Origin of the sequence: Paenibacillus sp. FSL W7-1287 (assembly GCF_038004245.1) — a bacterium.
Lineage (GTDB): Bacteria > Bacillota > Bacilli > Paenibacillales > Paenibacillaceae > Pristimantibacillus > Pristimantibacillus camelliae.
This window is the reverse complement of the sequence record NZ_JBBORD010000001.1, coordinates 743,187-800,857: the sequence shown is the minus strand read 5'-3', so window position 1 is coordinate 800,857 and position 57,671 is coordinate 743,187. Positions and strand designations below refer to the sequence as shown.

The window sequence follows — 57,671 nt, the reverse complement described above, 5'->3', positions numbered from 1 at the left end:
TCTCTCCATTCTAACCATATTATACCTGCCCGCATGCCCCCATGACCACTTATCCCTTTCGTACATAAAAAAGAATGGATAAAGCTCGCTGCGCGCTTTATCCATTCTTAGCCTATAAACTCTATACATCTAACTCCCAGAAATCAAGGCTGTCTATGACTGCCTTTCCACTGCTTGTGAATAAATGAATATGATTGCTGCTTTCCTTCGGGAAAACGAAGCAGCTGAGCACTCGCTCTCCCTCATTTACATAGATCTCGACGACAGAATGGTCGATCAATAGATGCAGAATGAGTTGATCTGATGCTTGCCCGAGCGTAATACTTTTCACTCTGTCAGAGCCATTATATGATTTCGAGCAATCCAGTGTAAGCTCGTTGGACGATACTGAGTATCGGATAACCGTTTCTTCCTCACGCTGATCTGAAGCAAGAATCGATATACCAAATTCCTGTGCATCGCTTTCTGTCAGGTTATACGCCACCTTCAGCTCTGCCCTTCTGCTCTGCAGCTTAGGCAATGCTTGCTCCAAGCTACTATCCACGATCAGCTGCTTATGCTGAATATGCTGCGTTCTAAGCTTTATTAGCTCTTCGACGGGTTGAATGATTAGCCGCTCGTTATGCTCATCCAGCGTCAATACTCTCGGTATTGTCATAGCACCCGACCAGCTTTTCCCGAGCTTCCTTCCATTCATCGGCATCCAGCCAATTAACAGCCTTCTGCCTAGATGATCCTCCATCGTCTGCGGTGCATAAAAATGAAAGCCATCATCCAGCACATGAAATGCCCCGTGTGTATACGTGCCCGTATCATAGTCCAGCTTGCCAACATAATAGCCAGATAGCGGATAGTCACGAACGCCCTCTGGAGATATGAGTAAAATATCATACTCACCAATTCGGAACAGGTCTGGACATTCATACATATAGCCCATCGAGCCGTCGCTTTGTGCAATGACGCTAACATATTCCCATTCCAGCAAGTTATGTGAACGGTAAAGCAGCACCTTACCTTTATCATCCTTTTTGGTGCCCAGCACCATATACCAGTGATCACCGTGCTTCCACACCTTGGGATCTCTAAAATGATTATTCTGACCGATACCTGCTGGAGGAGCTTCGATAATCGGATTATTCTCGTATTTAGTAAAGCTAATACCACCATCTTCAGATATTGCTAGGCATTGCTGCTGAAGAAGATCATCCGGCAAGCCCTGCGGAGACGTAAATACATTGGAAGTGTAATACACGTACAGCTTTCCTTCATGCTCAATCGAGCTCCCAGAAAAGCATCCGTCCTTGTCGTACCATTCACTAGGTGCAAGCGCAATAGGAAGCTTCTCCCAGTGGATGAGATCCTTGCTTTTTTTATGCGCCCAATGGATGTTTCCCCATTCCTCAGAGTATGGATTATGCTGATAGTATAAATGATACTCACCGCGATACTGAATTAATCCATTCGGATCATTCATCCAGTGAATGCGTGGTGATGCGTGATAGCTCGGTTTATGAACGTCAGGCACTGCATGCTGTAACGATTCATTTACAAATTGCTCTGCCTGCTGTATAGCTTCTATATGCTTCCTCACCTGATTCATCCAATCCACCTGCTTAATTAATATTTTCTATTTCACTGAGCCTTGTGTAACACCTTGAATAATAAATCGCTGCGCAAACAAGTAAACTACCATAATAGGAAGTACAACCATCACAACAGCTGGTAAGTAGCGTTCATAGTCTGAGGAATACGATCCTCTAAACACTTGAATCGCTAGCGGCAGCGTATAATTGTCAGATCCTGCATTTTGTAAAATCAATACCGGCAGCAGGTAGTCATTCCAAATCCACAGTACATGCAGAATACCAATCGTTACTGCAGTCGGCATAAGAATAGGTAAAACAATTTTAAAGAAGGTCTGTATTGAATTACAGCCATCAATCTGCGCCGCTTCTTCTAGCTCAAGCGGAATACTTTTAATAAATCCATGATAGACAAACACTGCAAGCGAGCTTCCAAAGCCGACATACATAAACATTAGCGTTAGCTTTGGCTGAGACTGAATCCAGCCTAGCTCCGCACCATATATGGAAACGAGCGGAATCATAATCGATTGGAAGGGTATGATCATGGAAGCAACCATCATCAAAAACCACATCGTATTCATTCTCGTTTTATTTCGTACAAAATAATGCGCGGTCATTGCTGAGCAAATTAATATGACCGTCAAGCTGATGAATGTAATCATTGCTGAATTGCTAAATGCAGACCAATATTTCATCTGATCCATTGCGAGTCCGAAGTTTTTGAAGGAAATAGATACAGGCAATGAAAATGGAGATGCGATAATTTCTGCATTGGTCTTAAATGCATTGAATAAAAGAATAAGAAAAGGAACTAAAAAGAACAGCAGTGCTAGCAATAAAACGACATATATGGAGCCCTTTTTCAAAGCATTTGCCATCTGCATCACGCCTCTACCTCCATTCTCTTCGTTAGATATACCTGAACAATGGTCACTGTCGCGACAATAAAGAACAATACAAACGCCTCTGCTTGACCTACCCCGTAGTCAAATCGCTGAAAGGCCTTGTCATACACATGCATGGAAGCCATTACTGTGCTCCCGAATGGTCCCCCGCCTGTTAACGCGTAGTTTACATCGTAGACCATAAATCCACGCTGCAACGATAGGAAGATCGTTACGATAAAGGAAGGAACCATAAGCGGCAATACCATGTGTATTAACTGCTTCCAGCCACTTGTTCCGTCTATCGTCGCTGCCTCCAATATATCCTTAGGTACGCTCATTAGACCTGCGATAAAGATAACCATCATATAACCTGCGTACTGCCAAACGGTAACGAGTACGAGTGCCCAGAAAGCCATCGTTTCATTACCAAGCCATGTTTTGCTAAATAGCTCCCAGCCAAACTTCTCACCAATCGAAGTGAAAAAGTTGTTAAACATAAACTGCCAGATGAATCCGAGTACGAGTCCGCCAATAAGGTTTGGCGAGAAAAAAGCAGTTCGAAAAAAGTTTTGTCCGCGAATGCCCATTGTAACGAGATAGGCTAACAAAAAGGCAACCGTATTAATTAAGAAGACGCTTGCTGCAACATACTTAATCGTTAACCATACAGAAGTCCAAAACTTTGTATCGTTGAAAACTGCTTCATAGTTATTGAACCCAACGTAAGGCATGCTCGATGAGATGCCATCCCATTTAAAAAATGTCATGTAAATTCCGTATATAAACGGAACAATGATGACCGCTATAAAAGCAAGTAGTGTTGGACCAGTAAAAAGTAGTTGGTTGCCTATTCTCTTTACTGTGTTTTTTTCAGAGATCATGCCAGTTTCCTCCGATTCCGTGGATTAAAAGAAGAAAGTCGAGGAACGAAGACCGTCCATCGACTTTCCCTCTTCATGTTGGTTACTTACTGTACGCTCTTCCAGTAATCCTCGATCTCAGCAGCAAGACCATTGCGATCTGTCACATCAGCCAAGTATTTTTGCATGGATGCACCAAGCACCTTCCAGTGATCACCTGGTACAAAGTTACCTGCAAACTCAATCGAGTTACCAGCTAGGTTATACTCATTAATTGCTACAGCAAGAGAGCCGTTAAGCTCCAATGTAATGTTTTTGAATGCAGGAATTACGTTTGCTTCATTAACAAGGAATTGTTGACCTGCATCCTCGTAAACAAGCCAGTTCAAGAATTGCTTAGCAGCAGCTTGTTGCTCTTCTGTGCTTTTTTCATTATCGATAAACATTTGCTTCGTTGCACCAATCGCTACAGCAGAGTTAGCTTTCGTCGCAGGATCATTGCTAACCGGTACTGGAATAAAGCCATACTCTCCTTCTGGATTAGACTTCAGCAACTCAGTGATTAACCAGTTTCCATTGAACGTAATTGCTGCTGAGCCTGTTGCAACAGCTGCAGTACTTTGCTCATAGTTGACAGCCATAGGGTCATTTTTGCCCCCATTGTACTTCTTCAGAACATCAAATGTATCAAGCAAGCCTTGGTATGTTGCATTGTTTACAAGATCAGCTGAGCCGCCTTTTAGTTGCTCTAGGAAGCCCTTCACATCAGTATCTGGCTGTGCCGCATACGCAATCGCAAGGAAGTGATTACCTAGCGACCAGTCCATGCTGCCAATATAAAGTGGAGTCTTGCCAGCTGCTTCGATCTTCTGCAAAAGCTCTTCTAACGCCGACGTTGTATTGATCGTAGCTGGATCAAAAGCTCCGCCTGCCACTTCATCAAGCACTTCTTTGTTGTAAATTAAGCCGTAGCCTTCAACTGCAAATGGGAATGCTAACGTCTTACCGTTAATTTCATTCGGCTGCGCAAGCTCAGCTACCCATTTCTCACCAGATAAGTCTAACGCCTTATCTGCAAACTTCTCGATATCACCCGCATCAAGCATCGCTAGCGTTGCAGGCGTGCCTGAAGCATATAACGCGGAAGCCTTCTCTACAGGTGATTGATCCTGATTTGTGGAGATTACTTCTACCTTTATGTTTGGATGCGCTTTCGAAAAGGTCTCAGCTGCATTTGTCATTTGTGTGTGGATTTCTGACTTGGAATTCAATATCGTGATTTTAACTTCCTTAGCATCAGAATCTGAGCCAGTATTAGTTGAAGCATTCGTTCCTTCGTTCGCGTTGCTAGCGTTATTGGCATTGTTTCCCCCGCATGCGCTTACAACAAGAGCTAAAATTAGTACCAACATCAATGAAGACAGTTTTTTCATCTTTTAATAACCCCCTGTTATTACATAGATTACTTTCTTAGCGTTATTATATATGTCAACCGCTTGACATGTCAATCGGTTGACATATATTTTCTTAAAAAAAGCCGATATATTTATTCACGGCTTTTTACTATGTTGTATCTCGTTCAACTAGCGTAACGGGCAGCGTGTTCTCAAGCTCTACCTGCTCACCTTGAGCTAATTTATCCAGAAGGTCAACTGCTAGCTTGCTCATCGCCTCAATGGGCTGCCTTATCGTAGTAATGGCAGGGTTGGCCAATTCAGCGAACGAGATGTCATCATAACCAATTAGCTTCAGCTGCTGTGGGATACTGATTCCTCTAGCCGCTGCGGCTTTAATAACCGTCATTGCGACAATATCACTAGATGCGAATATGCCATCAAGACCTTGGTGCTGTTCGATTAGCTCGGTTATGAGTACATCATAAGTAGAGCGATCAAAGCTATCTGATCCTAACTGAAAAACAATAGGCTCAATCTGATGCTGCTTCAAGGTTTCAATAAATCCCTGCGTTCTTAGATTACTAAGCAAGTCGAGACTAAGATCACCGCTAATAATTGCGACTTTTTTACAGCCCTTGGAAATAAACAGCTGAGCCGCCAGTTGACCGCCCTGATAATTGTCTGAGGAGATGTAAGGAATATCTGCGATTCTTCTGTCAAAGGTCACGATCGGACGCTGAAGATTAATATATTCTTGAACATCCAGTGTATGGCTCCCCATAATCACGCCATCCACTCGATTGCTTTTAAGCATATCAATATATTCCTTTTCCTTCGATTGCTCCATTCTTGAATTACAAATAAGCAGCTTATAGCCAAAACCGGAAGCATAGTTTTCAATAGCATTGGCCATCTCACTAAAGAAGGGATGCGCAATTGTAGGTATGATCATTCCAAGCACCATAGAGCGCTTACGAGTAAGTGAACGGGCAATTTCATTCGGCTGGTACTGAAGCTCCTCCATAACAAGGCGCACCTTTTCACGTGTACGTTCGCTAATATACCCTCGATTGTTTAGCACTCTGGACACGGTTGTTACGGTTACACCAGCTTTTTCAGCAACATCCTTTATCGTTGTCACCATTTTTCCTCCTTTCCCGTTTTAATTTAAGATTATAGCATAACAACGAAGGAACTAAAACAGATCAATTGCCTACTTAGATTCATTTCGTTACTATAATGATATAGATGCTAGAGCTGACATCTTAATAAGTGATACCGCAGCTAATGATAAAGGAGATTGTGTCCTATGTATTCCTATTCGATGAAGCAGGAACGTTTTGAAACCTATGTGCTGGAGCACAAGGAAAGTGGCAGCTATATTGAGGTTGTGCCAGAAAGAGGATGTATTGTTAGCAGATATGTATATCGTGGTCAGGATGTGCTGTACTTAGATCAAGCGACACTAGATGATCCAAGCAAAAACATTCGTGGAGGAAATCCGATTCTGTTTCCTATTAGCAGCTATTTAGAGAATGAAACGTATACCTATGAAGGTAAAGCGTATCAGCTAAAGCAGCATGGCTTTGCACGACAGTTAGCCGGTCAAGTGATTAGTGTGCACGCCAATGAGCAGGAAGCGTCTATTTCATTGGAGCTCGTTGATGATGAAGCAACACGCGAGCGCTATCCATTCAGCTTCCGTCTTATGATGACCTATACGCTTAAAGCGGATGGACTTAAGATTGAAGCTGGCATTACGAATAATGATCATAAAATAATGCCCTATTACCTCGGCTATCATCCTTACTTTTATGTAGAGGATAAGGCAACGCTTGAGCTAACGATTCCATCGTCAAGCTATAATGAGATGCTGCCTAACAGCATGGCACAAAGTCAGTTTAATATGCAGCAGCAGGAATCTAATGTCATCTATGATCAGCTGCAAGCAAACAGCTGCACGATGATCGACCGAGCAAGATCATTGCAAGTTACAATTGAATATGATGAAGTATATCAATATATCGTGCTATGGGCGCTACAGGACAAGCCCTTCATATGCATAGAGCCTTGGATGGCGCCTGTTAACGGAATGAATATAGGTAAGGGCATTCAGCAGCTTGCTCCTGGCAAGTCTGACCACTCTGCAGTACTTATTCGCCCTCAGCTCTTGTAAAACGTAAATTTAATACCCATTATGGCGTTCTGACAACGCTACAAAAATAGTGTTGTTACAATTGCTGTTGTTCCCAGATTTCTAGAAGGAACACTAAGGTAGAAATCCGGGGAACAAAGCGTACGCCTCCGATGTAGCTTTCTTTCAGAAAGCTGTGAGGCAACCGCTTCGCTTTTCCACAACACTATATTTTTTGCTGGGGCTTTGTCGGTCACAGTTACATAGCAATCAAAAAAACGAGCCTGTGGGCTCGTTTTTTTGTATGTTCCTACTTATTTTGTATAGTTGTCGAAGTAGCCTTGGATGTAAACCATTGGCGTGCCTTTGTCACCGCTGCCTGATGTTAAGTCGGATAGTGAACCGATTAGGTCTGTTAAGCGGCGAGGCGTTGTGCCTTGTGCTTCCATCGCACCAACGAGGTTCTCGTTTTTATTTTCGATATAGCTGGCAATCGCCTGCTTCAATTCTTCACCACGTAGGTGAGAGAAGTTGTTGTCGGCCAAATACTTCAGCTTAATCTCGTTCGGCGTGCCTGCTAAGCCTGCTGTATAGGCCGGTGACACGACTGGATCAGCGAGCTCCCAGATTTGTCCTACGGGGTCCTTGAACGCACCGTCGCCGTAAACCATCACTTCTACCGTTTTGCCTGTTTGCTCTTTCAGCTTCGCCTGAATGCCGTCAACAAGTGGCTGACAGTTGTTAGGGAATAGCTTAACCGTATCCTCGGTTGCTTTGTTAGAGCCAAGCAAGCCATATGCCTCGTTATAGCCGCTGCCGTTAATGGACTGAGCTAATATATCATCCAAGCCATAAACCTTTTCTGCTCCACCAGCAAGCAAGATACGTTTCGTACGATGTCGCGAGTGAATATCACAGGTTAACACGCTCTTCGTATAATCGAGGATCGTTTTAGGCTGATTCGAGAAGATAACCTCGCACGCAGCTCCTTCACCTTCAATAATCGATTTATAATAGTCGATGTAATCTACACCTGTAAATGTATGTTTTTTATTTCCAAAGTTCGCTCTAAATTCAGCCTCTGTTAACACATCTGTCCAAGGGTTGATGCCTTTCTCGTCCAGCTCATCTAAGCTAACAAGATGATTACCTACTTCATCAGCAGGGAAGCTTAACATCAATACAACTCTTTGCGCCCCTTTTGCTATGCCTCTTAAGCAATTTGCAAAACGATTACGACTTAAGATCGGGAAAATGACACCCACGGTATCGCTGCCGAATTTCGCGCGTACATCTTCTGCAATATGGTCGATGGACGCATAGTTTCCTTGTGCACGTGCAACAATTGATTCGGTAATGGTAACGATATCACGGTCTTCGATCGAGAAGCCTTCTGCACTAGCTGCGTTTAATACAGTATCAACCACGATTTGTTCAATATCGTCTCCTTGATTAATAATTGGACCTCGAAGTCCTCTTACTACTGTACCAACTACTCTTTGCAATATAAACTCTCCTTTAATCGAACATAAACGAATGATGATCGAATGTATGATAACTACTAAATAACTATACAATTAAGTAAAACATAAGTAAAATTAATATCTATAATATATAGTATTAGGGTGATTAATATGAGAAAGAGCTTGGATCTTTATCGCGTCTTTGACGAGGTAAGCAAGCAATCCAGCATATCAAAGGCTGCACAGGAATTATTTATGACACAGTCCGCCGTTAGTCAATCCATTCAAAAGCTGGAGAAGGAATTAGACCTTGTACTGTTCAATCGTACATCAAAAGGTGTGACGCTAACGACGGAAGGCAAACTGCTCTATGAGCATGTCCGAGCCGCACTAAATATTCTTAACATCGGTGAAGAAAAAATGTTGGAATTTAAGAACATGTTGATCGGTGAGCTTCATATCGGTGTTGGAGATACGATCTCACGGTATTACTTACTGCCGTTTCTCGAACAATTCTACAACCAATTTCCCGGTATTAAGCTTAAAATCTTAAACGGCACAACGACAGAGATTTGTGAATTTATCAAGGAAGGCAAGGCAGATCTTGGTGTATGCAATCTGCCCATCGTTGACCATAGTATTCAAGCCTTTCCGTGTAAGGACGTGCATGATATTTTCGTCGGTGGCGAGAAGTATCGTGAGCTCTCTTCCTCACCTATTACATTGGAGCAGCTCGTGGAGCTGCCTCTGATCTGTCTAGAAAAAAGAGCGAACTCTCGCGTTTATATTGACCGTTATTTTAAAGAGAAGGACATTACACTCTCGCCGGTTTTCGAGCTTGGATCACATGATTTACTGCTTGATTTTGCTAAGATTAATCTTGGCGTCGCATGTGTAACGAAGCAGTTTTCACAGCATTATATTGATAGCGGACTGCTGCATGAGCTGAAGCTTGAGGAGCCTATCCCAGAGCGTAGCATCGGGATCTGCTACTCGAACCAAGTTCCGCTATCACATGCTGCAAAGCAATTTATTCAAATCGTTGATCCTACATTATATGAAGCGTTGTAATCTTCAATTTATGCTAGTTAAACAAGGCAGAGTGATTGTAAAGGATGTTCCTCTGCCTAATTGACTATGTACATCAATTTTTCCGTTATGATCCTCGATAATACGCTGGCATACAGCGAGTCCAACCCCAGTTCCCTTTTTCTTCGTCGTATAGAAGGGAGCGAATATTTTTTTCATATTCTCCTGATTAATTCCGCTGCCATTATCGGCTATTACAATCTCGACTCTAGAATGCAGATGACGAATATCAATCATGATGACTCCATGATTACGGTTTACACTCTCTTTCACAGCATCCATAGCATTATGGATCAAGTTAAGCAGCACTTGTTTAATTTGCTTTGGATCTATGCATAACCATATATCGTTGTCTGGACGCCTATACTCAAAATAACAATTATTAAGCAGTGATTCACTTTGGCAAAGCAGCATAACCTCCTCAACGACAGACACAATGCTAACCTGCTCTAATGTTGGCGCAGAAGGCTTGGACGTATTAAGAAACTCATAGATAATATCATTCGCTCGATCCAACTCTGATATTGCAACATCTGCATAATGCTCTTTGCCTATCTCTAGCAAATGTGGACGCAGCAGCTGAACAAATCCTCGCACACTGGTCAGAGGGTTACGAATTTCATGAGCAATGCTTGCAGCTAGCTTACCTACCGTCGCTAAATTTTCATGCTCAATAACCGATTGCTGTAGCTGCTCAATGGATTGCTCCAGCATAATTTTTTCTTCCAATAAGGAATGCGTTACATTAATAAAATTGCATTCTAAGCCTGATACTTGTGTTTGAAAGCTTTCCATTTGACTCTCTTTATCAATACAGAATAGATGAATTTGATTGGATGATTGACAATGAATATAAATTTCGAATAACGCTGCTTTCTTCTTTCTCGTATGAAGATGGAGCTCTAGCTTGTGTATGGAATCAAGCTTTGTAAAATCATCAATGATCTTCTCCCTGCTACTAGCATCAACAAGCTCTAAGAAGTTATGTGCTATCGGGAATTTATGCTTTACACAATCGGTTTGTAACAAAATGTTAAGCTCTCGATCGACCATAAAGTATGGGAACGGTAACATATCTGGTGTTAACAAGACATCGTTCATGTGTAAATCTCTCCTATAAATCTTTGACTTTAAAATTTATCTATCCTTTCACTTACTCCAATAAAATTCATTTATTAATTAGCTCTCAGAAATTTTCACATATAATAATATAATTGTCTACCATAAATAAACAAAATAATTAAAAATACACATATGAATCAATTTCATAATGCACTTATCTAAACAAAGTCAGACTAACAGAATTTATTAATTCCTGTTTTTTGAAGCTTAAGCTGCTTGATGTTTTAATCTTTTATTGATGCGGTCTACTGCTAATTTCGTTGCATTGTATACTAAAGAAACCAGCGTCAAATGTGCTTTTGCTTTTTGACCTGAACGATGACGAATATGATTCAGTTGAAAATACCCCTTCAAATAGGCATTCACACGTTCAACAGCGGTTCGGCGTTTAGCTATATGATCCCAAGATACCGTTCCTCGTGCAGGTGCCGTATACTTGCGAAGACTGGATGTTATTTTAATTTTGTACACCTTTTGACACAAACTATCTTTTTTAAGCGGACATTCTTCACATGCTTTCGGACGGATATACTTTAGCGTCTCGTATTTCGCATCGTAGCTATCATAACGATAGGATTGTTCTCTTACACAGGTTGGAGCAAAATGCTCATCGAATCCGATATATTCGGGTTCTCGTCGACGGTTGTAGGCGATAATCGCATGAGCTTCTGCTTTTCTTACTTGCTCATAAATTGGTTCATGGTCATACCCAGCATCCATTGTTGCATAGCGATACTTAAAGCACGGATGATGAAGGGCAAGCCCCTTTAATAAAGGAATAGCAGCTTTTCCATCATTTAAATTACCTGAAGATAGCAACGCACCTAGAATATATTGACTACTTGTGGCAACCGCCAAATGTGCCTTGTAGCCATACCAAAAGACGTTGTTTTGTTCACTATTTTTCTTGATGCCCCACTGTGGGTCTAGTGGCATCTGTTGGCTTAGCTGTTCGTAGGATGTTGTCAATTGATCAGCTATTTCTCGTTGGTAAATCGTTTTTGTTGCTTCTTCAGCTTGTTTTTGTGCGAGCCAAATCTTATGTTCTTCTTTCGACTTACGTCCACGTTTTTTAGGTTCAGGCTTTTCTTTCGCTTGCTTCTTAGGTGCTTGATCACGAGCGACTACATGTGTAGCATCGATGGCAATCGTATCGTCGAGAATAAATCCTTCTTGCAGTGCATGAGTAATGACTTGTTGTTGCATCTGCTCTAGTGCGTTGCTCTGACTAATTTTCTGAATAAGCCGAGAGTAGGATGCTTCAGAAGGAATGGAATCTGACAGCATAAAGCCACAATCCAGACGAAACAAAAGATCCTCACGGAGCCTTTTGATTAAATCTTTAATTGTCGGGATGCGTGAAATGAGTCTAGCGATTAACGAGTAAATCATCGCCGAGTAGTGAACTTCAACGGGAGCACCAAGCCTTGATTTTTTACTGACCACGGACAGTAAAGGTTGAATATCTATTGCACTAAATATGGCTTCAAAACGAAATTTTTGCTCCATAGAAAACAAGTCTTGCAAGGAAAACAGACTTTCGTGTCGAATATATGGCATAGGGGTTCATCCTTTCATCTCATTGTTTTGGTGGTACTTAACAATTTCGAGATTTGGGGAGGTTCTCCTTTTTTCATGCCTTAGAAAGCTAGTCATATCGGGGCTTTAGATTTATGAAATTGATTCATATAAAATTATATGTGTATTTTTATAAAGCATATTATTTATTTATATGAATATTTGTTTCTTGATTTTTTCGCTCATAATTGACCTTATAGCCTAAGCTTTCCGATATTTCACGCAATGGCACATACGATCTTCCATTTTTAGTTATTGCATTTTTGAAAATCGTCTTCTTGCCGTCCTTGGCGAAGGTGACACTTTTCGTTTTTTGATCCCATGCGATACTGTAGCCTAGTGCTTTTCCGATCACTTTAAGCGGTACATAGGTCGTTCCTTTTTCGATATACGGCTTGCCATCATCTGCTGTCATATTAAGGGTTGAGCCAAGTATAGTAATAGCTATCGGATCCTCAAACTGCAGCTCTTTTGCATACATGATCTTACCAGTTGCACCAACGAATATATATTTGCTGTAAGCTTTAATGCCGTCCATCATCATCATATTGCCGTAGGTATTCGCACTGTACGGATCATTGACCGCTACCTCTCTCCACTTCACACCGTCCTTAGATGTGTAATAGGCGTTATAATCGGTATAATCGCCATCAATAATCTTTAATGAATCATTAAAGGCGAAGAAATAACCATCGAATGATGTTATAAATTCAAATCGATCATTCTCATCGTCCAAATTAACCTTTGCGCGTGTCCATTTTTTCGCATCAGTTGAAGTGTACAGCCTAGCAGCATTATACCAATCTACCGCAACATACTTCTCACCATTCCATGCGATATGCATATTCATAACATCAATGGTTGCAAGGGTTGTCCAAGTCGTACCATTGGTTGTCTGCATTACACGCGTATATTGATCACCGTTATTGTACATAGAGAACGTTGCGACAATACGCTTGCCATCCCAAACCATTGAATTTAGCCAATGATCGTAGGTGCTTACACTTTTAACCTTAGACCACTTCACGCCATCCTTCGAATAGTACACCCCATCCACTTGACTTGCGGCAATGAAAAACTTCCCTGTCCATAGGATGTCGCGCAGCTGTCCGTACTCATCCAGCACATTTTCCCTTTTCCAATTTACACCGTTGGTGGAGGTATAGATGCCACCATTCCCAGTCGCAACAAATTTGTTCGCACCCCAGGCAACGTCAAACAATAGCGTTCTGCCGATCTTACCGTAAGGAAGCGGCGTAGCACTTTTCCAGTTAGATCCATCATCTGTATAAATGATGCTGCCATGTGCCCCTACAGCAACCGTGCGCTTACCGTTTGTTGCAATACCGCTAAAGTCGCCAAAAATCGACGTTCCGACAAGGCCATACGTCCAGCTTATGCCATCCTTAGAGAATATAGAATAGGTACCATCTGGACGATCAATGGTTTTATTAGAAGCTAAACCTGCGTATCCGCCATCAACTGGATAGATGAGATAGACTTGCGTCTGCAAATTAGACAAGTCATGCTTCTTCCAGTTAACAGCGTCTTTAGAGGTATAAGATACTTGCTTTCCTACTCCTCCATTGTTGTAAATTAGTCCAAACGCTATAAATTGCTTGCCATCATAATAAAGGTAATTAAGATTAGCCTCGCTAGGCGATTGACTTTGCTTCGTCCAAGAGATGCCGTCCTTAGATGTAAACAAGCCGTTCCCTACTCCAATATAGCGATCCTTTGCCCAGACAAAATCTTGAATACTCGCCTTCGTATCCAACGATTTTGTTGTCCACTTTACGCCATCCTTAGATGTGTATACTTTATTGTGTTCAAAGCCATAAATAAAGTAGGTTGAATTCTCGTAATGAAGATAATGATTACCGTAGTTGTCTGTAAGCGTCAATCGCTCTGTCCATTTCTGTCCATCACTTGACGTATAGACATGCTTCTGACCTACAGCAATGAACTGCTTGCCAGTCCACAGTAAATAGTGAATGGACTCACCAGGATTAAAATCAGCCTTTTCCCAGGTTAGTGCATCCTTTGAAACAAACAATTCCGATGAAGACCAGGCAGCGTTTTTCTCATATTCAGTATTCGAACCAAACATATAATAGCTGCTGCCATCATAGGCAATCGTCGTTAACTGATAGTTATTAAATTTACTTGTAGCCTTCCAGTTACGTCCATTCTTCGATGTCATAATCGATCCGTAAGGACCAACCGCTACATACTGAGACTTACCAATAGCCATGGAATAAGGTGCGTTCGAGCTAAAGGAGCCATCTACACTCCACCCATCTCCAATCGAATAAGGAGATTGCTTTAGCGTGATGCTATCAATGCTTTCGTACTCCGATGCAGCCGTAACCGGAGACAATATAGTCATAAGTATTGTACAGCCTATGACCAATGAAACAATTTTCTTCCAAGCCATGTTTAACCATTCCTCCTGTTGTTTACACTTTGAAGTTATGTAGCTATAACAGACTTATTATAGATCAACTACAGGAAAAATGGGGAAAAAGTTGCTGAATAATTTCCATATATTGGATGGTAATAAAAGGCATGCTAAGTGCACGTATAGGTGCTCTTAGCATGCCTCGTATTAATGCGCATTAGTTGACATAGCATCACTTCTGCTGTTCATCTGCCAGTCTTTCCTGGGCTAGTCGAATCATCTCCTTGACCATCGACCCGCCAATTTTTCCACCGATATGACCGACATCCTCCGTCGTAAGATGTCCGTTGTCGTACGGCTGCAGAGGAACACCTAGCTCTTTAGCTACTTCAAACTTCACATCATCTGGACGAGCAGGATCAACCGTATAGCCTTCATTACGCATCACATCAGCTTTAAATTGCTGCATTGCTTGTTGAACATTAGGCACAGCATAGGATCTGCGTCTTCTTCCCATGTGATTACACCTCCTTCACGCTATGATTGTCCCTAACATACCCTCCGCCATCGCTATTCATACAACGAGGATACAACGAGAATACAATGAGAAAAAAATGAGTAAATTCAATAAAATCACTATTCCATTATTTTCTATCTCGTGCTATTATGTATCTAAATGATATATATCAAACAGATAGGTGATACTATGAAAAACTATAATGATACGACTTACGCGATCCTTGGAATATTAACGACATCCTGTCGATCTGGCTATGCCATTAAGCAGCTGATTGACCAGAGCTTGACTCATTTCTGGAAAATTAGCTACGGTCAGATCTACCCTACTCTTAAGCTGATAACAGAGGAAGGATTAGCAACGATACAAAGCTCCTCGCAGCCAGGCAAGCCTGACCGGAATGAATATGAGCTTACGGACAAAGGCAAAGAGGTATTACGAGAATGGTTAGAGCAGCCAATTAAGCAAATCTCTGTTGAACGCAATGAGGTGCTGCTTAAGCTTTTTTTCGGCAGTCATCAATCCAAGCAGCATACGATACGCACGCTGCAGGATTATAAGAATAAGCTTGAGGATCGTTATGCCACGTATGTAGGCATTGAGCAATCGATTACAGCTCATGCAACAGATGAGGAACAGGATGTACAGTACTGGCTGCTTACGCTGGATTATGGCAAGCGGACCACCATTGCTGCGATTGAATGGTGTGAGCATGCCTTGCTTCAATTCAATCAAATGGAAGGGGGCTAATCATGATGTCGGCTTCAATATTAAAGGGGCGTTACACGGTTAACAATGACCAGGATATTGTCGTGTTTTTAATCGGTATGCGCATTAACAAGTGGTGGGCGCTGCACAAGTGGCTGCCTGTATTTCTGGCGATGCCAGGGATGGTTCAGGAGCTGTACACGCACAAAGCAAAGCTTGGCTTTATGTCCATGGAAAGCTATTTTGGTCTTCGAACGACGATAATGGTGCAATACTGGAATTCGACAGAGGAGCTGCTTGCTTATTCCAAAGCGAATAAGCATATGGAAGCATGGAAAAAGTTTAATCAGAGGGTAGGAAGCAGCAGCCAGGCGGTTGCTGTCTACCATGAAACCTATCAGTTAAAGGCTGGCAGCTATGAATCGATCTACGTCAACATGCCACCCTACGGCCTTGGAAAGGCACTTTCCGCAGTCCCTGTTACGAAGGAAAGCCATACAGCAAGCAAACGTTTGAACAAGGGGTAATGACTAGCAGATTACACATCTTTCCAATTAGCATTGCTTTGCTTCGTTGTTTATGAACTGTGCTAAACGCATCCGTACTTTAACAAAAAACTCCTCTCTACGGGAAGATCGTGCAATCACCCAAAAAGAGGAGTTTCTTTTGGCTCGATCATGACTTAGTCAACGAAGATTGGAAGCCTTGGTCTTGCTGCTGACTAATCATATCCTTTCTTCGGTAGACGCCAAGCATAAAGCCAATTAAGCCAAATTCCAAAATGGTGACTGAGCTTAATTGCAGAATCGGAAGACCAATGCCAAAAATAGGTACAATACCAAGACACATCAGTAAATTCCATAGCAATCGTATGCCGAATATGCTGCAGACACCTACAATTAAGGATCTTCCATACATATCCTTCGTTTTTAGCCCCATTCGAATCGTGCGCCAAACAAAAGCAATAACGGCTAACACAACTATTGTTCCAAATATCCAGCCTAAGCTGTAAACAAGATAAGCATACATCATCTCACTATAGATAAACGGTAGTTTAGGGTTAGGCACACCGATGCCTTGTCCCCATAGTCCTCCCGCTTGAATAGCCTCAACAGATCGTAACGCTTGATAATTAGCATGAGGATCATTACTGAACATAGCGGTTAAGCGGAATTTAATATAATGTAATTGGCCGCCATTAAAAGACAGCAGCAGAACCATACCTGTAATTAAAGTACCTGCTGCAGCTAGTATAAAGCGCCATCTGCCGTATACAATCAACAGTACAAAAATTCCGAACGTGTAAACAGCCAAATTAATCATCGTAGGCGTCAACATATATGCGAGCATCGGCAACAGAATAAAAGCGACCAGCTGTGCCATAATTTTGACGGAGGACATGAGTTGAGTTGATCGAGACTTGGTGCGATCGATATAGAGAATTCCAGCAATAGCAACAATGAGCAGATAAGGAGACACTTCACCAAGATTAACGTTAATTGGTCCTATTGAAATCCATTGCTTCAAGCCATTTATTTGTGTGCCGAATAACAGTGAATAGTACATAACTGCAATCGTTATTGCGTATAGCCACCATGACCATCTTGCAAGCTTTTGATAATTGCCAAAGTAAGCGGCAACCATGAACAGCAAGCCTGCCAAGACGATAACAAGCTTAGTCGTGAAATTTATGTATCCTGCTGGCATGGCAAACAGTGCAACGACAGCTAACAAGAACATAACGGCAAAGATCACAACTACACTCCACTCCGTCTTCGGCTTGTGCGCAGCGTTGAGCCCAATCCCTACTTCACGTGCATCTCCCATACCTCTAACGGCTGAAGCGATCGCTTCTTCTTCACCCAGCTGCTCCAGCTCCATCAGATCTTCGACACGCTCTAGCAGATGCCCTAGCAGCTCACTTGCAATGTCATTATGTACGTCTTTAGCCTTTACATGGCTACAAACTTCCTCTAAGTATGCGGCGACCAATGGATGGGTGGCTAACTTTTTCTCATTCATACAGAGCCCTCCCCAATCAATCGATCGACCGTGTTGCGAAAGAGCGTCCATTCCTCACGCTTCTCCTGCAGCTGCTGCTTGCCGCTTTCCGTTATTCGATAGTACTTTCGCTTGCGTCCTCCTTCTTCTCTCCAATATGCCTCCACCATCGCTTCTAGCTCAAGCGTATGAAGGATGGGGTACAATGTGCCTTCCTTTAAAGTGAACACATTGGCCGAGCTTCTTTCAATTTCTTTCGTCATCTCATAGCCATACATATCCGCTCGATCTAGCATAGAGAGGATGAGAATGACTGTGCTGCCCTTCATAAGCTCCTTATTAATTTTCATCACTCGTTCATTTCCCTTCTATACCTATAATTACGATACATCGGTAATCTATGTATTAGTATATACAAAATTTGTATATAACTCAATGTCTGGTACCTTCTTTTTCTGGAATCCTTTCATATTCCAATAAAGTTTCAAATATTCGGCTTTCAAGATTCGACGTCGAATATACTAATGCGGCATCTCACCGTCATCGAAGTCGGATATTTAAACATCCCTATTCACAAATCAAAAACTGCATCTCATCGTTAGCCTAATGCTAACGTTCGAGATGCAGCTTGATTCGATGTGCTATTATGCTAAACTATTTTACTCATTCACCAATTCCTGCTCAACGCTCTCCACCGCACTGCTTAACGCAGCTCGCGCTCCTTTCAGCTCAAATTGTACGTTATCAATCGTTATGTGGTGAACATCGGCATCCTCCGTACCATTAAGATTACCAAGCAGAAACTTGAGCTGCACGTTCTCGTCACGCTCCATCGTAAATTCATAGCTAAACCTTTGCGACTCTCCCGTTAACGTAACCGGTTGATTAAGTGAACGTGCATATGCGCTGTTTTCTGCAATCACTTCAATATCGCGTGCTATGCTTGCATAAGCATCGAAGGAAACAACGTATGTTTTTCCCTTGCTGACCGGTACGGCTTCCTGGAATAGCAAAACGTCCCACGGATTTACTCCGGAATGCTCAATCGTAGCATGCAGCGCACCTCCATCTACATTAAAGCTCGCCTTCGATGGACCATCATATATCCCCTGTACATGCGTATACCAACCATCCATGCCAGCAGCAAAATCACCATTCACCGCTAGAAAGGCCTTGCTTCTTGCATCCTTTACTTCCACGCGCACATGATCAACCCATACCGTATGCTCACCAATTGCCTCTGCGCCCTCCAGCTTACCTAGCAGCAGCTTGAAGGATAGCAGTGCATCATGCTCCATCGATAGCTCAAAGCTATAGCTTTGCCAGTCTTCCGTTAGAGCAAGACGTTCTGACATATAGCGGTGATAGCTGTCATTCTCGAGAACGAGCTCAGCCTCTCTGCCTAACGAGGCTTTCGCATCCAGTGATACAACATAGGTCTGATTCTTTTTCAATTGGAGGCCAGATTGCGCAAGCATGACGTCCCATGGATTGTTACCTGTGCTCCACACCGTATATTCCAGCACTTCACCTGCAACATCCATCTTCGTATACTGATCCCAGCCGTCATAACGTCCCTGCACATGCTCACTCCAACTACTCAAGCCGTTCGTGTAGTCACCGTTTTTCAGTGGAAATTGCAGCTCTAATGGCAGCTCGCCTACATGGTTATCCGTTGTACGCACCAGCTTAATATTATCCATATACACGGAGCCTTCAACTCCACCTAGCCAAAAGGCTAGCGTCCCCGACTCGCTTACGGATTGCTCAATATTAAAGCTTGCCGTGTAGCTTGCAGCTTCCTGTGCTAGATTAAACGTGACGGGCTGACCGTGTAGCTCGCCATCCTCATTCATGAAGATCACGTCAATGCTGCGAGGCGCATCAGCGCGCGCAGTAAATGTCAGCTCGTATGCGTTGTTCTGAATTAAGCTGATACCATGCTGAGCAATTGTGACAGCATCTGCCTGCTGACCACCCTCTTCAATCGAAACATGGAGCTCGCGCAGCGACGAATCTACATTAAATGCAGCTTTCGCATCATTAGCAACGGAGGTCATCCAATACGTTAGCCGGTGAATATAACCAAGATCGAAGCTACCATTATAAATATGGTTGCCATTAGCGAGCGGCTCTTTCAATCCGTGCTCTTGATATGGATCTGGAGCATTAATCTCCTCCAGCTTCACGTTACCGATCCAAATCGGGCTTGTGCTCAGCCCCATATTAAACTCTAATCGAGCTTGCTTGTCGGTATCTGCCGTCATCTGGAACACCTTCTCATAATGCTGCAGCTCACTCGTTAGGGCGATATCGTAGTTGTCAGAGTAGACAGACCAGCCTCTCTGTTCACCGCCACCAATCTTCACCGCCATATTACGGTTCGCATCAGACTTGGCGTCAAAGCTAAGCTTATACCAGCGGCCTTTGCCGACCGTTATATGCTGAATAAGCTGAATAGAATGCGTCTCATTCCCCGCATTGCTTATCGATGCTTTAGAGAAGCGTTCCTCCTCCAACGCTTCTACAGTCAATTCACCCGCTCCACCGAATTGCTGTAGCGCAACGAAATTCCAATACTGCCCATTGAGCTGCTCACCGTCATTCGTTACCTTTGTAATCGGCTGCTCATATGCAGCGTCGTATACGTAGCTGCCATCAACTGCTTCCTTGTATGGTGCATCGATCGGCTCTGCTTCAATAGCAGGCTCCATCGGCTCCTTATACGGTCTTCCGGTTAGCTCATAAACTCGTACATAGTCGACAAGCATTTCTGCAGGCAGATCAGACTCGCCAGGCACTCTGCCACCGTCATAGTTACCACCAACCGCAAGGTTCAGAATCATATGGAACGGCTGGTCAAATGGTGCTGGGAATGCATATTTGGCAGGCTCATTCTCTCCCCAGCTATCCCAATTGTTAAGCGTTTGGAACAGCACGCCATCGACATACCAGCGCAGCTCGCCCGGCTCCCACTCTAGGCCGTATACATGATAATCGGTAATAACTTGCCCTTCAGGGAAATGATACGTTCCCGCTGAGAACTTATTGTTCGGCCAGTTGCGACCATAGTGAATCGCTCCACCGATCTCATCCAGCAATCTGCCTCTCGCTTCCATAATATCGATTTCTCCAGAAGCGGCCCATGTACCATACACGCTATGCTGCGGCATCATCCAGAATGCCGGCCATAGTCCATCACCAGCTGGAAGCTTCATTCTTGCCTCGAATTTGCCATACGTCTGTGAGAAATTAGGCTCCGTAAACAAGCGCCCTGACGTGTATGACTTACCTTCATGCTGCTCGTGCTTAGCAGTAATTTTTAGTACGCCATCTTCAACGGCGATGTTTTCCGCACGATAATACTGCTCTTCATTGTTGCCCCAGCCATCGAGACCATATTGTGAGCCGGTACCAAGCTGGTAAGCCCATTTATCTAGATCGACTCCGTTGTCATCAAGATTCGTTCCTGATCTATCAAATTCATCACTCCATACAAGTGTCCATTCATCCTTAGGTGGAGTGGTTGGTACAGGCACAGGTGTAGTTCCTCCATTCGATGATCCATCGTTTTCATCTGGCTTCGTATATGAAATACCCGCTTCATTCAACAGCTGCTCAATCGTCCCTGTCGATGCAAGCTTACTACCCTCTGCTCCCTTCATAAAGGAAAGCAATTTAATGAAGGATTCCTTATCAAGCTCAATGATCGCGTCATGCTCAACGTACAGCTCATCAATGCTCGAGCCATCTCGTATAACGACGCGAACCTTTCCTTCTAAGCGATTCACAACAATCCTATTAATTGTTGAATTCTCAATGTAGATACTGTCCGTACCGCCACCATTAATATGTAGCGTTCCATCCATGCGAACACCGTTCAGATGCACATCTCCATCGCCTACAGCTGCCGTCACATAGACATTGCCCTTAATCGTCATATGCTCAAGCGTAACACCAGCGGCTTGAATAACGAGATTGCCATCAACGGTTTGGTCTGAATACACGCCAGACTCTTGAATGAGCTCGCCTGTCAATTTATCAAGCAACGTAACCGCCTCCGCTCTAGATAGCGCTTTCATAGGTTTTAACGTACCATCACTATAGCCATTCATCATACCCGCTGCTAGCAGACGCTGCATCGCATGCTTCGCGTAGCTGCTCACCGTCTGCCCATCCGTAAAGCTCTCCAGCGTCTGAGCTCCGCTTGTTCCTGCAAGCTTGAACGCTTTTGCTAGCATGACGGCAGCATCCTGACGCTTTACTTGCTCATTCGGCTTAAAGCTGCCATCCGGATAACCGCTAACGATTCCAGCAGCTGCGGCTGCTTCAACATCAACGCGGTACCATGCTCCGCGCTCCACATCTGTAAAGGCTGCAGCTTCACTTGCTGTTGGATACTGAAGTACTGCACGCAGCAATCGCGCAAGCTGTGCTCGTGTGACCGGTTCATCTGGTCGCAAGCTGCCGTCAGGGTAGCCTCCCAGCAGACCCTTCTCCTTCCAAGTCGTCATTCGTTCAAATCCCCAGTGCTGTTCCTCGGAATAGCTGGAGCCGTAAGCTGTTGCAGGCACCAGCATGGTGAGAATAAGCAGCCATACCCAAAAGCTTCTTCGTTTCATTGATTGCTTGCTCCTCTCGTTCGGTTATAACGACCTTTAGAATAATGAACTGCATAAAAAACGACTTGCTGCTAGAAGATATTCGTCTCTAGAAGCAAGTCGCTAGTTGTTTAGGAGTTATGCATTATTGCGCGTTGTCATACCATTCATTAACTTCTTTAGTAATCTGCTCTCCGCCTGATTTCAGCCAGTTGTCTACCATCGTATCAAAGCTGTCCAGCGGCTGTTGTCCGTAAACGATTTTACTGTAGGTTTCATTAACTAGCTTGTTAAGCAGCTCATTTTTGTCCTGCATCGTTTCCGTTAATGGACCCATATAGTAGTTTTTCATACGAATATCTCTTTGCTCGACAACTACCTTCATCGCATCGATATTTTCCTTCGGACGTGAATTGAATTCTGTTTTCTCATATGGTGTTTCTGGTGCTGCACCGCTTGCCAGTTTTAGATGAGTGTCTCCATACAGACTTGGAATACGAGCTCCCTCATACGTTAGTGTGTAGTAAAGTACAGGTGCAGTTTGACCGTTAAGACCAGGGAATAGCTCTGGATGATTCGCTGCATCAGCCGTTACTGTTCCATCTGGCAGGATTGCATAGTCATAGCCCTCCGCAAAGCCATTTTCAAATTCGCTGCCTGGCTGCGGATTCGCTAGGTTATCAAAGAACCAATTATAGTAATGAAGAATCGCTTCTGGGTTAGCACTGTCTTTGTTAACGAATAGATAGCCATTCACCGGTGGGTTTCCACCTGCAGAACCAATCTTGCCATCTGGACCAGCTGGAACTGGATAAGCTTTATAGGATGCGCCTGGAACGTTAGCAAGCAGATCTGGGAACGGCCATGCTGGCAGCCAGTTGCGTCCAAACATAATACCTGCTTCTCCTTTCGTAAACAGCTCAGAGCCTGCTGTCTCATCATAAAGCGCTGAATCCTGAGAAATATAACCCTTCTCCATCCATTCCTTCAGCTTAGCAAGTGCTGTTTTAGCGTTTGGATTAATTGAGCCGTTCTCCAGTTCACCTTCAGCGTTCAAATTCCACTGACCAGGCATCGTGCCGTAAGCTCCGAATACGAAGCCAATGTCTGTCATCCACGTATTAAATCCGTTCTTAAAGCCAGTTGCTAGACCAAGCGTATCTTTTTTGTTATTGCCGTCTGGATCCTGATTCACAAATGCATCCATAACTGCTTCAAGCTCTTCAATCGTTGTTGGCGCTTTCAAGTTCAGCTTATCAAGCCAGTCTTGGCGAATCCACATCACATGATCGTCATTGTATGCATAATCGAGAATTGGCAGCGCCATTTTCTCGCCATCACGTGTAATTGGCAGCCAGATCGCTGGATCTAGTGCTAGGCCTTCCTTGTACGTGTCATTGGCATATTGCTCGACAAGATCACCCACCGGCATAAATTGACCGGAGTCAATCAGCATATTTACCGTTTCTAGATCACCGCGGTATGCAACGACATCTGGCATTTTTTCACCTGATGAAAGCATTAGGCGCAGCTTTGTTTTATACGCATCATTCGTATTCGTTACCACCCAATTGTATTTAATATCAATGCCTAGACGCTCTTTAATTAAGCGGGTATGCACGTTGTCTTCAATGCTTTCCCCTTCCTTAAATACGGCACCGTTCTCGTTAATTCCCCATACCGTCGTTAGCGTAATCGGCTCTTGATATTTACCATCAACAAAGTTATTGCTTGGTTGCTCGTTGCCTTGATTGCTCGAATTGCTATTGTTGTTCGTTGTTGTATTACCCGTGTTGCTTGTGTTCGTGCTGCCGCCATTATTATTGCCTGCACAAGCAGCAAGTACGGCTGTTAAGGACATAATAAGCAATAATGATAACCATTTTTTCATAACCATTCCCCCTATAAGTTATATTTTGGTTTATATAGCGATAATTGCTATAATTTTATCTTACTTTTTCCGTGTTGAAGTGAAAGACCATATTTTTTAGATTGATGCCAATTTCTTTGTTACTCCTTCACTGCACCTAGTATAATTCCTTTTACAAAATAGCGCTGTAAAAATGGATAAACAAGCAGAATTGGCAATGTACCAATAAAGATCTGTGCAGACTTTACCGTACGCTGAGATATGTTTTTCAGTTCATTGACATCGGGATTAATCTTGTTGAAATCCTGCTGTACAATGACGGTTTGTAAAAAGGTAGACAGCGGATATTTTCGATAATCAGAAATATACAGTAACCCATCAAACCAGGAGTTCCAATGCATAACCATCGTAAATAGCGAGATCGTAGCGATAGCCGGCATAGAAACGGGTAAGTATACACTAATGAGTGTTCGGAAATGACCGGCTCCATCGATAAGTGAAGCTTCCTCCAGCTCTCTTGGAACCGCACGGAAGAAGTTCATAAGCAGTACCATGTTAAAAACGTTAATAGCTAGCGGTAGAACGAGCGCCCACATCGTGTTCATCAGGTTCAGCTCACGAATGAGCATATAGCTTGGGACAATCCCTCCGCTAAACAACATCGTAAACAGGAAGTACCACATATATATCGAGCGGCTCTTAAAATAACCGGTATCCTTCGATAACGCATAACCGGCCAGCGTCATTACGCTCATCCCGATCACCGTGCCGAGCACGGTACGCTGCAGACCTACAAGCAGTGCATTGTGAAAGTTGGGGTTATTCAGTGTCTTTTCGTACGCTTCAAAGTTAAAGCCAATCGGCCATAGGCCTACTAGATTGGAATTGGCTGGCGCGCTTGCACTAAAGCTAACCGCTAAAATATGAATAAGCGGCAGCACGCAGGACAAGCAAATGATCGTTAATAATACATAATTGAATGCCGTAAACGCTCGATAGCTTGATGTTTTATAATACATACACTCTCATCCTTTACTAGAAGATTCGGTAACCGGCATACTTGTAAGCCATGCGATAGGAGATAACAATTAAGATCAAGCCAATGACCGACTTAAATAGCCCTACTGCGGTACCGAAGCTGTATTGCCCATTCAGAATAGCTGTACGGTAAACGAATGTATCGATAATATCGCCTTTATCATAAACAAGCGTATTATACAGGTTAAAGATCTGGTCGAAGCCGCCATTCAAGATGTTGCCTAGCGATAATGTGCCGACAACGACAGCAATTGGAATCATAGCTGGCACTGTAATATGCACGGTTTGCTTCCAGCGATTAGCACCATCCACCTCTGCTGCTTCGTACAAGGACGGATTGACACCAGCGAGTGAAGCTAGGAAAACAATCGTATTAAATCCAAAGTTTTGCCATATATCACTAACGATGACCGTAAAACGGAACCAATTGCCATTAGCCAGCCAAGGAACTGCTTCAAAGCCAAGCGAGATCAACGTGCTGTTAATAATCCCTTTGCTGCTCAGCATATCGGTTAGAATCGCACCGAGAATGACCCATGATATGAAGTGTGGCAAGTATACAAGCGTCTGGACCGTACGCTTGAACGCTGTTTTACGAACCTCATTGAGCAGAATCGCAAAAACAAAAGGCACGATTAAGCCAAATACTATTTTAAAGCTGGAAATAACGAGCGTATTCCATATGACCTCCTTACTGTCTGGGTACTGAAACATAAAATCGAAATGCTTCCAGCCTACGAACTTCGAGCCAAACAGGCCATCATACGGCTTAAAATCCTGAAATGCCATTACTAATCCGCCCATAGGCATATAAGCAAAAATAAACGTCACAATTGCTGCGGGCAGCAGCATAATATGCAGCGGCCATGTACGACTTAGCTTTTCTTTTTCCCTAGTGCGAGTACGTTTAGCTGTTGCTGTCTCGCTAATTACATTGTCCACTGTATTGCCCCCTTCCAATATTTGCGATATAATTTGTCTCTCCCGTACTATCATTCTATCAGCAACAATTTTCTTGCTACAGACCACGTTTTTTGGAACGATGCCAATTTTTTTGTCTCCTAGTTCACATCACATATGGAGAGTGGGGAACGATTGATGCGTTTACGTGAAAATACGTTTGCCAAAATTATTACCTTAATTGTGTTGTTATTAATTCCTATTATTTTACTTTACACGTTATCTATGCGAACAAGCATGCAGGTCATTGAGGAAGAGGTATACTCGCTGCAGAAGAAGGATATTGTGTTTCTCGCCGATGAAATCAATAAAAGCGTGACAACACTCACTTCGCTAGGCTTTCTACTAAGCGAGGATATACATATTCAGAAGCTGCAAACGCTGCACCTAATAGAAAGCGCTTACGAGCGCAATGATGAGCGACTACGCATTATGGAGCGTCTACGCTTGCTCAACGTATCGCAGCGCTGGGATACGCAGTACAGCATTCTTGCTCCAGCCAATAAGGAGTTTGTATCGACAAACACCTATCTTTCGTATGATCTAGATTCGGTTAAAAAGCTGCTTGCTCCGAATTGGACCTATCAGGAGATGGTGACGCAAAACATCCTACAGCAGCGCTTTGTGAGACATATTGTTAAACCAAAAAGCAAGCTATTGGATCTTGATCGAGCAGGTATTATAGTCGAAATCTCATTTCCTGAGGAGCATATTATTAAAGATCTTGATACGTTCAAAGCAACAGGCAAAGGGGACCCGTTCCTATATCATGTAGATGGAGAGACGATCCGCAACAAAAGTGCCAATGCCGAGATGATTGAAAGCATTCATCAGCTTGTCCTGGAGGGTAAGCTTAATGCGAACGGCAGCAATGATACGGTAAGCCTTGGAGGAACAAAGTACTTAGTTACCTTTGCCCCCATTCATACACTTGACTGGTATTTGGTTGATTACGTACCGATTGAAGCAATGCTAAAACCGATTATAAAAACTCAGGTACTGTTTTATGTATCTGTCGTGCTGCTGCTTATATTAGGACTGTTAGCGGCATACCTGCTCTATCGAAATGTTCAACGTCCGATTAGTCTGCTTATACGTAATGTGAAGCGGCTGCAGGAGGGGAATTATTCTACTCGAATTACGGTTAATCCGAAAAATGAATTTTCTTACTTGTTTGCTAGATTCAACGATATGGCTGCCGAAACTGAGAAGCTTATCGAGAAGGTGTATGTAGAGGAGCTGCGTCGCCGCGAAGCAAATGTAAAGCAGCTGCAATCGCAGATCAATCCTCATTTTCTATACAATTGCTTTGCTTTAATTCGTAGCTTGGCAAGGCTGGATAAGAAGGAATCCGTTATGATGATGTCGATGCACCTAGCCAAGTACTATCGCTATACGACAAGGGTGGAGAAGCTGACCTCTACACTAAAGGAGGAGCTGCAGCTGCTCGAAAGCTATCTTGAGATTCAACGCTTTCATATTCAGCATATGAATTACTCGATCGATGTACCCGATTCAATGCTGAAGCTAGAGCTGCCAAGGCTGCTGCTGCAGCCCATTGTTGAAAATGCTGTCCTGCACGGGATTGAGCAGTTTGATGGTGACGGACTGATAACGATTACCGGAGAAAGCTCAAACGGCTGGCATAGTCTCATCGTCCAAGATAACGGAGTTGGCATGAGTGAGGAGGCGCTGCAGGAGCTTGAACGAGAGTTGATGAATGTGCCTGACGATCATACAGGCTGTGCACTATGGAACATTAAGCAACGCATGCTACTGCAGTTCGGACCAAGCTCATCCCTTAGCTTCGTACGCCGAGAAGCAGGCGGCTTAACCGTTAAACTAACTTGGCAGGAGCGGAATGTAAGCTAATGGTGCTGCTGCATTAACATTGAAGATTCACATCTTTCAATCAAATGTATAGAGCTTCAAAATGTTCACTGCTTTAAACGTTCATAGCTGCATATTACATCGTTACATGACAGAGGGGGAGCATGCATGTATCAATTACTTATCGTAGATGACCAGCCTGATCTAGTAGAGGACCTGGCGACCAATATGGACTGGGAGAGCATTGGCATCAGCTCAGTATACCAAGCACATTCCGCTAATGAGGCGCTTGATACGATGAAAGCAACGCAGATCGATATTGTCATTACCGACATTCGCATGCCTGGCATATCAGGACTTGATCTCATTGATGCGATTAAAACGTCATGGAATCATGTCAAATGTATACTGCTATCCGGATATAATGATTTTGAATATGCGCAGCGTGCATTGCGGCAGCAAGCAAGCGCCTTTCTGCTCAAGCCTGTAGAGGATGAGGAGCTGATGCAGGCAGTTAAAAAGGCGATCGAGGACTTGGAGCAGCATTGGCTCGAGGTTAGCTCTCTGCACAATGCGATTAGCTCCTTAAAAGCGAATTTGCCAATTCTGCGCTCTCATCTGCTAACCACGCTATTGCATAAGCAGCTTCCTCAGGAGCAGCTGCAAAAGTGGCTTCATATGGTAGAGCTGCCACTAGACTGGGATGCCCCATGCTATATGATGCTGCTGCGTATGGAGGATTATTTCTATAAGCAAAGCGAAGAGGACAGCTCATTACTGGAATATGCGATTTGTAATATCGCCGAGGAGATTTTCTCCGAAAACTATCAGCTATGGCATGTTAAGGATAGTTATGGCTATTATGCATTTTTAATCTTTGCTTCAAGCGACGGTGATTATCGCCTTCATGCCGAGGCGATTGAGCAAAAGGCCGCACATTTGCAGCATTATGTAAAGCTATACTTAAAGGGCACTATCTCGCTTGTGCTAAGTCAGCAGCTCACGTTTCCGCAGCAGCTAACCTCGGAATACGAGCGACTGCTGCACAGCTTCAGACAGCGAATCGGCAGTGAGCGCGATTTTTTACTAACGATGCAGGCCGAGCCTGAAGTAGAGGCGGATGGCGCAGATTGCTTGACCCAATTATATACGCCGCCACTGCTGAATCATCTGCTTGAAATAGGACAATGGGAAGCTGTAGACGATAAGCTTGAAGCTATATTTATAGAGCTGGAGCAAAAACGAGGAGATTCTCACGAGCATATTGTTGAGGCCTATTATGCTATAGCTAGTGCACTGAGCTATGCGGTTCATAAAAACAAGCTGCGCATGACGGACAGCCTAGGTGCAGAATTCAACCAGCTGCTGACGGGACCAAACTTCCATACGATTATGCAGCTTCGGAGCTGGCTCGATGGAGTCATTCATGCCTATAAGCAATCGATTACTGCTCGAACGCAGCATTCTAGAACCGGAATTATCCAAAAGGTTCAAGACTATGCTGCCCAGCATCTTGCGGATGCATCACTGCAAACCATAGCTGATCATGTGTTCCTAAATGCGTCATACCTATCCAAGGTGTATAAGCTTGAAACCGGTGAGGGGATTAGTGAGTATGTTACACGGCTGCGCTTAGAAACAGCCGCTCATCTTCTGCGTACGACGTCGGAGAAAATTTATGAGATCTCCGTCAAGGTTGGCTACAATAAAACGAGCTATTTTATTAAGGTGTTCAAGGATCGCTACGGTGTTACCCCGCAGGAATTCCGCGATCAGTAGTAAGGAGCTCGGCACATTTGGATTCACGTCATATGGTTTTAATATCCAGAAATTTACGTTATACTTTAGCTTAGTACTCTAAAATTTGTGAAGGAGGAACAGCTAATCTCGATGGAACAATCTATCTCTAACAAAATATTGTCATTAACTGGTCTAGTCACGATATTTATAAGCGGAATCATTCTTTTTATATGGAAAAGAGCTGACACCCTTCACTTTTTACAGCAGCTATTTACGGTGGAGTATATTGGAACTGATCTCGTGCTCGGACTAATAGGATCGCTGGTGCTGCTGATTCTATTAGGTGCGCTAATTGTCACGAAGAAGGCGCATCTTCCGAATACTAATGGTGTCAACGACCTTGTAAATATTCTTCATACCTCAAAATCAAGTATATATACGATCAGTATACTAACGGTAGCTGGAGAAGAGCTGCTCTTCCGCGGTGTTCTGCTCTTGATGCTTACAGCCTTCCTACCAGGCTGGCTGTCGGTGCTACTGATTACGATTGTATTTACAGCCATGCATTATAAGAATCAATATGAGGGACAGCCTTATTTGCTAGGCTATCTATGTATAATGAGCTTGATTACTGGGTTTATAACTGTGGAGCAGCAGACACTGTGGAGCGCATTAATGATACATGCTGTAAGTAACTTCGTAACGTCGATCTTAATTAAACGGAATATTATTAAAGTAGAGGCAGCGTTGCCTGCTTCAAAGCAGTCTATTGAGCACTCACAGTAGAATCGGGTTTGTATAGAATAAAGAGGGCATAACCATAAGCGTTCGACGCTTGCTGGTTATGCCCTCTTTTATTAAAACTAGATTCTAGTTACCGTATAGCCCTTTTCCTTCAGCAAGGTAACCAAGCCTTCTTCACCTAGCATATGAAGATATCCCGTAATAATAAAATACGATTCCTTCTTCTCGTTATTCAAGTAGCCTTCGATTTTTTCGATCATGCCAGCATGACGATTAGTCAGCATCTTTTCATACAGCTCTGGGCTTTCCTTCATAGCGGAAATCAGCTCCTCAAGCCCTGCATCATCACCACTAACCCATAGATCGATAAGCACATCTAACGCAGGCTCCTGTGTATCACTCGTTACATTGACACCATAGATGCTATCCAACACTTCCTTCAGTTGCTGCTCTTGAAGCTCCTTGGAGTAGCTATCGAACATATTAAACTGCAGCAAATACGTTTCGAGCTCTAGAATAGACTTGTTTGCCGCTTGAGCTCTGCTCAAATAGTACATGTCAATGCCCAGCCCGCCCTGATAACCTGCTACTGCAGCTTGATAGTTAATCAGGTCCAGATATACTGCCCAAGGCTTAAATGTATCGTAGGCGTTTGTCTCCAGCCCTAGAGCTGTAAGAAGTTGTTGAATACGTGCATACGTTTCTGCCGATACATGATCCTTCAACGTTGTTCCGTCTGTAAAGGTTTGTAGAGCAGCAATTTCCTTCGCTACCTTTTCATCAGGTGCCTGAGTCGTATTAACCTCAACGACAAGATGATCTGCGTTATCGAAAGCCTCTTCAATCTCATCGCGTAGTGGGTACATTCCAGCATCACCTAGATGTACAGAGCCTAGTAGATGAACCTCTACTCCATCCTTCTCTACCTTCCAGAAATACCCTTTAGTAGCTTCCTTGGTAAGTAATACGGACTGTGATGCCCGATCCCATTGCACCTCGTAATCAATCGCTTCACTTATGAATCTAAGCGGCACATAGGTCGTACCACGATAAACCTTTGGAGCAACAGTTAGTTGCGTCTCGACTCCATTCACATAACCCGTAGCATTGCCAATCTGTAGCGCAACTGAAAAGCCATACTTTTCTGCTAGAACAGCTTGATTCGGATGATCCCATGCAACAGAATATCCAAGTGTTTCTAGCATCGCACGTGCTGGAACAAGCGTAGTCCCCTTCTCAACGATCACTTCATTCTCATTGAATTCTACCTGTTCTCCATTAATCCATACGGTAACAGGCTTGTCTGCCGTTTTAGCTTGTTCTTGTGCCTGAACACCTGTAGCGAATACAAAAACCATAATTAATGCGGCGAGTAGTGCGGTCAGCTTCTTCATTCAATTCTCCTCTTTCTATAATAGATTGATAGCATAGATATATACAGTTACTTCTAAATTTAACAAAAATATATTAATATTTCAACCTAAAATTACCATTTACTAGCTACTGCAAAACACCTAGCACAGCAATTCTCTCTTTTTCTTGCCATCTGAACCATTCCAGCTTGCTCTTCTCTAGATTAAACTGTAATCGAGCCAGTTCATGGCTAACCGCTTCATGCTCTCTTGTAGAAATGCTGCCCAGCGTCAAGAGCTTGTCAGCATCCTTCAGCTTTGAGCTAAGCAACGTATGCTCAGTCTCTAATTGCTGGATTCTATGCTCTATCGTCTCTTTTTCATAGCTGAGCATTTCAGCCTTCTGCTGCAGCCAATCCTCAAGCAAGGTCACGCGTTCCGTTTCAATCTTCAACAGTGCATTCAAATATTTGTTCATTCCGCTCGTTTGTGCTTCCTCAAGCTTAGTTTTTATCTGATTAATGCTTTTTTCTGCCTTCACATATTCGATCTGCTTCTTAATATCAACAACAGCTTCATCATCTTGACCGTCTAGCTTCACCTCGTCTATTGCTGGCAGAATGATAGAGTCCTCCGCTTTTATCCCTAAGCTTTGCTTGAACCGCTGCTTCTGCTCACTTTGCTGTCTGCTCAATTGCTCTGCACTTTTCTTATATTGGATAGCGGAGTGCTTAGCCTGTTCAACATCCTTCGCCGTAGATAGTCCAAGCTGATATAGCTTCTCAGTATCCTTGTAGGCTGTCTCTGCTATCTGAACCTCTAGCTGTGCAGCACGAATATCGATGGCTAGCTCGATGAGCTCATAGTAATGACTGAGCGCAGTATATTGTGCAAGCAGCACCTGCTTATCTTGCTCTAGCTTAGCGATCTTAAGCTGATGCGTCCCATTATTTATCTCTTCTCCAAGCGCTCTCACCTGCGTAAGCCATTGCTGATGCCCTGCTATATATTCATAGTTCGCCTGTGTTTCCATCATCTCATTCATAGAAGCATTAATCATCGATTGAATCATTAATGCACCATCAACTTCACTTTTTTCCGCTTCTGATAAATCATCGTAGCCGGGTACGAGCGCTCGAAGCTCGTCTAGCTCAGTCGGTAATGATTGTAGTTCAGGCTTGCTATAAGCACCTAGCTCAATCCGCTGATCATTGGCATAAAACAGCTGTGCCTCATTGGCTTTAACCTGCAAATTCTGTTCCCTAACTGTCATATCGTTTTTGGCTGCCAGCTCAAGAATCTTCTCTCTAGTTAAGGAGATTGTCTCACTCTTCCATGCTGCCGAAGCCTGCTGAGCAGAAGAGAGCAGAAGGGCAATGGCAACCATCGCAACACAGCTCACAGCACAAGCTTTGCGTAGCATTGCAACTACTTGTCTGATGTGAATCCCCTCCTAATCTCTTAAATTTATTTTCTCTAGCAAATAATGAATAATCTTTTTCGAGTCTGTAACGACATAGGCCTCTGCGGTCATCCCTACTCGTAGTTCACCGTTTTCCCCCTTGCGGTTCACGAGCGGGGTATTCGAGATCGAAGCCTCTACGGTGTAATAGCTTCTTCCATCCTGCTGGATGGTAGAATCAGTACTGATAGACTGAACGGTACCGACCAAGGAACCGAAGCTTTGTTTTGGGAAGGCATGAAAGTTCATATCAACCTCTTGACCTACGGCAATTTGTCCGATCTCATGGTTCGGAACGGCTATGCTCATTTTGTACATCGATTCATTGACGGGAATGATGGAGAGCAGCTCTTCACCAGGCTGAACAATGTCGCCGCTATTCAGCTCCTTCACCATGTGAACCATACCTGCTATCGGTGCATGAATGCTTTGCTTATCGATAGCTAACTGCAGCTGATCAATCTGATGACGAAAGGATTGAATAGAGTCCTTCTTCTCCTCCAGCGTTGCTTCAATCTGAACCAAACGATCTAATCGAAACTTTTCCAGCTCAATCGTTGATTGTTGGCGCGTACTATCGCTTTGCTTCTGCAAATTATTTACCTGCTCCTGTAGCTTGTCCTCCTCTAGCTGTAACGATTGATGCTCTAGAGATACGAGCGAGTCCTGTCCACTGAGCTGGCTTAGCAGATGCCGTGTTTCTTTTATCTTGTTCTCGTAATCATTGATCTGAGACTGCACACCTAGCAACGCTTCCTGCTGGAATTGAGTAAGCTGCAGCTTAGCAGCCTCAACTTGCAGTTTTTCAGCTTCCAGCTGTGAGGCGGGCACAAAGCGTTCGCCAAGAGCAATTGACTGCTCCACCTTCTTTTCACTTTCGCTAACAGCAGCTTGCAGCTCATGGAGTGTAAGCATATATTGATTGTATCGTTCTTCTCTTAACAGGTCGCTTGCAGGAAGCTGGTTATTCTCCTCTTCCATAGACAGCATTAATTGCTGTTCTCCGCTAAGCTCCTTTTCCAGCTCCTCGATTTGCCTATTGTAATCAGCGATGGATTGATTGTTCTTTTTACTAGTCGCCCGCTGATTTAACGTTATTCCTTCCTTTGCAAGCAATGACTCGCCTGTCGCTTGCTTAAGCTGCTCAATGCTGGAATGATACTGAAGCTCCTTCTGGGCATACTCCAATAAATATTGCTCAACGAGATGGTAATAAACCTTCTCTGCCTCATCCTTCTCTTGGAACAAATTAATATGACCCTCAACGCTGTCTCGATATCGCTTAAGCAGCTCTACATCCTGCTCCAATCTGGCTAGCTCGCTCTGATTGGATGTTAAATCAAGCTTTAGGCTCTCATGCTCCAGACTCATAAGTAGATCACCTGCTTCGACCCACTGACCTTCCTCTACATGATAAGACTCGACTGTGCCAAGCACGGTAGATTGAATATTGCTTACCTTTTCATTCGGACGCACAATTCCTGAAGCTTTAGCGACCTCATCGATCTCGCCGAAAAACGACCACGTTAAGCCAGCGCCAATGATGAGCAGCAGTAAAACGATAAACGTGGTTATAGCTGGATGTGTTCGTGCCTCTAAAATCTCTCTGCTATCAGACATCTCTGACATGTCGTGCATGATGACTCTCATTACATACCACCTACCCCTACAGGAATTTTCTCCGTAACGGCAGAAGCGTTCTCTATTCCTGGAAGCTGATCCTTCCAGAGCTCATAATATTTACCTTGTTTAGCGATTAGCTCCTCATGCGTACCTTGCTCCAAAATTTGTCCCTGATCCATAACATAGATGCGATCACAACGCATAATGGTACTAAGGCGATGCGCAATAATAATCGTCGTTAAATTACTGAAGCTGTTAATCGTATCGGATACTGCTTTTTCAGTGATGGAATCAAGGTTACTCGTTGCCTCATCCATAATGAGAATGTCTGGATTTTTAAGGATAGCCCTTGCAATGGCTAGTCTTTGCTTCTGTCCACCAGAAATGTTCGTTGCATTCTCCTCCAGCAACGTCTGATAGCGAAGTGGAAAGCTATTAATGAACTCATGCGCCCGCGCTTGCTTGCACGCTTCAATAATATGCTCGAGATCGACTGAATCATCGACTCCTAAACGCAGATTATCCATGATTGTCCCACTAAAAAAGAAGGTGTCCTGGGGGATATATGCGATTCGTTCCCTTAACGAATCCAGATGAATGTCACGAATATTGTGTTCGTTAATAAGAATCTCGCCCTTCTCATGCTGATAAAATTGCATAAGCAGCTTAATGAGCGTTGTTTTCCCAGAGCCACTTTCTCCTACAAATGCGATCTTCTCCCCTTGCCGTATCGTCAAATTGATTCCCTGCAGCGTTAATTCTCTCGTTCCGTAGCGGAAATCAACATTCTGCAGCTCAATGTCTCCCTTCAAGCTGGCAGGCTGCAGCTTGTTGTCCTCCTGCTCTCCCTTTTCAGTCTCTAGGTCGAGAATTTCACCCAATCTATCCGCTGCAACGACAGCTGTCTGCACGGTAGGCTGTAAATTGATCAAGTTCTGAATCGGATCAAGAAAGTAAGCTAGCAGCGCGTTGTAAGTAATGAGCTGGCCCATCGTCATATGGCCCTTCATCACTTGAACGGCACCAACCCATAAAATAACGACACCTCCAACGTACTGGACGAGTCCTTTTAGCGATCCTTGCACATTATTAAAAACACCAAACTTAAAGACTGATTTAAGGAAGCTTACGAATTTTTGCTCGGTTTCAAAATTAGCCTTGCCCTCCGCGTGATAAGCCTTAACGGTTTCAATACCGTCAATTGACTCTACAATATACGAGGTTAGCTGTGCATTTTTCTCCATCTGTTCTCGGTTAAGACGATCAAACGGCTTATGGAAGCCCCATACTAATCCAATATAGATGGGAACGAGCAGAAGAGTTATGCCAAACAGCAATGCGCTTTGCGAGTAAAGAATAGCTCCGCCGGCAATAACCATTAATATATCAATCATAATTGTGAGCGTAGCACTAGAGATGGCATCTCTGACCTTGGATGCATCCATTAAGCGTGAAATGATCTCCCCTGTTTTTCGTGCACCAAAAAAGCTCATAGGAAGCTTTAATACATGGTGGTAATAGCCGAGTATGAGGGATATGTCCAGCTTTTGGCTTAAATATAAGAGCAAATGTGATCGAAAGGCGTCTAACAACACCTTAAAGAGGTATAGAACGATAATGCCAATCGACAGAATATGAAGTGTTTTTTCCATGTCGTACGGTAAAATCTCATCAAGCAAAAACTGAAAATAGAATGCGCCTAGTATACCTAGCACCGTAAAGAGCAGTGACGCTAAAAATATGCCGAATATCATTCGCTTCTGTGGTAGCAATAAGCCAAAAAAACGTGCAAATAGCCCCTTCGTCTCGTTACCTTTACGAAACTGAGGGGTTGGAACCATTAAAATCAGCACGCCTGTCCAAATATGAAAAAAATCTTCTGGCGTATATTTAACAAGCCCTTTAGCCGGGTCAGCTACAAGGACTTCTGTTTTCGATATTTTATGAATAACAACATAATGCAGCAGTGTTTCATCAATGACGACATGGGCTATAGCTGGCAGTGGGAACTCACTGAAAAATGCCTCCTGATCACCTTTAACGCCTTTTGCCGTAAAGCCAAGTTTTTCTGCAGCCTTAACCAAGCCATAAGCATTTGTCCCCTGTCTGTCCGTTCCTGCAACCTCACGAATTTTAGAGATCGGATACTTTAAACCATATTGAAGTGAGATGGTTGCTAGACAAGCAGCCCCGCAGTCCTTAAGATCCTGCTGCTTAATACAGTGATAACTGCCAGTAAAATGTAGCATCGTTTGCTCCTTATTCGTTACTCCACTGATTTATTATTTAGCTTGTTCATCCTTCTACGGAATATCATCATCACACTATCTACGACGATAACCGTCAGCACTAAAACATAAATATATGTATTTACGAGCTCTGCTAATTCGAGCAATACTAGTCCAATAATCATGAGGAGTCTAACTAAACTAATTGAAAAGTGAAACTCACTAAACTTACTGTTATGTACTCTATCACTCTCAAACAATATTAATTTTCCATCGTTACATATGGAGTATATTAGGAAATTGATATTATATAACCACACAAAGATTAGCCAGCTAGAAACCGAGCCTTCTGACCAATATTCAACAGTTATAATGGCACTCATCGCAAGTGCAGTTAACGCCCATAACACCGTGCCTTTATTTTTTATCAAATGAGTTTCCTCCTATGAATAGAAGAAATCATGACACAATATATGCGACATGATTTCTTCTATAATTTATGAGCTAGGCATTACTTGCGAGTAAGATCCCAACCGATCCAAGCTCCAGCACCAACAGCGGCTGCAGCAGCTGCTTTACGAACAGCTGGAACCTTTGAAAGAGCAATAACGCCTCGAGCAGCTAGAACGACTAGACCGCCAATGCCTCCGTTAACTGTAGAAAGCTCTTCCTTACTCATCTCTACCATACCTTTAGTTTGTAGCTTATCCATTTCCATACCTCCTTTTCGGCTATGATTATTTACCTCTTACCTTGTTGTAAACATAACCGCCAACCGTTCCAACTGTGATTCCCGCTCCAACATATTTCACGCCCGCCACTACCGCTGCTCTAAACGCTGTAGAAGCTGCCAAATAAGCAACGCCCTTTACCGCTAGATAAGCTAAAGCGATCACGCCTCCATTGGTTTGTTGCATTTCTGATTTGCTCAATTCAGTAAATTTACTCATTCCAAATCCCTCCCATTTCGTTAACTAATATTGGCCAAAGCTGAAGTGACCCTAGCATTATGTACTTGCCTATTACAAGTTAACATAGCTTTTCATTTCATAATATATCCCAAATTAGACATTTGGTGTTAATTGATTGTAAACGAGTAATTATATATTTACACGATCATAAGCACATAAGAATTCATCATTCCAATTAAAAACTTTCTAATGAATTGCCCTTTATCTGATACTTCAGCCTTGCGATATACATTTTTTATGACGTTCCTAACAGTGCCTTCGGTCAATCCTAGTTCGCTAGCAATTCTCAGCGCACTATAATTATTCATCCACAAATACCCGATCTCTTTTTCTCTTGGGGATAAGCGGTACTGTTGGAAACGGTCGTAGACAACGGCCTTGCTGCTTGATGATGATTGCTTCTCCAGCTCTTCCTCAATATACTTTAGCGTCATCGAAAATAGTGCTGCCATTAAGAGATGATCTTCCTCCATCGAGAACGACATACCCAAATAGCCGATAACTTCGCCATTTTCACGTACAGGACTACAGAAGCAATCGCAATCCTTAACTACGTTGAAATCATGCTCGGCTCCGCTTCCATATACCCAGTCCTTCATTTGCATGGAAAAGCTGATTGCATTTAGCCCTGCATGTTGAACGGTAAAGACAGAGCCTTCACCTAAATTGTGCTGCTGATCGAGTGATCGAATGAGCTCCTGCGGTCCAGTAAGTGATAGAACAACCCCATCTGGCGTTGTAAAAACAAAAAGGATCGATTTAATCATGCTTGCATATGCATTCTCGCAATGCTTTTTCACCGTATCCATATATAACTCATTATTTTTGTAATAATGATGTAGCTGTATTCCACTTAGTCTTTCTTTGAAAGTTATTTGGTTATAGTAATGTGGCTCTGACTGCCTATATGTTTCACAATCCTTCAATAGCTTAATGTCTAACGATGTAATGGTTCTCCAGGGCTGTTTAACCTTTTCCGTTTCAACTTCAAACGTAATAGCCAAATCCTCAGCTCCTTTATGTTTTCATCTGTATCTCAATAACTATTGATGTGAGAAATTAACAATATATAATATAACAGGTTATCGTTAATATAACAGGCAATCGATATAAATTGGTTAATTTATCCTAATTCGCATAATTTCTATCATAAATGTATCGTTGGTAGTAGTTTTTTACTAGTTATGTATATATGTTTTTATTTTTTTGTCGATTTATTTCATGGTTTTTAATTTCATGTAAAAAAAGACTGCGGCTGCAGTCTTTTTCACAAATTTATTAGACATTATTCGGCATACTTCTTCGTCCATTGTGCAAGCCATTCACTATAACTAAGTCCAGTTATCTCCTCTTGAGTCTTTCCGTCTATAGAATAGACGCCTCCCATTAAAAAATCCCCATCCTTCCTTACCGGATATGAATAACCACCAAACACTTTCCCTTCTGATAGCATGACTTTAGTATGATACTCGTACGCTGAGCTTTGATCAGCAGAGGCATACGTGTGCTCCAATGGGTGTCCTGACACGATAAAACCATAATTAGTAACTAGTTTGCCAATATATTGTTCTGGCTCTACCTCTTGAACAGACCATATATTCATATACAGATGTTCGGTAAGCTTCTCTTCGTGCAGGACATATGCATCCGACTCACCTAAAGCAGTGACGATCTTATAGCCTTTCGCTTCGAGAGCAGCAGCCGCTATGCGCTCATCGCCTTGCAACTCGGACTCAGCCTCGCTTGAGCAGCCGGATACAAGGAGGAACATTAGTGCTGCCGCAAGCAGCATGATGACATTACTTTCGCTTAATCGGTGATACCTATTCGTCATATTCATGGTGTCCTCCTAAACATTTATAAGTGAAGCTGTAAAGTGATGTTTAGCTTACTTTCGGCAACTTTAATTCGTCGCCCAATCTTCACCCAATATAAGATTACCATATTCTTCTATATGATTGATTGAAATAACTTTAGAGGCTACTTCATTTTCTTATTAGGTATAATCACACCATTCATCACACCATTCTTTCTAGTAGACATTAAGAAAGCCGTTCTCATTCTATGCTGGAAAGTTGGGAGTAACTCCCTAACCAGTACATAACTAGAGAACGGCTTTATGTTTTCTGAAAAAGAATAATCGATTAATGCTTAATGATTGACCTAAGTCGTAACTACAGATCTACTATTTATTGAATATAACTACGGAACCAGCGACAGCTCTATCATGCCACCACTACTGCACCCGCTTCAGCAGTACTTCCTGCTCATACGTCTTCACTTGCTGCAGCCACTCTTCACGCACTGGCACACCAGCTGTTGCGCAGTAATAATCCCATACGGCGCCGAACGGGTAAGACTTGAACTCCTCGGTAATGGCAAGACGAGACGTGTAGTCCTTATTCAGCTCAGCCTCACGCAGCTGCTCCACTGGCTCTAGCATCGCTCGCAGCAGCGCTTTGATTGTATTACGCGTACCAATTACCCAAGCTGCGACATGATTAATGCTGCCATCGAAGAAGTCTAGTCCAATATGTGTTCTATCGAGCAGCTCACCACGCACCAGCTCACGTGCAATATCCAGCAGCTCATCATCCATAATAACTACGTGATCACTATCCCAGCGTACAGGACGGCTTACATGCAGCAGCAGCTCATCAATGTACATCAAGATGGAGGAGATTTTGTTGGAAATCACCTCTGTTGGATGGAAATGTCCTGCATCTAGACAAAGCGCTTTGTTGTTGGCAATGGAATAACCCATATAAAATTCATGCGAGCCCACTACATAGCTTTCTGAACCGATCCCGAACAGTTTGCTTTCCACTGCATCTACATTGTACTTCGGATCAATCGGCTCAGCGAAAATTTCATCTAGTGATTGCTTCAAGCGCTGACGCGGAGCTAAACGATCAACCGGAATATCCTTGTAGCCATCGGGCACCCAGAAGTTAGTGACACAGGTTTGACCTGTCTCCTTACCGAAATATTCAGCAATTTTGCGCGAGGCTTTGCAATGGTCGATCCAGAACTGACGGATGCTAGCATCTGGATGGCTTAGCGTAAAGCCATCGTCTGCCTTGGGATGCGAGAAACACGTCGGATTAAAATCAAGTCCAAGCCCTTGCTCCTTCGCCCATTCCACCCAATTAGCAAAATGCTTTGGCTCTAGCTGATCGAGGTCGACCTTCTCATCGGTATCTGCATAGATCGCGTGCAGATTTACCTTATGCTTTCCCGGAATGAGTGACAACGCTTTCTCCAAATCTTGACGAAGCTCTGTAGGTGTTGATGCACGTCCGGGATAGCTACCCGTAACAGCTATGCCACCGCTTAATGATTCGTCCTTGAACAAAAAGCCTTGCACATCATCGCCTTGCCAGCAATGGATCGAGACCTTAATGTTTGCTAGCTTCTCTAGCACACGTTCTACATCAATACCGTGTCTTGCATACATTTCCTTCGCCAGCTTATAGCTGTCAACAACGCTTTGATCCATGGATACGCCTCCATTCTATTTATGGTTTGTACATTCAGCGCTCCGCTTACCTTCTCTACGCTCGGACCTTCCTTCGTCAGGAGGTCGCTTTAGAGATGGTAAGCTCCGCTGGTGCTGGAAATACTTCTTCGAGCCTTAACCCTTGGTAGCATTACATCATCAATTTCAGCGCTACGCTTACCTTCTCTACACTCGAACCTTCCTTCGTCAGGAGGTCGCTTTAGAGATGGTAAACTTCGCTGGTGCTGGAAATACTTCTTCAAGCCTTAACCCTTGGTAGCATTACATCGTCAATTTCAGCGCTACGCTTACCTTCTCTACGCTCGGACCTTCCTTCGTCAGGAGGTCGCTTTAGAGATGGTAAGCTCCGCTGTAGTTGTTGTTAGTGTACCAAAGAGCTTTTTGGTCGCTAATAGAAAATAAGTAGCGCAGCGTACGATATTGGTACGTGAGCAACGGAGTTTTCGCTAGCGTGCAAGACTCGACGTCGAATACACTACAACGCAATACATCGTCATCAAAGTCGGACTTTTTTAACTACCCTTCCAATAGAGGTTAAAAAATTCGGCTTTCAGCGCTACGCTTACCTTCTCTACGCTCGAACCTTCCTTCGTCAGGAGGTCGCTTTAGAGATGGTAAGCTCCGCTGTAGTTTTCGTTAGTGTACCAAGGGGCTTGGTCGCTAGTAGAAAATAAGGAGCGTAGCGTACGTACTTGGTACGTGAGCACCTAAAATGTTTTCGTGAAAAACATACTACGAAAGCATAAACTTTCGGTTGAACTCCATATTCGCCGTCGAATCAGCTTCCATTGAAGTAACATCGTCATCAAAGTCGGATCTTTTTAACTACCCTTCCAATAGAGGTTAAAAAATTCGGCTTTCAGCGCTCCGCTTACCTTCTCTACGCTCGGACCTTCCTTCGTCAGGAGGTCGCTTTAGAGATGGTAAGCTCCGCTGTAGTTTTTGTTAGTGTACCAAGGTGCTTGGTCGCTAATAGAAAATAAGGAGCGTAGCGTACGATATTGGTACGTGAGCAATGGAGTTTTCGCTAGCGTGCAAGATTCGACGTCGAATACACTACAACGCAATACATCGTCATCAAAGTCGGACTTTTTTAACTACCCTTCCAATAGAGGTTAAAAAAATTCGGCTTTCAGGACCAAGAAGATGGGGTGAAACTAGAAAATAAGGAGCGCAGCGTACGTACTTGGTACGTGAGCACCGCAGTTTTCGGTTGAACCCCATATTCGCCGTCGAATCAGCTTCCATTGAAGTAACATCGTCATCAAAGTCGGATCTTTTTAACTACCCCTCTAGGTTGCGCCAACGTTGGAGTACCTGTTCTAATTTGTCCTGCCCCCGTGGTCCATAGCTTACAACGTCAAAGGAATCAGCAATAAGGCTGCGTGCTTCTGTCACTCCATCCAGCTTGCCGCAGGCTATTAGCTGTACGACGAGATTGCCTATTGCAGTTGATTCTGTAGGGCCCGCCTTTACTTCTCGCTGGATCAGATCAGCGGTTAGCTGACAGAGCAGTCCGTTGTTCGCTCCACCGCCAACGATATGAAGCACTTCTGGCTTTCTTCCTGTCAGCTGCTCAAGCTCATTCATATAGTCGTAGTACGTTAACGCGAGACTATCAAATATCGTTCGAGCAATGGCGCCAGCGGTTTGCGGTACAGCTTGCCCTCTCTCACGGCAATAATCCTGCAGCTCCTGAATCATATGCTCCGGATTAAGGAAGCGCGTATCATTGCAGCGCACAAGCGACTGGAATGGCTGCTCCTTAGCTGCTAGCTCCACAAGCTCAGCAAAGCTGTATTCATTGTTCTGCAGACGACGAACCTCTTGAATCATCCACATCCCCATTATGTTTTTCAAAAAACGAAAGGTGTTATATGCGCCCCGTTCATTCGTATAATTTAGTGCCATCGCCCGCTCATCATGCAGCGGCTGCTGCAGCTCCATGCCAAGCAATGACCATGTCCCGCTGCTAATAAATGCCCAAGGAATAGACTCAGCGGCCGGCACACCAACGACAGCCGATGCGGTATCATGCGTTGGTACTACGATGCACTCACAATGAGGCAGCTCTCCGCTCTGCTGCAGGCTTGACTGAAGCGGACCAAGCGTGGCGCCTGGCTCTATTAATGGAGCAAACTGCTCACGTCTTACGCCAACGAGCTCCAGCAGCTCATCGTCATACTGCCCCGTTGCCAAATGAATCATTTGACTCGTTGAAGCATTTGTTGCTTCATTCATTCGTTTTCCAGTCAGACGATAATATAAATAATCAGGAATATATAGGATCTGTGCCGCTTCCTTCAGCTGCTTGTCGTCATGGACATACAGCTGATACAGCGTGTTGAACGGCAGCTCCTGTATGCCCGTTTTGCTATAGACCGCTTCACGGGTAATATGCTGATGGAGCTGATCAGGAGCACCATTCGTACGTGCATCACGATATGCGTATACATCATGAAGTCGTTCGCCCTGATCATCCAGCAGCACATAATCGACCGCCCAAGTATCGATACCGAGCGTGCAGCGATCAATGCCTGCTTGCTTCGCTTTACGCAGTCCTATTAAAATCTGTTGGAACAGCTGCTCAATATCCCAATAGTCATGATTGCCCTTGCGTTGAAATCCGTTAGCAAAACGATGCAGCTCCTGTAAGACGAGCTTGCCTTGCTCGAGCCTGCCATGTACTAATCGACCGCTCGATGCACCGATATCGACTGCAATATGATCGTTCATCGCGCCCTCTCCTTATTGAAGATAATGGACTTAGTGCTCCATGCACGTCATCTATCCGACGTGCTCATTAAAGCTCATCAATAATAATCGTATAAACAATACCTGGACCGTGTACTCCAATCGTCAAATCGTTCTCAATATCAGCAGAACGGCTAGGTCCAGATACGAAATGTATCCCAGCTGGCAAGCGCTTTAACTCATCTAGCGGCTTCAGCACCTCTCCGAGTCTCGTCACCACTGAGCTTCGCGGGACAAGCGCGAACAATAGCGTTGGCAGTAAGCTGACGGAGCGACCCTTCGTCTTACTGGACAGTAAAGCAAGCGAGCCTGTATAGGCAACGGCGTAATCCGCTAGCACCACACCGATATCCGCCTCAGCTGCTCTTGCCTTCCAGTCCTCCATCGCATCATCGTTCCAGCTTCGTACCTTCACCTGCGGCATAGCCTGCTCTAGGCCCAGCTGCTCCAGCAGCTGCTCATCCTGACGCAGTACATGCATGGCCTTCAGCTCTACTGCCTTGTCTACAATAATGTTGCTTGCATCAGTAAGCGTAGCAGCTCGCAGCACATAGCCTCCCGCTGCTTCAAAGTTGCGCTGGAACATCTCAAGCTTTTCAACTTCACCCAGCTCAAACTGCTCCCAAAACTCAGGTGCCCCTTGCAGCGGACGCTGCGGCTTTTGCGTCATTCGAGGACGTTGCAGCTTCGCCGCAATGCCATTCAAAAACTGCTCCTGCTTTTGCTTTGAAGCCTCATCTAGCTGCTTCAACCAATCTTCACGATGTTCACTCATGCGATGCACCTCCATCTCGTCCTGTCAGCCATTCTCGCATACGAGCGGCAACAGCTGGATCGGCCGCCTTTGCCTGTTGATCTAGCTCTGATCGAAGCTCACCGTATTGTTCACGGAAAAGCTGCTTGGAGATGCTCGGTGCTACGCGGTGCGAATTCCAGCCTTTAAGCGGACCAATCTTCGCTCGAATGCCCCCATCTCTAACAACAACCTTCTGACCAAGCTTGCCAAGCTTCAGCGCCCGATGATACACCTTCACATTGGACATCACTGTGCCAAAGCCTTTCATGCCCATACGCTCTAGCGGATGGTCATGCCCCGCTTCAACCTTACGTCTGCGCAAGGACACGAGCATATCATGCAGTGGAATTTTCACTGGACAAGCCTCATAGCATGCCCCGCAAAGACTTGAGGCGTTCGCTATATCATCCCATTCTGCTACATTCTTCTTTAGCGCAGGTGTTAGCACTGCTCCAATTGGTCCACTATATGTGCCACCGTAAGCATGGCCGCCGATATGACGATAGACAGGACAAGCATTCAAACAAGCACCACAGCGAATACAGTTCAGCAGCTCTTGGAACTCTGGATCACCTAGCTGCAAGGACCGACCATTATCAAGAATAATGATGTGCATCTCTTCTGGACCGTCGCCGTCCTCTGCTCGCTTTGGACCAGTAATACCTGACATATATACCGTCAGCTTCTGTCCTGTAGCGGAGCGCGGCAATAGCGTTGCCATTACCTCAAGATCTGCCCAAGACGGAATGATGCGCTCCATGCCCATAAATGTAATCTGCGTTTTCGGCACGGTCGATACCATTCGCGCATTGCCTTCATTCTCGAACAATACGATGGAGCCCGATTCTGCAATTGCGAAGTTGCAGCCTGTTACCCCTATATCTGCTTGTAAAAACTTTTCGCGAAGTTTTTTACGCACATAGCCTGCGAGTACAGATGTTTCAGGCGGTAGCTGCTCACCTGCGTCCTCGGACAATAGCTCTGCAATTTGATAACGATTTTTATGAATAGCGGGAATAATAATATGGGATGGCGTTTCGTTCGCTAGCTGAATAATGTATTCGCCAAGATCCGTTTCAATTGCCTCGCAATCGATGGATTGCAGCGCTTGATTGAGGTGAATTTCTTCCGTTACCATCGACTTGGACTTCACCGCGCTTTTGGCTTCCTTCGCTTTTGCGATCTGAAGTGCGATGCTAATCGCATCCTGCGCTGTATCGGCAAAATGAACATGTACTCCGTTTTCTCTCGCGTTATTTGCAAATTCACCTAAATAATAATCAAGGTGAGCAATCGTATGAAGCCGAATTTGCCGTCCGCGCTCTCTCCACTCTTCCCAGTTTCCATGCTCCTCTGCCGCCTTCAGCTTGCCGCTGCGCAGTCGTTCTGTCGTAAACTTAACGGCCTGTCGTAAAAAATCATTGTTCAAGGCCAGCTGCGCGCGTTCCTTGACCGTTCCTTTAAGCTCGGTTTGCTGTATGCTCATCGCTGTAGCTCACCCCCTCGTACAGCAGCTCTGCCAGATGCATCACCCGCACCGGCTGATTACGATAACGCAAATGCCCAGCAATATTCATCAGGCAGCCCATATCAAGGCCAACAAGCACCTCGGCCTCCGTCTCGATAACATGCTCTGCCTTCTCCGCCACCATTGCCCCTGATATATCTGACATCTTAATCGCAAACGTTCCACCAAAGCCGCAGCAATCCTCGGCAAATGGAAGTGGAACAAGCTCTAGGCCCTCTACGTTGTTCAGCAGAGCCATTGGCTCATGCTTCACACCAAGCAGGCGGCTGCCATGACATGATGGATGATAGGTCACCTTATGCGGAAAGCGTGCGCCTAGATCTTGAATGCCTAGCACCTCAACCAAGAAATTTGAAAATTCAAACACCTTTTTTTGCAGCTGCAGCGCTTTTTCCTGCCACTCGGGCTCTTCTTTAAACATTTCAGGGTAATGATGAATCATGTAAGCACAAGACCCCGACGGTGTAACGACAAAATCACTATCTTCAAATGCATGAATAATGGTCTTTGCAGCGGCTCTTGCTTCCTTCCAATACCCGCTATTGTAAGCAGGCTGGCCACAACAGGTCTGCACATTAGGAAACTCAAGCACAATCCCGTATCTGGCAAGAAGTCGCATCATTGTTTCTCCAACTCTTGGATATATTGCATCACTTAAACAAGTAATAAACAATGATACCTTCATCCTTTTCACCAGCCTTCATCTGGAATTAAACGATACCGTAAGCTAGACAAGCGGTGATGCTTATCCAGCCTACGTTGTCATGACGTTTTAGTCTTCATTTATTAGTAGTATTAATAAGTTCGATTCCGACCATGAGCAAGATCATTGGTTAACCATCGTCGGTTTTCTATAAGTATCCGTATAGCCTAAAACAAGCTCCCTAACGGCAAGCTCATTTAGGCAAGTGTCACTCGAATGCCTTCTGCTTCAAGTGCTGCCTGTACGTTACGGCTCATATCACTATCGCTAATGACCGTATGAACAGCTGACAGATCTGCCACTTGCGTAAAGGCCTGCACGCCAAACTTGCTAGAATCGGCAAGTAGAATCGCTTGATCCGCTGCTCCGAGCATCTGCTGCTTCAATCGTGCCTGCAGCTCCCCTGATTCGCTAATGCCACGCTCAAGATGGATACCCTTGCTCGAGAAAAATAGCTTATTTACATGAAATGACTCTAGTGCTTTTTCTGCGATCGGTCCTACGAACGAAAGAGAGCGGGGGGATAGACGTCCACCTAAAGAAATGACCTCGATCTTCTCCTTCATGCTCAGCTCAGTGACCACCTTCACCGAATTGGTCAGTACCGTAATCGGCAGGTCAGGCATAATTTTGGCCATGTACCAGGCTGTCGTGCTCGCGTCGAGCAGAATTCGATCATTCGGCTCAATAAGCTTAATCGCCTGCTCCGCAATCCGCCGTTTTTCCTGCGAGCGTGTAACCTCTCGCTCACTATAAGGGACCTCTTGCTGTGCATCCTTTACGCTAACCGCACCACCGTGCGAACGCTTTAATCGTCCTGCCTGTTCAAGCCGATCCAAATCTCTGCGAATTGTTTCTTCCGTAACCTCACATAGCTCGCTTAGCTCAGAGACTCGTATGCTTCCTCTCTCATTAACAAGCTGAACAATTTTTTCATAACGCTCTACAACCAGCATGCGCATCCTCTTTTCAACACGTTTTTCTGAAACGTTCCTGTTTCATATCTAGAACAAATTATAACGTATAAGGCCTAAGGGGCAAAGAACTGATGCAACATCTGCTGCTCTTGCGCCGCATGATGAAAAATGATGCTATCTTGTAAATGCGGCAGGCACCCCGCCATCAATCGTCAGCATGCAGCCTGTCGTTTTGCTTGCTTTGGAGGATGCAAAAAATGCAATGCCTTCTGCAATATCCTTCGGATAAATGTTAACAAGCAGCGTCGTGCGCTTGCGGTAATATTCCTCAAGCTGATCCGGTTCAATGCCATATGCTGCTGCACGCTCGTTGCGCCAGTTAGAATTCCAAATCGCTGAGCCCTGCAGAATTGCATCTGGGAGCACCGTATTGACACGAATGCCGAATTCTCCGCCTTCTGCTGCAATGCAGCGTGCAAGATGTGCTTCTAATGCTTTAGCTGCACTATAGGCAGACGCATTTTTACCGGCATAAACGGAGTTTTTAGAGCCAACAAACACCATGCTGCCGCCAATCGATTGCTGCTTCATAATTTTGAACGCTTCTCTTGCAACTAAGAAATACCCTGTGCCCAGCACGTTGATGTTCAAGTTCCATTCCTTTAAGGATGTCTCATCGAATGGACTAGACGTTGCCAGACCTGCATTGTTTACGATAATATCAACGCCGCCGTATTGCAGCACGGCCTCGGCATAGGCTGCCTGCACTTCTTCTTCCTTCGTTACATCCATCTTCACAGCTAATGCACGAGCATCGCCATACTTTGCATTCAGCTCATCTGCTACCTTCTGAGCACCCTCCAGATTGAGGTCAGCCAGCACAACATGTGCACCTTCTTCTACTAGGCGCTGCGCCGTTGCACTGCCGATGCCGCCTGCACCACCAGTAATAAATGCGATCTGACGAGAGAATTCCATCTCTGCTGGAGCAAGCGTTAGCTTGTAAAGCTCAAGCGGCCAATATTCTACGTGGAATGACTCGTTCTCACTTAATGAAACGAAGTTGCCTAGCGCTGTTGAGCCTCTCATGACGGCAATAGCGCGGTGATATAGCGCTCCGCTTACTTTGGACATCGCCCAGCTCTTCCCGGTGTTGAACATACCGACGCCTGGGATGAGAATAACGCGCGGTGCAGCCTCAAACATCACCTCGTTGTTTTCACTATTGCGCTCAAAGTATGCTTTATAGCCTTCCTTGTAGCTTGACAAGCCTTCAACCAATCGCTGCTTTAAGCCATCGATATCCTGCTCACCCGGCTCCCAATCAATAAATAGCGGGGTAACCTTCGTATGAACAAGATGGTCAGGACAAGCAGCACCGATCTGAGATAATTGCTGAGATGCACTGCCTCCAACAAATGCAAGCACATCAGCTTCATCATCGAATGTAACGATCATTTTTTTCTCATCGCTAACTAGGCCACGAATAAGCGGCATAATTTGCCCGGCTACACTTTGGCGTGCTTCTGGTGCAAGTGGGGCGTGTTTCTGACCACCAAACAGCTTCGCTTCATTTACCTTTGCTTCAATATATTGCTCTGCTTCATTTATAATGTTGATCGTTTGTGCATAGCACGCTTCAGACGTATCTCCCCAAGTGACAAGACCGTGCTTTTCCATAAGCACAAGCTCTGCCTGTGGATTGGAGCGAACCCCGTCGGCGATCATCTTCGATAGTGTAAAACCAGGACGAACATAAGGCACCCACACAAAGCGGTCACCGAATATTTCCTTCGCAATTTCCTTACCGTTATCCGCGCAGCAGATGCTAATAATCGCATCAGGATGCGTATGGTCGACATGCGGGAATGGTAGAAAAGCGTGCAGTAGCGTTTCTATCGAAGCTCTAGGATGCTTACTGTCAATCATACAGTTGCTTAAGTAAGCGACCATATCCTCGTCGCTCATCTCATCACGTTCTAATAAAGGCTGTATATAGCTCAGGTTCAGCCCTGTAAAATGCTGAGCCTTCATCGTAGCTAGATCCGAGCCGCTGCCCTTTACATACATGACATCAATCTCTTGTCCACGGAAGTCTATCATTTTCGTTTTACTAGAGGTGTTACCTCCACCCCAGTTACATACGCGACGATCTGAACCGATCATATTTGAGCGATACACAAGCTGCTCAAGTCCGTTCGCCTGCTGTGGAGCATCTGCTGCATTCCATAAATTTTGTACCAATTGAATGCCTCCCTTTATTTGTATTGTTTTATGTTTGTTTGTTTTTGATATTCTATGTATCATATACTATCACCTTTGTTTATTTTTGTATATATCCTTTTTTCAATAGTATTACGCTAAAACATGAATACCGAACAAAGGGAATCGGGCTGATTAACAAATAATCAGTGGTAGAGTATTCTTCATATGAATTAAAAAAGCCTACTAAGCAGGGGTAAGTCCCAGCTAAAAGAGCTTCCCGCCAAATGACGAGAAGCTCTTTTAGATCTAGTATTATTTTGATCGAATTATTCGCCTTCTATTATAACTGATTGAATTTTCAATTCATCACTGTATGTTAACTTTACTGATAAAGCATATTCAACAGGAGATATACTCCCTGCCAATGTAGCTATAAGTTTATGATCTATGACTTCGTATTTGATTATATTTCCAAATCCAATTTCTTCATTCCATTGTTCCACCATTGATTCATCATAGCTTTTTTCGAAACGCTCTTCACCAATGTTTAGTGTTACTTTAACTTTCCCATCTACATGATCGATACTTGATTCCTTATTATTCTTTACATATTTTTCGGCATCTTCAATTGCAAATTCACTCAAATTATCTTTGTTAAGGATATGAACTTCTTGTTGATTAAATCCTGTTCCATATGCCTTTGTAAGTATAATTATTAATTCTTCCTTGTGATCATTATTTATATCATCTATCATCAATTCAGGGTAATAGGTTTCGTTTGTTACATTAGACCAAGAAAATTTTTTTTCGTTCATATCATTTTTTACAATAATTTCTGTATATAAATCGTTTGAAACTTTATCACCAAACACACTAATTCCATCAAGATTAATTAACTCTAACTTAGAAGAATCTGAAAAACTTACAGCTGCAGGCGTTTGTTTTTCTTCATTTTCTCTAGTTCCACATCCTGAAATGATTAAAACCAACATTAAAGCGAATCCTATTTTCCACATCATGTAATCCCTCCCATTTAATGATCTTTCCAATATATAATGTGACGTTTCATAATAGATATTAGTTACAACTTATATGAAATAAATATATATTAGATATTTTTCTAGTTATAATACCTATTAATAGTTATGAGAATGATGAGGCCAATTTATTTGGGCAAGTTAATGCTCATAGTGATACAGATGTAGACAATCTTTCAAAGTTAAATATATAAGGAGAAGATTACGATGAATGCAATAGAGAAACGGATTAATGATCTGCACAACTACGAGATTCACCTGACTAAGCCTAAGGATTTCGAACAATATTGGCACCGTGTAAAGCAAGAAGCTTTAGCCACGACGGTTAATGGCCAGCGGGAGCTAAGCCCAACCTATATGCAAGGTGTACATACGTATGAGGTTACATTCGAGGGCTACGCTGGCACGACAATTCATGCAACATTATCTCTCCCTGAAGGAGCAGCCTCTAAGGCGCAAGTTCCGTGCCTCATCACGATGCCTGGCTATATGGGAGGGCGGAGCAATAGCTATCAGCATGCACAATGGCTGCTTATGGGAGTTGCTGTTATGTCCGTTGATGTACGTGGTCAAGGGAAGGATACAGGAAATACGCTTGGTAGTACGCACGGTATAGCAAAGGGATGGATTACGGAAGGTTTGCTTGATCCCGATCATTGCTACTATAAAGCAGTGGCGGTTGACCTATTGCGTGCCCTCAGCTGGCTCAAGGATCAACCAGAGATTGATACTGCACGTATCGGGGCAATTGGGGCAAGCCAAGGCGGTGGACTAGCGTCGTTGCTTGCAGCACTTGATGATACGATCTGTATGCTCGTTGCAGACATTCCGAATATGTGTCATATCGATTATGGTGTTCTACATTCCACAGGCTCGTTGACTGAGATTGCCGAGTTCTGCAGAAGAAGACCTGAACAGCTGCAAACGGTTCTCGAGACACTAAGCTATTTTGAATTAATTCATATGGCTGATCGTATACAAGCGCCTGTCTTAATGAGTGTTGGACTTAAGGATACGGTATGTACACCAGAGCAGATTTTCCCATTCTATCGCTCCATTGTATCTGAGCAAAAGCAGCTGGAAATTTACCCTTTCTCAGGGCATGTAGTAGAGCCGGCTCAGCAGCAAAAAGCTATCGACTTTGTATATCAACATCTGTTAAGTAAATAACCTTATTTTTTTCTCCATTGCCTGAAGATTAGCAGGAGTCGCTTCAGGTATAACGATTATTTTGGAGACACTGATTAACGACACACAAGCTAAATATACGATCCTTAAGAACAAAGGACTTAACGGTTTATTGATAGCCGTTAAGTCCTTTGTTATGAACGAATATGGAGATAAGACGCATTTTTCATTTTGCGTTTTGTGAATTATGCTTTACAGCACCAGAAGGCCAACGATAAACGTAATCACGCCAACAATAGCAACGAACATATTAGACTTTAAAAAGGATTGATTAAGAAAACGTACCGCGAACCAGTTCAAGCCACTATGCAGAGGGATAAGTATAATGACCGTCCACGGATTGAAGGCTACGATCATTGTTGCTCCGATATGAAAAGCTGAAGCCCATATGCGCTCTATTACACCCCATAAGGGACTTACATTAAGCTGACCTTGTGCCGCTAAAAATTTCTTCGCCTCCATCGCTTTCTCATCCGTTTTATTGGCGAGTGTAGTTAGCGCCACAATGTTGACAATCGTGAACAGTACTTCTATAGCGGCCCAGCCTTGCCCAGCAGCAACAATGCCTGCAGAGGATGCAGCAACAGACGTGAATGCGACAAGCAACAGCCTTACAGATTCTTCTAGCGGGCCTGAGCTTAACGCTAAGATGTTACGTCCCTTCTCCTCAGGAAGCTTGGCAACTAACGCGCTTACCGGACCTCGCAGTAATAGAGCGACAAACCAGCCAAGCGCACCTAGGCCGAACGCCTTCCAATCTGGCGCATAGCCTGCAGCATAAAAAGCTGACATAAACAATATGGGCACAAGGATATATACAGGTAATATCAACAATGCTTTCTTTGTTGCTTTTTTGAATCGATCATTAAGCTGCTCATGTGGTATCGTCGTACTCATAACTAAATCTCTCCCTTTTTGTATACACAACTATTGTTATCATTATCAATAATGATAACAATAGAACGAGAAGCTGTCAATATGATTGCTTCCCTAAATCTCTGGAAAATCGATAATCGACAGTAATCTTTTTCTGCGATGTTCATTAGGCTCGTTCTTCATTGCCTTTAGCACAATATCTCGAATATCGTAGAGCATCTTCAAGTTTTCTTCTTCTGTCAGATATGCTGAGAATTGACGGTAGGATACGCCGTCCTTCACTAAGTCAATATGATCCTGATGAATGTACCGACCATATTCTCCAATTAGGCTTGCTAGATAGTTCATAAAAAAGGTCATGTGGTCATCCGGGGATGCTTGCTCCAGCTCCTCAACGGAAATTTCGGCCCCCTTCTCTGGGAGCGTATATACCTTTTCAAGAGTGCCGCGGTTCGGAATCTCCTCCGCAACCATCAATACCCCTGACTCAACGAGTTTTTTTAGATGGCGATAGAGTGTAGCCTGAGGCACATCAACTAAACGCTCCTGAAGCTGCTGAGCGGTCATGCGTTCTCCTCGGACAAGCGACTGAATGACACGCATTCTGACAGGATGTAATATAATCTCTGCTTTTTTCAAGATGAATTCCCTCCTGGTGCCTCCACAATTATTATCAACATTGATAATGTTAATGTCATTATACTGTAGTTCTGATTGAATCGTCAAATTAGGAGGCATAAACATATAAAAAGGGCATGCATCGTTATGGTTACAATAACGACACATTGCCCATATTACAGTCACTCCGATAAAAATACAGAAGTCCCTACATAGAAGCTATTGGTTCGATGCGACTTATATTCAGCTCCGTTACTCTGCTTCGCCCACAACGGTGAAGCGCTCATTCATATGCTTAGGGTTTTCAATCTCGTCTAATACCGCGATCGCAAAATCTGCATAGCTAATATAGCTTTCACCCTTAGCGTTTACAAGAAGCTGGTCCTTACCTGATTGATACTTCCCTGTTCTCTTTCCTTCCGGATCGAACATTGCAGAAGGACTAATAAATGTCCACTTTACATCTGATGCACCTTTAAGCTCTTCTAGATTTCTGCCTTGACCTGTAGCTGTTGGCTTAAACATATCCGGAAAATCAGGAGTATCCATTACTCTTAACGTTTTCTGTTCATCTACGTAAAGGCTACCAGCTCCGCCTACGATAATCGCTCTAGTCTCTGCGCCTTTTATTGCCTCGATTAAAGCATGTCCAGCATCAACATGCGCTTGTTCTTCACCTATAGGAGCACCAAAGGCATTCACGACAACATCAAACGCTTTTACGTCATCCGTTGTCAGGTCGAAGATAGATTTTTCAATGACCGTAACGCTCTTCTCATTAAGCTTAGAAGCATCTCTAACGATAGCTGTTACCTCATGTCCACGCTCTAGCGCTTCCTTCATAATTAGGTTGCCTGCCTTACCGCTTGCACCAATTATTGCGATTCTCATCCTATATTCCTCCTCAAAATAGATCAATTGTAATCATTGTTGTTACATGTAACTATAATAGTTACATTTACGACGCTTGTCAATTTATTTTGTTATTATTCGTTCAGCGATGAATAATATGCTTGTAATTGAATGAATTACAGGTGTAGGATAGATAATAACAAGATGCTATGATCATGCGTTGAAGGTAGGGGTTAAAGTTGTCAATTAGCAGTCGATTCGCGGTCGGCATTCATATTCTTGCCCTCATTGAGTTGAATAAAGATGGGGTAAGCACGTCAGAGTTTATCGCAAACAGTGTGAATACAAATCCTGTCGTCATTAGAAAAATTATCGGTATGCTTAAGCAAGCTCAACTGGTCCATGTACGGCCTGGTATTGCTGGCGCTGAATTAGCAAAAAAAATATCTGACATTACGCTGCTCGATGTGTACAAAGCTGTTCAAGTTGTAAGTGAGAATGAATTGTTTAGTATTCATGATCAGCCTAATCCACAGTGCCCTGTCGGCCGTAATATACAAGAAGCAATCGGACCAGTGCTTATAACGGCACAGTCTGCCATGGAAAAAGTGTTAAATCATATTACGATTAAAGATATTGTTACAGACATTTCTAATAAAGGTTAAAAGATCTCGGATTTCAGGATCAAAAGCTTGGTCAACTAACTGATAGAATCAAATACAGGTACAACATAAATAGAGCTCTCTTAAGGTATAAACCTTCTAGAGAGCTCTATTTGTATCGTTTTATTTCATACGATGAAGATAGACCACTTCTGCTTAATACTGAACCAGACTTACTATTGCTTATAGGTTAAGCTTATCCCATTAGATCGATTAGCCGTGTTAGTTCATATGACTATCCTTTGTGGAAATAGCTCTCCTGTGGTCCAAAATAAGAGTATGGTAATGATCCTCTCGACAGCACGAGCTTTTGCAGCACAATACCTGCATCCAGATGATAGATTCGCAATGTATGCGCGCCCTTCGTTAGCTGGTGCGTTGTTGTTTTTAGATGCGCATTATTCAGCACAGCTTGCTCCCAGTCATGTGTTTTGCCTGGCGTATAATGCTCGCTAACCGTATCAACGACAACCGGCTCCTGCTCATCAAACGCTACAGCGTAACGGAGCCTGCTATCAACACTAAGCGGATTGCTCGGTGCCAGCACTGTCGTTAATTCGTATTGTGCATCTTCTGCTGCATAGATTTTGTATTCCACATAAGGTGCGTCCGTCACTTGCTTAAAGCTTGCCGTTGATGGAAGCAGCTTAAGCGATGATAAGGAGCGACCATATTGCTCGATGACCTGCCACTCTGTATGTGGTGCTGCAACACGTGCACTCGTATGCTCTGCTTCAATAGCAATAACACCAGATGTCTCAATAAACGTCTCCTGAGGAAGCTCTGAACGATCAACAAGCTGTGCACTAATCGTTATTTGTACCGTTTGACCCGCTCCACTAATGCTCAAGCTTCCACTACCACTAGTGCGCAGCTTCGCCCAATCGATCGACACTTCGATTGATTCTCCAGTGGTCACATGGCCGATCGCCGGCTCGCATACGATCCAATCTTGATTAGTAGAAACGTTATATTCGAACGATTCCACACCGCCATTAGAGATCGTCAAGTTCTTACTCTCAGGCATAAGGTCATAGAAAGGTCGAAGAGCACCTTGCTCTATGACGATACTGCCCTCTGCATGAACGATAAGCTTCGCTTGCTCCTGCTGCGGCTGCACGCTCGTTACCTCTGGATAATGCCAACCATCCGCGTTCCAATTGACATACCCTACATGCGGAGAGGACATCATCCCCCGCCACTTTCCGCCAGACATCGTCTCATTATAATATTGCTCTAGCTCTTGATCGCGCTTAATTGCCTGCTCCGTTAAAACAGCGTACGTATTAGCGAGCTGGCTCGGATGCTCCTGATTGCTGTAGAGCTGATTCCAGCCTGCATACAGGTTCATCTTTTTGACAGTTACCGACGCTACGGCAGGATAATAGACAAGCTGATAGTACGCATCTTGATGTGAGGCTGGAATCTGCTTAGCAACGGCATCTGCCTTACGCTCGATCTCCAACGCTTCCTCCAGCATCCGTCCGGCTTCCTTATATTCAGTGAAGCTGTACGTATCCGGATAGATGACCTCTGGCTTACGTTTTCCGTTCATACGTGTATAATCGTTCAACAGCTGGGCAATGTCCTCTACCGTCTCATCACTCACGACATGACCGAACTGCTGCTTCGCCCATTGTCTAATAAATGGCTGTGTTTTATTGTATTGACCTGTGCCTAGCTCTTCAAAGTTGTAGGCTAATTCCATAAAGTAAGAGATTGGCAGCTCATTTGGCTTCAAATCACCAACGTTCACGATCCAAATGTCGCGAATGCCATACTCATAGGCCATCGTCATCTGCTCCCATACCTTTTCAAGCGGAGTTGTATTCACCCACTCGTAGGAGCGTGGG

46 protein-coding genes (1 of these 46 only partly in view) are annotated in these 57,671 nt (G+C 43.9%); 9 read left to right on the top strand and 37 right to left on the bottom strand.

Annotated elements, in window-relative coordinates:
• Nucleotides 1-121: 121 nt before the first annotated feature.
• From NSQ99_RS03710 to NSQ99_RS03690, 5 genes are all read right to left on the bottom strand, one after another.
• Nucleotides 122-1,600, bottom strand: a complete 1,479-nt coding sequence (locus tag NSQ99_RS03710; RefSeq protein WP_340835137.1) for a glycoside hydrolase family 32 protein — start codon at nt 1,598-1,600, stop codon at nt 122-124.
• Between the two features lie 27 nt (nt 1,601-1,627).
• Complete coding sequence (locus NSQ99_RS03705; RefSeq protein WP_445670537.1) at nt 1,628-2,470, bottom strand: carbohydrate ABC transporter permease; 843 nt, start codon at nt 2,468-2,470, stop codon at nt 1,628-1,630.
• Nucleotides 2,470-3,354 carry a carbohydrate ABC transporter permease gene (locus tag NSQ99_RS03700; protein ID WP_251666892.1) on the bottom strand — a complete coding sequence of 295 codons (885 nt, stop codon included), beginning with the start codon at nt 3,352-3,354 and terminating at the stop codon, nt 2,470-2,472. Before NSQ99_RS03700 ends, NSQ99_RS03705 begins: the two co-directional genes overlap by 1 nt.
• A gap of 86 nt (nt 3,355-3,440) precedes the next feature.
• Nucleotides 3,441-4,766 (bottom strand): ABC transporter substrate-binding protein, encoded by a 1,326-nt coding sequence (locus NSQ99_RS03695; RefSeq protein ID WP_340835134.1) that lies wholly within the window; start codon nt 4,764-4,766, stop codon nt 3,441-3,443.
• Between the two features lie 130 nt (nt 4,767-4,896).
• Nucleotides 4,897-5,871 carry a LacI family DNA-binding transcriptional regulator gene (locus tag NSQ99_RS03690; RefSeq protein ID WP_251666896.1) on the bottom strand — a complete coding sequence of 325 codons (975 nt, stop codon included), beginning with the start codon at nt 5,869-5,871 and terminating at the stop codon, nt 4,897-4,899.
• Between the two features lie 168 nt (nt 5,872-6,039).
• Between NSQ99_RS03690 and NSQ99_RS03685 the strand changes: the two genes are divergently transcribed.
• Complete coding sequence (locus NSQ99_RS03685; RefSeq protein WP_340835131.1) at nt 6,040-6,906, top strand: aldose epimerase family protein; 867 nt, start codon at nt 6,040-6,042, stop codon at nt 6,904-6,906.
• Nucleotides 6,907-7,178: 272 nt separating this feature from the next.
• Here the strand turns inward: NSQ99_RS03685 and NSQ99_RS03680 are convergent, their stop codons facing one another.
• Nucleotides 7,179-8,369: a coenzyme F420-0:L-glutamate ligase gene (locus NSQ99_RS03680; protein ID WP_340835129.1), complete on the bottom strand. Its 1,191-nt coding sequence runs from the start codon at nt 8,367-8,369 to the stop codon at nt 7,179-7,181.
• A gap of 129 nt (nt 8,370-8,498) precedes the next feature.
• On the opposite strand from NSQ99_RS03680, the gene NSQ99_RS03675 reads away from it, so the two are divergent.
• The gene (locus NSQ99_RS03675; protein WP_340835127.1) at nt 8,499-9,398 is read left to right on the top strand and encodes a LysR family transcriptional regulator; all 900 of its coding nucleotides are present in this window, start codon (nt 8,499-8,501) and stop codon (nt 9,396-9,398) included.
• 3 nt (nt 9,399-9,401) lie between these two features.
• Here the strand turns inward: NSQ99_RS03675 and NSQ99_RS03670 are convergent, their stop codons facing one another.
• The 4 genes from NSQ99_RS03670 to NSQ99_RS03655 form a co-directional block, all read right to left on the bottom strand.
• On the bottom strand, nt 9,402-10,517 hold the full coding sequence (locus NSQ99_RS03670) for an ATP-binding protein (protein WP_340835125.1): 1,116 nt from the start codon (nt 10,515-10,517) through the stop codon (nt 9,402-9,404).
• A 228-nt stretch (nt 10,518-10,745) separates the two neighbouring features.
• Nucleotides 10,746-12,098, bottom strand: coding sequence for a transposase (locus NSQ99_RS03665; RefSeq protein ID WP_340835123.1), 1,353 nt, complete (start codon nt 12,096-12,098; stop codon nt 10,746-10,748).
• A 160-nt stretch (nt 12,099-12,258) separates the two neighbouring features.
• The gene (locus NSQ99_RS03660) at nt 12,259-14,553 is read right to left on the bottom strand and encodes a copper amine oxidase N-terminal domain-containing protein (RefSeq protein WP_340835121.1); all 2,295 of its coding nucleotides are present in this window, start codon (nt 14,551-14,553) and stop codon (nt 12,259-12,261) included.
• A 196-nt stretch (nt 14,554-14,749) separates the two neighbouring features.
• Nucleotides 14,750-15,034 carry an alpha/beta-type small acid-soluble spore protein gene (locus tag NSQ99_RS03655; protein ID WP_251666907.1) on the bottom strand — a complete coding sequence of 95 codons (285 nt, stop codon included), beginning with the start codon at nt 15,032-15,034 and terminating at the stop codon, nt 14,750-14,752.
• 189 nt (nt 15,035-15,223) lie between these two features.
• Here NSQ99_RS03655 and NSQ99_RS03650 point away from each other — a divergent pair, with 189 nt between their 5' ends.
• Together NSQ99_RS03650 and NSQ99_RS03645 are read left to right on the top strand one after the other, a co-directional pair.
• A complete protein-coding gene (locus NSQ99_RS03650; RefSeq protein WP_251666909.1) occupies nt 15,224-15,784 on the top strand; it encodes a PadR family transcriptional regulator in 561 nt (186 codons plus the stop codon).
• A gap of 5 nt (nt 15,785-15,789) precedes the next feature.
• Nucleotides 15,790-16,269, top strand: a complete 480-nt coding sequence (locus NSQ99_RS03645) for a DUF4188 domain-containing protein (RefSeq protein ID WP_340838723.1) — start codon at nt 15,790-15,792, stop codon at nt 16,267-16,269.
• Between the two features lie 148 nt (nt 16,270-16,417).
• Here the strand turns inward: NSQ99_RS03645 and NSQ99_RS03640 are convergent, their stop codons facing one another.
• The 6 genes from NSQ99_RS03640 to NSQ99_RS03615 all read right to left on the bottom strand — a co-directional run bounded on the left by NSQ99_RS03640 (nt 16,418) and on the right by NSQ99_RS03615 (nt 26,104).
• Nucleotides 16,418-17,764: an FtsW/RodA/SpoVE family cell cycle protein gene (locus tag NSQ99_RS03640; protein WP_340835117.1), complete on the bottom strand. Its 1,347-nt coding sequence runs from the start codon at nt 17,762-17,764 to the stop codon at nt 16,418-16,420.
• Nucleotides 17,761-18,093, bottom strand: coding sequence for a PadR family transcriptional regulator (locus NSQ99_RS03635; protein ID WP_340838722.1), 333 nt, complete (start codon nt 18,091-18,093; stop codon nt 17,761-17,763). Before NSQ99_RS03635 ends, NSQ99_RS03640 begins: the two co-directional genes overlap by 4 nt.
• Nucleotides 18,094-18,402: 309 nt before the next feature.
• On the bottom strand, nt 18,403-22,365 hold the full coding sequence (locus NSQ99_RS03630; protein ID WP_340835116.1) for a carbohydrate binding domain-containing protein: 3,963 nt from the start codon (nt 22,363-22,365) through the stop codon (nt 18,403-18,405).
• Nucleotides 22,366-22,489: 124 nt separating this feature from the next.
• Complete coding sequence (locus tag NSQ99_RS03625) at nt 22,490-24,235, bottom strand: extracellular solute-binding protein (protein WP_251666917.1); 1,746 nt, start codon at nt 24,233-24,235, stop codon at nt 22,490-22,492.
• A gap of 119 nt (nt 24,236-24,354) precedes the next feature.
• Entirely contained in the window at nt 24,355-25,233 is an 879-nt protein-coding gene (locus tag NSQ99_RS03620) for a carbohydrate ABC transporter permease (protein ID WP_340835113.1), read from the bottom strand.
• Between the two features lie 16 nt (nt 25,234-25,249).
• Complete coding sequence (locus NSQ99_RS03615) at nt 25,250-26,104, bottom strand: ABC transporter permease (protein WP_340838721.1); 855 nt, start codon at nt 26,102-26,104, stop codon at nt 25,250-25,252.
• Between the two features lie 246 nt (nt 26,105-26,350).
• Here NSQ99_RS03615 and NSQ99_RS03610 point away from each other — a divergent pair, with 246 nt between their 5' ends.
• The 3 genes from NSQ99_RS03610 (at nt 26,351) to NSQ99_RS03600 (ending at nt 30,568) form a co-directional block, all read left to right on the top strand.
• The gene (locus NSQ99_RS03610) at nt 26,351-28,084 is read left to right on the top strand and encodes a sensor histidine kinase (protein ID WP_340835112.1); all 1,734 of its coding nucleotides are present in this window, start codon (nt 26,351-26,353) and stop codon (nt 28,082-28,084) included.
• Between the two features lie 126 nt (nt 28,085-28,210).
• Nucleotides 28,211-29,821 (top strand): response regulator, encoded by a 1,611-nt coding sequence (locus tag NSQ99_RS03605; protein WP_340835110.1) that lies wholly within the window; start codon nt 28,211-28,213, stop codon nt 29,819-29,821.
• 111 nt (nt 29,822-29,932) lie between these two features.
• The gene (locus NSQ99_RS03600; protein ID WP_340835108.1) at nt 29,933-30,568 is read left to right on the top strand and encodes a CPBP family intramembrane glutamic endopeptidase; all 636 of its coding nucleotides are present in this window, start codon (nt 29,933-29,935) and stop codon (nt 30,566-30,568) included.
• Nucleotides 30,569-30,645: 77 nt separating this feature from the next.
• Here the strand turns inward: NSQ99_RS03600 and NSQ99_RS03595 are convergent, their stop codons facing one another.
• The 17 genes from NSQ99_RS03595 to NSQ99_RS03515 form a co-directional block, all read right to left on the bottom strand.
• The gene (locus tag NSQ99_RS03595) at nt 30,646-31,920 is read right to left on the bottom strand and encodes a TraB/GumN family protein (RefSeq protein WP_340835107.1); all 1,275 of its coding nucleotides are present in this window, start codon (nt 31,918-31,920) and stop codon (nt 30,646-30,648) included.
• Between the two features lie 106 nt (nt 31,921-32,026).
• On the bottom strand, nt 32,027-33,301 hold the full coding sequence (locus tag NSQ99_RS03590) for a hypothetical protein (RefSeq protein ID WP_340835102.1): 1,275 nt from the start codon (nt 33,299-33,301) through the stop codon (nt 32,027-32,029).
• Between the two features lie 30 nt (nt 33,302-33,331).
• Nucleotides 33,332-34,990, bottom strand: a complete 1,659-nt coding sequence (locus NSQ99_RS03585) for an HlyD family efflux transporter periplasmic adaptor subunit (protein WP_340835099.1) — start codon at nt 34,988-34,990, stop codon at nt 33,332-33,334.
• Nucleotides 34,990-37,212: a peptidase domain-containing ABC transporter gene (locus NSQ99_RS03580; protein WP_340835097.1), complete on the bottom strand. Its 2,223-nt coding sequence runs from the start codon at nt 37,210-37,212 to the stop codon at nt 34,990-34,992. The genes NSQ99_RS03585 and NSQ99_RS03580 overlap by 1 nt, the downstream gene beginning before the upstream one ends.
• A 17-nt stretch (nt 37,213-37,229) precedes the next feature.
• Nucleotides 37,230-37,622 (bottom strand): hypothetical protein, encoded by a 393-nt coding sequence (locus NSQ99_RS03575; protein WP_251666933.1) that lies wholly within the window; start codon nt 37,620-37,622, stop codon nt 37,230-37,232.
• 80 nt (nt 37,623-37,702) lie between these two features.
• The gene (locus NSQ99_RS03570; protein WP_251666934.1) at nt 37,703-37,903 is read right to left on the bottom strand and encodes a hypothetical protein; all 201 of its coding nucleotides are present in this window, start codon (nt 37,901-37,903) and stop codon (nt 37,703-37,705) included.
• A 25-nt stretch (nt 37,904-37,928) separates the two neighbouring features.
• On the bottom strand, nt 37,929-38,141 hold the full coding sequence (locus NSQ99_RS03565; protein WP_251666935.1) for a hypothetical protein: 213 nt from the start codon (nt 38,139-38,141) through the stop codon (nt 37,929-37,931).
• Between the two features lie 158 nt (nt 38,142-38,299).
• Nucleotides 38,300-39,166, bottom strand: coding sequence for a helix-turn-helix transcriptional regulator (locus tag NSQ99_RS03560; RefSeq protein WP_340835094.1), 867 nt, complete (start codon nt 39,164-39,166; stop codon nt 38,300-38,302).
• Between the two features lie 281 nt (nt 39,167-39,447).
• Entirely contained in the window at nt 39,448-39,996 is a 549-nt protein-coding gene (locus tag NSQ99_RS03555) for a hypothetical protein (protein ID WP_340835092.1), read from the bottom strand.
• A gap of 402 nt (nt 39,997-40,398) precedes the next feature.
• On the bottom strand, nt 40,399-41,661 hold the full coding sequence (gene rhaA / locus NSQ99_RS03550; RefSeq protein ID WP_340835091.1) for an L-rhamnose isomerase: 1,263 nt from the start codon (nt 41,659-41,661) through the stop codon (nt 40,399-40,401).
• Between the two features lie 1,305 nt (nt 41,662-42,966).
• Nucleotides 42,967-44,418: a rhamnulokinase gene (gene rhaB, locus NSQ99_RS03545; protein ID WP_340835090.1), complete on the bottom strand. Its 1,452-nt coding sequence runs from the start codon at nt 44,416-44,418 to the stop codon at nt 42,967-42,969.
• Nucleotides 44,419-44,485: 67 nt separating this feature from the next.
• A complete protein-coding gene (locus tag NSQ99_RS03540) occupies nt 44,486-45,211 on the bottom strand; it encodes a LutC/YkgG family protein (protein WP_340835088.1) in 726 nt (241 codons plus the stop codon).
• Entirely contained in the window at nt 45,204-46,718 is a 1,515-nt protein-coding gene (locus NSQ99_RS03535) for a LutB/LldF family L-lactate oxidation iron-sulfur protein (protein WP_340835087.1), read from the bottom strand. Before NSQ99_RS03535 ends, NSQ99_RS03540 begins: the two co-directional genes overlap by 8 nt.
• Nucleotides 46,693-47,445 carry a (Fe-S)-binding protein gene (locus NSQ99_RS03530; protein ID WP_340835085.1) on the bottom strand — a complete coding sequence of 251 codons (753 nt, stop codon included), beginning with the start codon at nt 47,443-47,445 and terminating at the stop codon, nt 46,693-46,695. Before NSQ99_RS03530 ends, NSQ99_RS03535 begins: the two co-directional genes overlap by 26 nt.
• 215 nt (nt 47,446-47,660) lie before the next feature.
• Nucleotides 47,661-48,419, bottom strand: a complete 759-nt coding sequence (locus NSQ99_RS03525; protein WP_340835083.1) for a DeoR/GlpR family DNA-binding transcription regulator — start codon at nt 48,417-48,419, stop codon at nt 47,661-47,663.
• 135 nt (nt 48,420-48,554) lie between these two features.
• A complete protein-coding gene (locus tag NSQ99_RS03520) occupies nt 48,555-50,624 on the bottom strand; it encodes a bifunctional aldolase/short-chain dehydrogenase (RefSeq protein WP_340835082.1) in 2,070 nt (689 codons plus the stop codon).
• Between the two features lie 287 nt (nt 50,625-50,911).
• Nucleotides 50,912-51,604 (bottom strand): hypothetical protein, encoded by a 693-nt coding sequence (locus NSQ99_RS03515; protein WP_340835081.1) that lies wholly within the window; start codon nt 51,602-51,604, stop codon nt 50,912-50,914.
• A 225-nt stretch (nt 51,605-51,829) separates the two neighbouring features.
• Here NSQ99_RS03515 and NSQ99_RS03510 point away from each other — a divergent pair, with 225 nt between their 5' ends.
• Nucleotides 51,830-52,792, top strand: a complete 963-nt coding sequence (locus tag NSQ99_RS03510) for an acetylxylan esterase (RefSeq protein ID WP_340835080.1) — start codon at nt 51,830-51,832, stop codon at nt 52,790-52,792.
• A 210-nt stretch (nt 52,793-53,002) separates the two neighbouring features.
• Here the strand turns inward: NSQ99_RS03510 and NSQ99_RS03505 are convergent, their stop codons facing one another.
• The 3 genes from NSQ99_RS03505 to NSQ99_RS03495 all read right to left on the bottom strand — a co-directional run bounded on the left by NSQ99_RS03505 (nt 53,003) and on the right by NSQ99_RS03495 (nt 55,195).
• Complete coding sequence (locus NSQ99_RS03505) at nt 53,003-53,707, bottom strand: YhfC family glutamic-type intramembrane protease (RefSeq protein ID WP_340835078.1); 705 nt, start codon at nt 53,705-53,707, stop codon at nt 53,003-53,005.
• A gap of 93 nt (nt 53,708-53,800) precedes the next feature.
• Nucleotides 53,801-54,325, bottom strand: a complete 525-nt coding sequence (locus tag NSQ99_RS03500; RefSeq protein ID WP_340835077.1) for a helix-turn-helix domain-containing protein — start codon at nt 54,323-54,325, stop codon at nt 53,801-53,803.
• Between the two features lie 231 nt (nt 54,326-54,556).
• On the bottom strand, nt 54,557-55,195 hold the full coding sequence (locus tag NSQ99_RS03495) for an NAD(P)-dependent oxidoreductase (RefSeq protein WP_340835076.1): 639 nt from the start codon (nt 55,193-55,195) through the stop codon (nt 54,557-54,559).
• A gap of 200 nt (nt 55,196-55,395) precedes the next feature.
• On the opposite strand from NSQ99_RS03495, the gene NSQ99_RS03490 reads away from it, so the two are divergent.
• A complete protein-coding gene (locus tag NSQ99_RS03490) occupies nt 55,396-55,821 on the top strand; it encodes an Rrf2 family transcriptional regulator (RefSeq protein ID WP_340835075.1) in 426 nt (141 codons plus the stop codon).
• A 232-nt stretch (nt 55,822-56,053) separates the two neighbouring features.
• Here the strand turns inward: NSQ99_RS03490 and NSQ99_RS03485 are convergent, their stop codons facing one another.
• A protein-coding gene (locus NSQ99_RS03485) for a glycosyl hydrolase 115 family protein (RefSeq protein WP_340835073.1) crosses the window boundary here: on the bottom strand, nt 56,054-57,671 show its 3' portion. Its footprint extends 1,247 nt past the window's final position; the window shows 1,618 of its 2,865 coding nt (coding positions 1,248-2,865); its start codon lies beyond the right edge, outside the window — the gene reads right to left on this strand; its stop codon occupies nt 56,054-56,056.

Bases quoted from the DNA above. Each gene is read 5' to 3' on its own strand.
- NSQ99_RS03525 (WP_340835083.1), bottom strand. From the start codon at position 48,419: ATGCTGGTTGTAGAGCGTTATGAAAAAATTGTTCAGCTTGTTAATGAG.
- NSQ99_RS03570 (WP_251666934.1), bottom strand. From the start codon at position 37,903: ATGGATAAGCTACAAACTAAAGGTATGGTAGAGATGAGTAAGGAAGAG.
- NSQ99_RS03540 (WP_340835088.1), bottom strand. From the start codon at position 45,211: ATGAGTGAACATCGTGAAGATTGGTTGAAGCAGCTAGATGAGGCTTCA.
- NSQ99_RS03510 (WP_340835080.1), top strand. From the start codon at position 51,830: ATGAATGCAATAGAGAAACGGATTAATGATCTGCACAACTACGAGATT.
- NSQ99_RS03590 (WP_340835102.1), bottom strand. From the start codon at position 33,301: ATGCTACGCAAAGCTTGTGCTGTGAGCTGTGTTGCGATGGTTGCCATT.
- NSQ99_RS03505 (WP_340835078.1), bottom strand. From the start codon at position 53,707: ATGAGTACGACGATACCACATGAGCAGCTTAATGATCGATTCAAAAAA.
- NSQ99_RS03610 (WP_340835112.1), top strand. From the start codon at position 26,351: ATGCGTTTACGTGAAAATACGTTTGCCAAAATTATTACCTTAATTGTG.
- NSQ99_RS03495 (WP_340835076.1), bottom strand. From the start codon at position 55,195: ATGAGAATCGCAATAATTGGTGCAAGCGGTAAGGCAGGCAACCTAATT.
- NSQ99_RS03555 (WP_340835092.1), bottom strand. From the start codon at position 39,996: ATGACGAATAGGTATCACCGATTAAGCGAAAGTAATGTCATCATGCTG.
- NSQ99_RS03625 (WP_251666917.1), bottom strand. From the start codon at position 24,235: ATGAAAAAATGGTTATCATTATTGCTTATTATGTCCTTAACAGCCGTA.
- NSQ99_RS03605 (WP_340835110.1), top strand. From the start codon at position 28,211: ATGTATCAATTACTTATCGTAGATGACCAGCCTGATCTAGTAGAGGAC.
- NSQ99_RS03665 (WP_340835123.1), bottom strand. From the start codon at position 12,098: ATGCCATATATTCGACACGAAAGTCTGTTTTCCTTGCAAGACTTGTTT.
- NSQ99_RS03710 (WP_340835137.1), bottom strand. From the start codon at position 1,600: ATGAATCAGGTGAGGAAGCATATAGAAGCTATACAGCAGGCAGAGCAA.
- rhaB (WP_340835090.1), bottom strand. From the start codon at position 44,418: ATGAACGATCATATTGCAGTCGATATCGGTGCATCGAGCGGTCGATTA.
- NSQ99_RS03580 (WP_340835097.1), bottom strand. From the start codon at position 37,212: ATGCTACATTTTACTGGCAGTTATCACTGTATTAAGCAGCAGGATCTT.
- NSQ99_RS03535 (WP_340835087.1), bottom strand. From the start codon at position 46,718: ATGAGCATACAGCAAACCGAGCTTAAAGGAACGGTCAAGGAACGCGCG.
- NSQ99_RS03620 (WP_340835113.1), bottom strand. From the start codon at position 25,233: ATGTATTATAAAACATCAAGCTATCGAGCGTTTACGGCATTCAATTAT.
- NSQ99_RS03705 (WP_445670537.1), bottom strand. From the start codon at position 2,470: ATGCAGATGGCAAATGCTTTGAAAAAGGGCTCCATATATGTCGTTTTA.
- NSQ99_RS03695 (WP_340835134.1), bottom strand. From the start codon at position 4,766: ATGAAAAAACTGTCTTCATTGATGTTGGTACTAATTTTAGCTCTTGTT.
- NSQ99_RS03640 (WP_340835117.1), bottom strand. From the start codon at position 17,764: ATGAATGAGAAAAAGTTAGCCACCCATCCATTGGTCGCCGCATACTTA.
- NSQ99_RS03660 (WP_340835121.1), bottom strand. From the start codon at position 14,553: ATGGCTTGGAAGAAAATTGTTTCATTGGTCATAGGCTGTACAATACTT.
- NSQ99_RS03650 (WP_251666909.1), top strand. From the start codon at position 15,224: ATGAAAAACTATAATGATACGACTTACGCGATCCTTGGAATATTAACG.
- NSQ99_RS03615 (WP_340838721.1), bottom strand. From the start codon at position 26,104: ATGCTGCTGCCCGCAGCAATTGTGACGTTTATTTTTGCTTATATGCCT.
- NSQ99_RS03685 (WP_340835131.1), top strand. From the start codon at position 6,040: ATGTATTCCTATTCGATGAAGCAGGAACGTTTTGAAACCTATGTGCTG.
- NSQ99_RS03670 (WP_340835125.1), bottom strand. From the start codon at position 10,517: ATGAACGATGTCTTGTTAACACCAGATATGTTACCGTTCCCATACTTT.
- NSQ99_RS03700 (WP_251666892.1), bottom strand. From the start codon at position 3,354: ATGATCTCTGAAAAAAACACAGTAAAGAGAATAGGCAACCAACTACTT.
- rhaA (WP_340835091.1), bottom strand. From the start codon at position 41,661: ATGGATCAAAGCGTTGTTGACAGCTATAAGCTGGCGAAGGAAATGTAT.
- NSQ99_RS03675 (WP_340835127.1), top strand. From the start codon at position 8,499: ATGAGAAAGAGCTTGGATCTTTATCGCGTCTTTGACGAGGTAAGCAAG.
- NSQ99_RS03595 (WP_340835107.1), bottom strand. From the start codon at position 31,920: ATGAAGAAGCTGACCGCACTACTCGCCGCATTAATTATGGTTTTTGTA.
- NSQ99_RS03530 (WP_340835085.1), bottom strand. From the start codon at position 47,445: ATGAAGGTATCATTGTTTATTACTTGTTTAAGTGATGCAATATATCCA.
- NSQ99_RS03630 (WP_340835116.1), bottom strand. From the start codon at position 22,365: ATGAAACGAAGAAGCTTTTGGGTATGGCTGCTTATTCTCACCATGCTG.
- NSQ99_RS03565 (WP_251666935.1), bottom strand. From the start codon at position 38,141: ATGAGTAAATTTACTGAATTGAGCAAATCAGAAATGCAACAAACCAAT.
- NSQ99_RS03515 (WP_340835081.1), bottom strand. From the start codon at position 51,604: ATGATGTGGAAAATAGGATTCGCTTTAATGTTGGTTTTAATCATTTCA.
- NSQ99_RS03655 (WP_251666907.1), bottom strand. From the start codon at position 15,034: ATGGGAAGAAGACGCAGATCCTATGCTGTGCCTAATGTTCAACAAGCA.
- NSQ99_RS03600 (WP_340835108.1), top strand. From the start codon at position 29,933: ATGGAACAATCTATCTCTAACAAAATATTGTCATTAACTGGTCTAGTC.
- NSQ99_RS03585 (WP_340835099.1), bottom strand. From the start codon at position 34,990: ATGAGAGTCATCATGCACGACATGTCAGAGATGTCTGATAGCAGAGAG.
- NSQ99_RS03635 (WP_340838722.1), bottom strand. From the start codon at position 18,093: ATGAAAATTAATAAGGAGCTTATGAAGGGCAGCACAGTCATTCTCATC.
- NSQ99_RS03645 (WP_340838723.1), top strand. From the start codon at position 15,790: ATGTCGGCTTCAATATTAAAGGGGCGTTACACGGTTAACAATGACCAG.